The 52,906-nt window shown below is 42.6% G+C and carries 80 protein-coding genes (1 of these 80 cut by a window edge); 65 read left to right on the forward strand and 15 right to left on the reverse strand.

Annotated features, from left to right (window positions below; all coding sequences use genetic code 11):
• The 16 genes from PASHI_RS22125 to repA form a co-directional block, all read left to right on the forward strand.
• The coding region (locus PASHI_RS22125; protein ID WP_208855478.1) for a hypothetical protein at positions 1-350 on the forward strand (350 nt) is incomplete at its 5' end.
• A 77-nt stretch (positions 351-427) separates the two neighbouring features.
• Entirely contained in the window at positions 428-772 is a 345-nt protein-coding gene (locus PASHI_RS03640; RefSeq protein WP_062564616.1) for a head-tail connector protein, read from the forward strand.
• Positions 773-774: 2 nt separating this feature from the next.
• Positions 775-1,098 carry a hypothetical protein gene (locus tag PASHI_RS03645; RefSeq protein ID WP_062564617.1) on the forward strand — a complete coding sequence of 108 codons (324 nt, stop codon included), beginning with the start codon at positions 775-777 and terminating at the stop codon, positions 1,096-1,098.
• A 2-nt stretch (positions 1,099-1,100) separates the two neighbouring features.
• Positions 1,101-1,610 (forward strand): HK97 gp10 family phage protein, encoded by a 510-nt coding sequence (locus PASHI_RS03650; protein WP_062564618.1) that lies wholly within the window; start codon positions 1,101-1,103, stop codon positions 1,608-1,610.
• Entirely contained in the window at positions 1,607-1,975 is a 369-nt protein-coding gene (locus PASHI_RS03655) for a hypothetical protein (RefSeq protein WP_062564619.1), read from the forward strand. The genes PASHI_RS03650 and PASHI_RS03655 overlap by 4 nt, the downstream gene beginning before the upstream one ends.
• Complete coding sequence (locus PASHI_RS03660) at positions 1,972-2,409, forward strand: hypothetical protein (protein ID WP_062564620.1); 438 nt, start codon at positions 1,972-1,974, stop codon at positions 2,407-2,409. The genes PASHI_RS03655 and PASHI_RS03660 overlap by 4 nt, the downstream gene beginning before the upstream one ends.
• Positions 2,393-2,746 carry a hypothetical protein gene (locus PASHI_RS03665; RefSeq protein ID WP_062564621.1) on the forward strand — a complete coding sequence of 118 codons (354 nt, stop codon included), beginning with the start codon at positions 2,393-2,395 and terminating at the stop codon, positions 2,744-2,746. The genes PASHI_RS03660 and PASHI_RS03665 overlap by 17 nt, the downstream gene beginning before the upstream one ends.
• A 208-nt stretch (positions 2,747-2,954) precedes the next feature.
• Positions 2,955-5,210, forward strand: a complete 2,256-nt coding sequence (locus tag PASHI_RS03670) for a hypothetical protein (RefSeq protein WP_062564622.1) — start codon at positions 2,955-2,957, stop codon at positions 5,208-5,210.
• 18 nt (positions 5,211-5,228) lie between these two features.
• Positions 5,229-5,843, forward strand: coding sequence for a hypothetical protein (locus PASHI_RS03675; protein ID WP_062564623.1), 615 nt, complete (start codon positions 5,229-5,231; stop codon positions 5,841-5,843).
• Positions 5,836-6,450 carry a hypothetical protein gene (locus tag PASHI_RS03680; protein WP_058584069.1) on the forward strand — a complete coding sequence of 205 codons (615 nt, stop codon included), beginning with the start codon at positions 5,836-5,838 and terminating at the stop codon, positions 6,448-6,450. Before PASHI_RS03675 ends, PASHI_RS03680 begins: the two co-directional genes overlap by 8 nt.
• The gene (locus tag PASHI_RS03685) at positions 6,447-14,663 is read left to right on the forward strand and encodes a fibronectin type III domain-containing protein (RefSeq protein WP_062564624.1); all 8,217 of its coding nucleotides are present in this window, start codon (positions 6,447-6,449) and stop codon (positions 14,661-14,663) included. The genes PASHI_RS03680 and PASHI_RS03685 overlap by 4 nt, the downstream gene beginning before the upstream one ends.
• 3 nt (positions 14,664-14,666) lie before the next feature.
• On the forward strand, positions 14,667-17,534 hold the full coding sequence (locus tag PASHI_RS03690) for a hypothetical protein (RefSeq protein ID WP_062564625.1): 2,868 nt from the start codon (positions 14,667-14,669) through the stop codon (positions 17,532-17,534).
• Positions 17,527-18,189: a hypothetical protein gene (locus PASHI_RS03695; RefSeq protein WP_062564626.1), complete on the forward strand. Its 663-nt coding sequence runs from the start codon at positions 17,527-17,529 to the stop codon at positions 18,187-18,189. The genes PASHI_RS03690 and PASHI_RS03695 overlap by 8 nt, the downstream gene beginning before the upstream one ends.
• Positions 18,176-18,472: a ubiquitination-like system serine protease family protein gene (locus PASHI_RS03700; RefSeq protein WP_082665552.1), complete on the forward strand. Its 297-nt coding sequence runs from the start codon at positions 18,176-18,178 to the stop codon at positions 18,470-18,472. The genes PASHI_RS03695 and PASHI_RS03700 overlap by 14 nt, the downstream gene beginning before the upstream one ends.
• Before the next feature lie 37 nt (positions 18,473-18,509).
• The gene (locus PASHI_RS03705) at positions 18,510-18,839 is read left to right on the forward strand and encodes a hypothetical protein (RefSeq protein WP_062564627.1); all 330 of its coding nucleotides are present in this window, start codon (positions 18,510-18,512) and stop codon (positions 18,837-18,839) included.
• 222 nt (positions 18,840-19,061) lie between these two features.
• Positions 19,062-19,970, forward strand: a complete 909-nt coding sequence (gene repA / locus PASHI_RS03710; protein WP_058584064.1) for a plasmid replication initiator RepA — start codon at positions 19,062-19,064, stop codon at positions 19,968-19,970.
• 838 nt (positions 19,971-20,808) lie between these two features.
• Here the strand turns inward: repA and PASHI_RS03715 are convergent.
• Positions 20,809-21,528 (reverse strand): RepB family plasmid replication initiator protein, encoded by a 720-nt coding sequence (locus PASHI_RS03715; RefSeq protein WP_058584063.1) that lies wholly within the window; start codon positions 21,526-21,528, stop codon positions 20,809-20,811.
• Positions 21,529-21,816: 288 nt separating this feature from the next.
• On the opposite strand from PASHI_RS03715, the gene PASHI_RS03720 reads away from it, so the two are divergent.
• The 3 genes from PASHI_RS03720 to PASHI_RS03730 all read left to right on the forward strand — a co-directional run bounded on the left by PASHI_RS03720 (position 21,817) and on the right by PASHI_RS03730 (position 23,128).
• Positions 21,817-22,200, forward strand: a complete 384-nt coding sequence (locus PASHI_RS03720) for a LexA family protein (RefSeq protein WP_062564628.1) — start codon at positions 21,817-21,819, stop codon at positions 22,198-22,200.
• Positions 22,201-22,316: 116 nt separating this feature from the next.
• Positions 22,317-22,775: a RadC family protein gene (radC, locus tag PASHI_RS03725; RefSeq protein WP_062564629.1), complete on the forward strand. Its 459-nt coding sequence runs from the start codon at positions 22,317-22,319 to the stop codon at positions 22,773-22,775.
• Between the two features lie 35 nt (positions 22,776-22,810).
• Positions 22,811-23,128 carry a helix-turn-helix domain-containing protein gene (locus PASHI_RS03730; protein ID WP_062564630.1) on the forward strand — a complete coding sequence of 106 codons (318 nt, stop codon included), beginning with the start codon at positions 22,811-22,813 and terminating at the stop codon, positions 23,126-23,128.
• A gap of 62 nt (positions 23,129-23,190) precedes the next feature.
• Here PASHI_RS03730 and PASHI_RS03735 read toward each other — a convergent pair whose 3' ends face one another.
• Positions 23,191-23,604 (reverse strand): hypothetical protein, encoded by a 414-nt coding sequence (locus PASHI_RS03735; protein WP_062564631.1) that lies wholly within the window; start codon positions 23,602-23,604, stop codon positions 23,191-23,193.
• Positions 23,605-23,860: 256 nt separating this feature from the next.
• Here PASHI_RS03735 and PASHI_RS03740 point away from each other — a divergent pair, with 256 nt between their 5' ends.
• Genes PASHI_RS03740 through PASHI_RS03765 form a run of 6 tightly spaced genes read left to right on the forward strand, consistent with a single transcriptional unit; the run spans position 23,861 to position 26,757 of the window.
• Positions 23,861-25,183 carry a DNA cytosine methyltransferase gene (locus tag PASHI_RS03740; RefSeq protein WP_062564632.1) on the forward strand — a complete coding sequence of 441 codons (1,323 nt, stop codon included), beginning with the start codon at positions 23,861-23,863 and terminating at the stop codon, positions 25,181-25,183.
• A complete protein-coding gene (locus PASHI_RS03745; protein ID WP_062564633.1) occupies positions 25,180-25,413 on the forward strand; it encodes a hypothetical protein in 234 nt (77 codons plus the stop codon). Before PASHI_RS03740 ends, PASHI_RS03745 begins: the two co-directional genes overlap by 4 nt.
• A 9-nt stretch (positions 25,414-25,422) precedes the next feature.
• A complete protein-coding gene (locus PASHI_RS03750) occupies positions 25,423-25,683 on the forward strand; it encodes a hypothetical protein (RefSeq protein ID WP_062564634.1) in 261 nt (86 codons plus the stop codon).
• A 45-nt stretch (positions 25,684-25,728) separates the two neighbouring features.
• Entirely contained in the window at positions 25,729-25,980 is a 252-nt protein-coding gene (locus PASHI_RS03755; RefSeq protein ID WP_062564635.1) for a hypothetical protein, read from the forward strand.
• Positions 25,981-26,006: 26 nt separating this feature from the next.
• The gene (locus PASHI_RS03760; RefSeq protein ID WP_062564636.1) at positions 26,007-26,360 is read left to right on the forward strand and encodes a hypothetical protein; all 354 of its coding nucleotides are present in this window, start codon (positions 26,007-26,009) and stop codon (positions 26,358-26,360) included.
• Positions 26,353-26,757: a hypothetical protein gene (locus PASHI_RS03765; RefSeq protein ID WP_062564637.1), complete on the forward strand. Its 405-nt coding sequence runs from the start codon at positions 26,353-26,355 to the stop codon at positions 26,755-26,757. Before PASHI_RS03760 ends, PASHI_RS03765 begins: the two co-directional genes overlap by 8 nt.
• Positions 26,758-26,935: 178 nt before the next feature.
• On the opposite strand, the gene PASHI_RS03770 is transcribed toward PASHI_RS03765, so the two are convergent.
• The 3 genes from PASHI_RS03770 to PASHI_RS03780 form a co-directional block, all read right to left on the reverse strand.
• Positions 26,936-27,277, reverse strand: coding sequence for a type II toxin-antitoxin system RelE/ParE family toxin (locus PASHI_RS03770; RefSeq protein ID WP_062564638.1), 342 nt, complete (start codon positions 27,275-27,277; stop codon positions 26,936-26,938).
• Between the two features lie 12 nt (positions 27,278-27,289).
• Positions 27,290-27,529, reverse strand: a complete 240-nt coding sequence (locus tag PASHI_RS03775; protein WP_082710860.1) for a type II toxin-antitoxin system Phd/YefM family antitoxin — start codon at positions 27,527-27,529, stop codon at positions 27,290-27,292.
• A gap of 105 nt (positions 27,530-27,634) precedes the next feature.
• Complete coding sequence (locus PASHI_RS03780) at positions 27,635-28,348, reverse strand: recombinase family protein (RefSeq protein WP_062564639.1); 714 nt, start codon at positions 28,346-28,348, stop codon at positions 27,635-27,637.
• Between the two features lie 176 nt (positions 28,349-28,524).
• Between PASHI_RS03780 and PASHI_RS21950 the strand changes: the two genes are divergently transcribed.
• The 3 genes from PASHI_RS21950 (at position 28,525) to PASHI_RS03790 (ending at position 29,761) form a co-directional block, all read left to right on the forward strand.
• Positions 28,525-28,701, forward strand: coding sequence for a hypothetical protein (locus PASHI_RS21950; protein WP_156426451.1), 177 nt, complete (start codon positions 28,525-28,527; stop codon positions 28,699-28,701).
• Between the two features lie 86 nt (positions 28,702-28,787).
• Entirely contained in the window at positions 28,788-29,372 is a 585-nt protein-coding gene (locus PASHI_RS03785; protein WP_062564640.1) for a hypothetical protein, read from the forward strand.
• Positions 29,369-29,761, forward strand: a complete 393-nt coding sequence (locus tag PASHI_RS03790; RefSeq protein ID WP_062564641.1) for a hypothetical protein — start codon at positions 29,369-29,371, stop codon at positions 29,759-29,761. Before PASHI_RS03785 ends, PASHI_RS03790 begins: the two co-directional genes overlap by 4 nt.
• Here the strand turns inward: PASHI_RS03790 and PASHI_RS03795 are convergent.
• The 10 genes from PASHI_RS03795 to PASHI_RS03835 form a co-directional block, all read right to left on the reverse strand.
• Positions 29,758-30,192: a helix-turn-helix domain-containing protein gene (locus PASHI_RS03795; RefSeq protein ID WP_058584047.1), complete on the reverse strand. Its 435-nt coding sequence runs from the start codon at positions 30,190-30,192 to the stop codon at positions 29,758-29,760. The two genes, PASHI_RS03790 and PASHI_RS03795, sit on opposite strands and share 4 nt — an antisense overlap.
• A gap of 297 nt (positions 30,193-30,489) precedes the next feature.
• Complete coding sequence (locus PASHI_RS22045) at positions 30,490-30,633, reverse strand: hypothetical protein (RefSeq protein ID WP_167542014.1); 144 nt, start codon at positions 30,631-30,633, stop codon at positions 30,490-30,492.
• A gap of 69 nt (positions 30,634-30,702) precedes the next feature.
• Positions 30,703-30,930, reverse strand: a complete 228-nt coding sequence (locus PASHI_RS03800) for a hypothetical protein (protein WP_062564642.1) — start codon at positions 30,928-30,930, stop codon at positions 30,703-30,705.
• Entirely contained in the window at positions 30,920-31,567 is a 648-nt protein-coding gene (locus tag PASHI_RS03805; protein WP_062564643.1) for a ParA family protein, read from the reverse strand. The genes PASHI_RS03800 and PASHI_RS03805 overlap by 11 nt, the downstream gene beginning before the upstream one ends.
• A gap of 223 nt (positions 31,568-31,790) precedes the next feature.
• A complete protein-coding gene (locus PASHI_RS03810) occupies positions 31,791-31,982 on the reverse strand; it encodes a hypothetical protein (protein WP_062564644.1) in 192 nt (63 codons plus the stop codon).
• A gap of 17 nt (positions 31,983-31,999) precedes the next feature.
• Complete coding sequence (locus tag PASHI_RS03815) at positions 32,000-32,875, reverse strand: hypothetical protein (protein WP_062564645.1); 876 nt, start codon at positions 32,873-32,875, stop codon at positions 32,000-32,002.
• Between the two features lies 1 nt (position 32,876).
• Complete coding sequence (locus PASHI_RS03820) at positions 32,877-33,503, reverse strand: DNA N-6-adenine-methyltransferase (protein WP_062564646.1); 627 nt, start codon at positions 33,501-33,503, stop codon at positions 32,877-32,879.
• Positions 33,503-33,817: a helix-turn-helix domain-containing protein gene (locus tag PASHI_RS03825; RefSeq protein ID WP_062564647.1), complete on the reverse strand. Its 315-nt coding sequence runs from the start codon at positions 33,815-33,817 to the stop codon at positions 33,503-33,505. Before PASHI_RS03825 ends, PASHI_RS03820 begins: the two co-directional genes overlap by 1 nt.
• 5 nt (positions 33,818-33,822) lie before the next feature.
• Positions 33,823-34,080 carry a hypothetical protein gene (locus PASHI_RS03830; protein ID WP_062564648.1) on the reverse strand — a complete coding sequence of 86 codons (258 nt, stop codon included), beginning with the start codon at positions 34,078-34,080 and terminating at the stop codon, positions 33,823-33,825.
• A gap of 73 nt (positions 34,081-34,153) precedes the next feature.
• Positions 34,154-34,780, reverse strand: a complete 627-nt coding sequence (locus PASHI_RS03835; protein ID WP_062564649.1) for an XRE family transcriptional regulator — start codon at positions 34,778-34,780, stop codon at positions 34,154-34,156.
• 147 nt (positions 34,781-34,927) lie between these two features.
• On the opposite strand from PASHI_RS03835, the gene PASHI_RS03840 reads away from it, so the two are divergent.
• The 37 genes from PASHI_RS03840 to PASHI_RS04000 form a co-directional block, all read left to right on the forward strand.
• The gene (locus tag PASHI_RS03840) at positions 34,928-35,152 is read left to right on the forward strand and encodes a hypothetical protein (RefSeq protein WP_062564650.1); all 225 of its coding nucleotides are present in this window, start codon (positions 34,928-34,930) and stop codon (positions 35,150-35,152) included.
• Positions 35,149-35,580, forward strand: a complete 432-nt coding sequence (locus tag PASHI_RS03845) for a hypothetical protein (protein WP_062564651.1) — start codon at positions 35,149-35,151, stop codon at positions 35,578-35,580. The genes PASHI_RS03840 and PASHI_RS03845 overlap by 4 nt, the downstream gene beginning before the upstream one ends.
• Positions 35,581-35,582: 2 nt before the next feature.
• Positions 35,583-35,996 (forward strand): hypothetical protein, encoded by a 414-nt coding sequence (locus PASHI_RS03850; protein ID WP_062564652.1) that lies wholly within the window; start codon positions 35,583-35,585, stop codon positions 35,994-35,996.
• Positions 35,993-36,163 carry a hypothetical protein gene (locus PASHI_RS21955; protein WP_156426452.1) on the forward strand — a complete coding sequence of 57 codons (171 nt, stop codon included), beginning with the start codon at positions 35,993-35,995 and terminating at the stop codon, positions 36,161-36,163. Before PASHI_RS03850 ends, PASHI_RS21955 begins: the two co-directional genes overlap by 4 nt.
• Positions 36,164-36,200: 37 nt before the next feature.
• A complete protein-coding gene (locus PASHI_RS03855) occupies positions 36,201-37,412 on the forward strand; it encodes a tyrosine-type recombinase/integrase (RefSeq protein WP_062564653.1) in 1,212 nt (403 codons plus the stop codon).
• A gap of 58 nt (positions 37,413-37,470) precedes the next feature.
• A complete protein-coding gene (locus PASHI_RS03860; RefSeq protein ID WP_062564654.1) occupies positions 37,471-37,725 on the forward strand; it encodes a hypothetical protein in 255 nt (84 codons plus the stop codon).
• Between the two features lie 2 nt (positions 37,726-37,727).
• Positions 37,728-38,129, forward strand: coding sequence for a hypothetical protein (locus PASHI_RS03865; RefSeq protein ID WP_062564655.1), 402 nt, complete (start codon positions 37,728-37,730; stop codon positions 38,127-38,129).
• A complete protein-coding gene (locus PASHI_RS03870) occupies positions 38,126-38,344 on the forward strand; it encodes a hypothetical protein (protein WP_062564656.1) in 219 nt (72 codons plus the stop codon). The genes PASHI_RS03865 and PASHI_RS03870 overlap by 4 nt, the downstream gene beginning before the upstream one ends.
• 17 nt (positions 38,345-38,361) lie before the next feature.
• Entirely contained in the window at positions 38,362-38,751 is a 390-nt protein-coding gene (locus tag PASHI_RS03875) for a hypothetical protein (protein WP_062564657.1), read from the forward strand.
• Between the two features lie 2 nt (positions 38,752-38,753).
• The gene (locus PASHI_RS03880) at positions 38,754-39,239 is read left to right on the forward strand and encodes a hypothetical protein (protein ID WP_062564658.1); all 486 of its coding nucleotides are present in this window, start codon (positions 38,754-38,756) and stop codon (positions 39,237-39,239) included.
• On the forward strand, positions 39,232-39,372 hold the full coding sequence (locus tag PASHI_RS21960; RefSeq protein ID WP_156426453.1) for a hypothetical protein: 141 nt from the start codon (positions 39,232-39,234) through the stop codon (positions 39,370-39,372). Before PASHI_RS03880 ends, PASHI_RS21960 begins: the two co-directional genes overlap by 8 nt.
• A complete protein-coding gene (locus PASHI_RS03885; protein WP_062564659.1) occupies positions 39,369-39,716 on the forward strand; it encodes a hypothetical protein in 348 nt (115 codons plus the stop codon). Before PASHI_RS21960 ends, PASHI_RS03885 begins: the two co-directional genes overlap by 4 nt.
• 29 nt (positions 39,717-39,745) lie before the next feature.
• The gene (locus PASHI_RS03890; RefSeq protein WP_138599505.1) at positions 39,746-40,003 is read left to right on the forward strand and encodes a hypothetical protein; all 258 of its coding nucleotides are present in this window, start codon (positions 39,746-39,748) and stop codon (positions 40,001-40,003) included.
• Between the two features lie 30 nt (positions 40,004-40,033).
• Positions 40,034-40,303, forward strand: a complete 270-nt coding sequence (locus tag PASHI_RS03895) for a hypothetical protein (RefSeq protein ID WP_062564661.1) — start codon at positions 40,034-40,036, stop codon at positions 40,301-40,303.
• Positions 40,304-40,316: 13 nt separating this feature from the next.
• Positions 40,317-40,487 (forward strand): RNA-binding protein, encoded by a 171-nt coding sequence (locus PASHI_RS21965; protein ID WP_156426454.1) that lies wholly within the window; start codon positions 40,317-40,319, stop codon positions 40,485-40,487.
• Positions 40,488-40,508: 21 nt separating this feature from the next.
• Positions 40,509-40,697 (forward strand): MJ0042-type zinc finger domain-containing protein, encoded by a 189-nt coding sequence (locus PASHI_RS03900; RefSeq protein ID WP_062564662.1) that lies wholly within the window; start codon positions 40,509-40,511, stop codon positions 40,695-40,697.
• Positions 40,698-40,711: 14 nt separating this feature from the next.
• Positions 40,712-40,894: a hypothetical protein gene (locus PASHI_RS03905; RefSeq protein WP_062564663.1), complete on the forward strand. Its 183-nt coding sequence runs from the start codon at positions 40,712-40,714 to the stop codon at positions 40,892-40,894.
• Positions 40,895-41,425: 531 nt separating this feature from the next.
• Positions 41,426-41,857 (forward strand): glycoside hydrolase family protein, encoded by a 432-nt coding sequence (locus PASHI_RS03910; RefSeq protein ID WP_152996465.1) that lies wholly within the window; start codon positions 41,426-41,428, stop codon positions 41,855-41,857.
• On the forward strand, positions 41,857-42,087 hold the full coding sequence (locus tag PASHI_RS21970; RefSeq protein ID WP_058584021.1) for a hypothetical protein: 231 nt from the start codon (positions 41,857-41,859) through the stop codon (positions 42,085-42,087). The genes PASHI_RS03910 and PASHI_RS21970 overlap by 1 nt, the downstream gene beginning before the upstream one ends.
• Positions 42,050-42,583 carry a transglycosylase SLT domain-containing protein gene (locus tag PASHI_RS21770; RefSeq protein WP_201024568.1) on the forward strand — a complete coding sequence of 178 codons (534 nt, stop codon included), beginning with the start codon at positions 42,050-42,052 and terminating at the stop codon, positions 42,581-42,583. Before PASHI_RS21970 ends, PASHI_RS21770 begins: the two co-directional genes overlap by 38 nt.
• Positions 42,574-43,017 (forward strand): hypothetical protein, encoded by a 444-nt coding sequence (locus PASHI_RS03925; protein WP_062564664.1) that lies wholly within the window; start codon positions 42,574-42,576, stop codon positions 43,015-43,017. Before PASHI_RS21770 ends, PASHI_RS03925 begins: the two co-directional genes overlap by 10 nt.
• The gene (gene lysC, locus PASHI_RS22400; protein WP_425272494.1) at positions 42,944-43,168 is read left to right on the forward strand and encodes an Rz1-like lysis system protein LysC; all 225 of its coding nucleotides are present in this window, start codon (positions 42,944-42,946) and stop codon (positions 43,166-43,168) included. Before PASHI_RS03925 ends, lysC begins: the two co-directional genes overlap by 74 nt.
• The gene (locus PASHI_RS03930; protein ID WP_062564665.1) at positions 43,146-43,421 is read left to right on the forward strand and encodes a hypothetical protein; all 276 of its coding nucleotides are present in this window, start codon (positions 43,146-43,148) and stop codon (positions 43,419-43,421) included. The genes lysC and PASHI_RS03930 overlap by 23 nt, the downstream gene beginning before the upstream one ends.
• Before the next feature lie 352 nt (positions 43,422-43,773).
• A complete protein-coding gene (locus tag PASHI_RS03935) occupies positions 43,774-44,193 on the forward strand; it encodes an HNH endonuclease (RefSeq protein WP_062564666.1) in 420 nt (139 codons plus the stop codon).
• A gap of 150 nt (positions 44,194-44,343) precedes the next feature.
• Positions 44,344-44,790, forward strand: coding sequence for a P27 family phage terminase small subunit (locus PASHI_RS03940; RefSeq protein ID WP_062564667.1), 447 nt, complete (start codon positions 44,344-44,346; stop codon positions 44,788-44,790).
• Positions 44,791-44,793: 3 nt separating this feature from the next.
• Complete coding sequence (locus tag PASHI_RS03945; RefSeq protein ID WP_062564668.1) at positions 44,794-46,506, forward strand: terminase large subunit; 1,713 nt, start codon at positions 44,794-44,796, stop codon at positions 46,504-46,506.
• On the forward strand, positions 46,500-46,685 hold the full coding sequence (locus tag PASHI_RS03950) for a hypothetical protein (protein ID WP_062564669.1): 186 nt from the start codon (positions 46,500-46,502) through the stop codon (positions 46,683-46,685). The genes PASHI_RS03945 and PASHI_RS03950 overlap by 7 nt, the downstream gene beginning before the upstream one ends.
• The gene (locus PASHI_RS03955) at positions 46,685-47,947 is read left to right on the forward strand and encodes a phage portal protein (protein WP_082710861.1); all 1,263 of its coding nucleotides are present in this window, start codon (positions 46,685-46,687) and stop codon (positions 47,945-47,947) included. Before PASHI_RS03950 ends, PASHI_RS03955 begins: the two co-directional genes overlap by 1 nt.
• Positions 47,935-48,870 carry a S49 family peptidase gene (locus PASHI_RS03960; RefSeq protein ID WP_062564670.1) on the forward strand — a complete coding sequence of 312 codons (936 nt, stop codon included), beginning with the start codon at positions 47,935-47,937 and terminating at the stop codon, positions 48,868-48,870. Before PASHI_RS03955 ends, PASHI_RS03960 begins: the two co-directional genes overlap by 13 nt.
• 77 nt (positions 48,871-48,947) lie before the next feature.
• Complete coding sequence (locus PASHI_RS03965; protein ID WP_062564671.1) at positions 48,948-50,225, forward strand: phage major capsid protein; 1,278 nt, start codon at positions 48,948-48,950, stop codon at positions 50,223-50,225.
• 52 nt (positions 50,226-50,277) lie between these two features.
• A complete protein-coding gene (locus tag PASHI_RS03970) occupies positions 50,278-50,778 on the forward strand; it encodes a hypothetical protein (RefSeq protein WP_208855479.1) in 501 nt (166 codons plus the stop codon).
• Between the two features lie 77 nt (positions 50,779-50,855).
• Positions 50,856-51,200, forward strand: a complete 345-nt coding sequence (locus tag PASHI_RS03975) for a head-tail connector protein (RefSeq protein WP_062564616.1) — start codon at positions 50,856-50,858, stop codon at positions 51,198-51,200.
• Between the two features lie 2 nt (positions 51,201-51,202).
• Entirely contained in the window at positions 51,203-51,526 is a 324-nt protein-coding gene (locus PASHI_RS03980) for a hypothetical protein (RefSeq protein ID WP_062564617.1), read from the forward strand.
• Between the two features lie 2 nt (positions 51,527-51,528).
• Positions 51,529-52,038, forward strand: a complete 510-nt coding sequence (locus PASHI_RS03985) for an HK97 gp10 family phage protein (RefSeq protein ID WP_062564618.1) — start codon at positions 51,529-51,531, stop codon at positions 52,036-52,038.
• Positions 52,035-52,403, forward strand: coding sequence for a hypothetical protein (locus PASHI_RS03990; RefSeq protein WP_062564619.1), 369 nt, complete (start codon positions 52,035-52,037; stop codon positions 52,401-52,403). Before PASHI_RS03985 ends, PASHI_RS03990 begins: the two co-directional genes overlap by 4 nt.
• Complete coding sequence (locus tag PASHI_RS03995) at positions 52,400-52,837, forward strand: hypothetical protein (protein WP_062564620.1); 438 nt, start codon at positions 52,400-52,402, stop codon at positions 52,835-52,837. Before PASHI_RS03990 ends, PASHI_RS03995 begins: the two co-directional genes overlap by 4 nt.
• Positions 52,821-52,906 carry the start of a hypothetical protein gene (locus PASHI_RS04000; protein WP_062564621.1) on the forward strand. Its footprint extends 268 nt past the window's final position, so 86 of the gene's 354 nt are visible here — the first part of the coding sequence; it begins with the start codon at positions 52,821-52,823; its stop codon lies off the right edge, out of view. The genes PASHI_RS03995 and PASHI_RS04000 overlap by 17 nt, the downstream gene beginning before the upstream one ends.

Raw genomic sequence — 52,906 nt, forward strand, 5'->3', positions numbered from 1 at the left:
CAGCTGCAGAAAAGGCAGCTGAAGAAAAAGCAGCTGCAGAAAAGGCAGCTGAAGAAAAGGCAGCTGAAGAAAAGGCAGCTGAAGAAAAGGCAGCTGCAGAAAAGGCAGCTGAAGAAAAAGCAGCTGAAGAAAAGGCAGATGTAGAAAAAGCAGCCGCAGAACAAACAGCTGAAGGAAAAGCGGCTGAAGAAAAAGCGGCAGCTATTGAAGAAGCCACTAAAAACAAAAAGAAAATTCTAAAATTCCACGCCCCCCATAAGGCATGGGCTAATGGTGACATTGCAGGATTTGACAACGAAAAAGCAGATTCAATCCTTGCATTGAAACCTAGTGTTGCTCGTCTTTGGTAAACGAATAAATCAAAAACCGTGAGAGTCAAAGCCGACTAGCCCTGATCTTCTAGTCGGCTTTTTTATATGAGAATCCTATGTTAATTGACCTTGCCCGCGCTAAAGACCAACTAGGTATCGATCAAGCTGATAATTTTGAAGATACCCGCATAACCCGCCTTATCAACCAAGCAATTGGTTTAGTGTGTAGCGATATTGGTCGATTAATTTATCAAACTGCAGCTGAGGTTCCCGAAGGTACCGAGGCGCCAATCATCCTTGATGAATTGCAAACTTATCAGCTAGCCAACCTAGAAACAGCCTGTTTACTGCAAATCAGCAGCTTAGACAGCAATCGGGAGGTTGAAATTGTCAATAGCATGGCAAAAAACCCCGCTTACACCACGGCAATTAAGCAATTTAAACGTGTATTGATAGGTTAGCCATGAAAAAACGACTTTCATCAAGCGAAAAACGTACTTGGGCAATTCTGTTTTCTACTCAATTAGTTAAAGGCTCACTTGGAAAAGAAGAACAAAAAACAAAAGTTGGTCGTGTAAAAGGCAGTTACAAAAAGCAGCGCGGCGGTATTGTTAACCACCAAACGCAAGAAGTAAGCACAGCGCAAGTCAGTTTTGCTATTGATTATCGGGCCGCGTTCATGAACGTTAACGTTGTCGAGCTAAACGGCCAACAATACGAAGTGAAAGACACGACTAACGTGGGCCTTGAAAACCATACCATTATCTTTGATTTAGAGTTGGTCTAGTCATGGAAATTAGAGGTAATGTGCTTGGCCTAAAAGAGCTTGAAAAAGCACTTAAGAAAGTAGAGGGCCAAACAAAAGGCAAAGTACTTCGCTCTGCATTAAGAAAAGCCGCAAAGCCTGTTCATGAAGATATGACCCGTGATGCCAATACTAAGTTTGGCAAAGAAACAGGCCAAATGGCTGAGTCAACAAAAATTAAAACAGCCATCAATAAAAAGGGTGATCACAGCATATTCGACGCAGCTGCTTATGTCGGGGTTTACCACAACAAAAAAGCTCAAGCGGCGGCTGGCTCGTTAATTCCTTCGCCTATTATCGCCTATTGGTTAGAAACGGGTGTGCAACCGCACATTTTAAACCCAGACGGATTAAATAACTTGATGCACCCGGGCATTGTCGGCGTGCCATTTGTGCGCCCCGCCCTAATTAATAATGAATTTCGCGTTGTTAGCATAGTGAAAGTAGAGCTAGCAAAAGGCATCGAGCGAGCATTAAAAAGGCAATCGACATGATAGAACTGGCCATACCCAGCATTTTAAGCCTTGTTTTAGATAATGTTTATCACATCAAAATATCTGAAATGAACAAAGATGCAGCCTTATGCTGGAAAATTGTAACCGACAAGCGAAACGACGTATTAAGCGGCTATGGCCAGCGCGTTGCTCGCGTGCAAATTAGCTCAGTATCAAGTGACCCATTGCAAGTAAGTTCACTCAGCAAAGAACTTCGCTATTTTTTACGAAATATTCAAGGTTCATTTGATGGCGTAACGATTAATTCAATATCAGAAAAAGAAACCATACCCGATTACAGTGGCGATCCTGATGTTCACCGCAAGATAATCGATTTTAATTTTCACTACGGAGAACAACCATGAACCCGATTTTTCCTGACGGCTCAAAATTAATGATCAAGCCACTTGCTGGTTCTGAATTTGTTGAAGTTATCGGCTTCGACGGTTTAGGTGGCAAGCTAAGTGCCGATGGCACGTTAAAAAATGACACCACTTTATCAGACGCAGGTCAGGTGTATGGCGCAAGCAGTAAAAAAGATGGTGGCGAACGCTCAATCGTATGCCGCCTAGATGCTACCGGCTCTGATCCTGGTCACGCAGAATGTGCTAAAGCGGCTGATGATAATCAAGAGCGCGAGCTACAAGTGAAAATAGGAACATCAGGCAAACACATTCCTTTTACAGCTGTGTTTGCTGACTGGGGCGTTGGTGAGATCGAAGAAGAAAAGAGCCTACGCATGATAGGCAAAATTGGCGTTAACTTTTGGGGGAAATTAACAAATGACGCAGCTGAATAAACAAAACTTCTTTGCAAAACTAGGCATTCTTCACCGTGAAAAAGTGACACTTGCAGGTCTTGGTGATGTGTATGTAAAAGCGTTAACAGTGAAAGAAGGTGAAGAATTTGAGCGCTTAGCTTACAACACTGATGGTCAGTTTAAAGATGACACATCAGCGAAATCGTTAATGGTCATCATGACTGTTGAAGATAAAGGCGGTAACAAGTTATTCAATTTAGATGATCTTGAACAACTAACAAGCATGCCAGCGGCGCCAATCAACAAGCTGTTTTCCGCTGCAATGAAACTAAACAGTATCACCGAAAATGATATTGAAGAACTGAAAAAAAACTAGAGTCTGACGGGTGGCGGTGCTTCTTATTTGCTTACGCTGAAAAAATAAGTCGCACCCCGTTTGAACTTGAACGCCAAATAACCCACAAGCAACTTGCTGAATTGTATGCCTTTGAATTGTTGAGAAACAAAGAAAAACCAAAACGCAAACAACTATCAGAAGATGAAACCCTCGCCTACTTAGCTAATTTCATGGGGCCGCAAAGTCAATGAGTACACTCGCCAGTTTAAACGTCATGATCGGCGGCAACAGTGTTGCCCTACGAAAAGAGCTAACCCGCACTAGTAAACGTCTTCAAGAGTTTTCAAAAAACGCCCGCAACAATATTAATAAATATGGTAAAGCGGGCGTTGTTGCAGGGGGTTTAGTTGTGGGCTCTTTGCTTGCTATCTACAAACAGCAAGCAACTGTGATCGACCAAACAGCAAAATATGCTGACAGTATCGGCATTCAAACTAGCGCATTGACTGAACTAAGGCATGCAGCTGGTTTGTCTGGGGTAAGCGTTAAAGACCTCGATAAAAGTGTAGAAAACCTTACACGGCGCGTAGCAGACGCCGCTTTTAAAGGCACAGGCCCATTAAAAGACACCCTCGACGCGCTAAAAATAGATGTAAATGAGCTAAATAAACTCAAACCTGATCAGCAACTAGGCATTTTAGCCGATGCATTATCAGAGGTATCAAGCCAATCAGAGCGAACACGTATCGCTTACGAGTTATTTGGGCGTTCAGGCATTGGCATGCTTAAGCTGCTTGAAGGTGGCAGCGCAGGGTTAAATGCCATGCGCAATGAGGCCCAACAACTTGGCTTAAGCCTAAACCGTATTGATGCCAATAAAATCGAAATGGCCAATGATAATATTGCCCGCGCTGAGTCTGTCTGGGGCAGCTTTAGCCAACACTTGGCAACAGAAGCCGCGCCCGTTATAGGCTCACTAGCCGAATTATTCCTAGAAAACGCCAAGCAAGTTGGCGGCATGGGCAGTTACGCAGCTGACACCGTTGGTGTATTGGTAAAAGGTGCAGGGTTCGTTGGTAATGCCTGGCGTGGCATACAAGTTATTTGGCAAGGTTTAAAAGTCAGTTTTCAGGGCTTAAAGCTACTTACTATTGAGGGGTTAAACCTCATGAGTAAAGCTTACACGGCGTTTGCCGAAGGAGTGGTAAAAACAGTTATTCTACCGCTACAAAAAGCCCTCGATTTAGCCGGTTACTTAAATGATGATGCGGCAACGCTTGCGGCTGATCTGCGAGAGCTAACCACATTTGAACCTATTACACTGTTTGATGAAGCACAAACAAATCAAGCGTATATTGAAGCCCGCGAAGCAACGGCCAAACTGCATGAGCTAATGCTAGAACCTATCCCAGCGCAAAATATCGATGCATGGTATGCAGAAGTTAAAGCCCGTTTTGATTCACTGGCTCAAACCTATGTTGGCGGCCTTAATTATAACGGTGACAATAAAGGCGGTGGGGATGATACCCCAACCAAAGAGCAAACGAACCCATACGCTGCACAAATTGCTCAAGCACAAGAATATTACGCTGTTCGTCAATTAATGCGCGAAAACGATTGGACAGAAGAAAAAGCCCAACTGCAGGTGCAGTTAAATGAATACGCAGAAGCCAATGCAGCCCGCAAACTAACAGATGATGAATACCGCTTGCTATCAAAGCAAGCAACAGAACTTTATCAGGCTGAGCAGCTAGAACAACACCAAGGGTTTTTAGCACAGCTGCAAGAACAGGTGCAGCTGACCACTGAAAACTTCGATACGATGTGGGGAAATACGTTTGATCGCTTCACGCAAGGTGTTGGTGAGTCAGTTGCCAACGCAGTTATGACACAGCAAAGCTTTGCTGACTCAATGCGCGATGTAATGCGCGGCGTGCTGCGCTCGACTATCGCCGCATTAGCTGAAATGGGTGCAAAGCGTTTAGCACTATGGGCCACCGAAAAGCTATTAAATAAAGCGACTGCGACCAGTGCTGCCACCACAATGACAACCAGCGCACAAGCAATGGCATTAACGGCAGGTCTAAATGCCTTTGCATCAACTGCAGCTATTCCAATTGTGGGCCCAATTTTAGCGCCTGGCGCAATGGCCGCTGCGCTTGCTGTATCACAACCAATGGCCATGGCTGTGGGGGGTATCTCTGCGGGCATGGTTGGTATGGCGCACAGCGGTATTGATGCGGTACCAACCGAGGGTACGTGGTTACTCGACAAGGGCGAACGTGTTTATACAAACGAAAGCGTTGATAAACTCGACAGAATGTACGAAATCATTGCAAACCGAAGTGGCAATGATGATCAGGGCGGTGGTGCCCGCGAGGTGCATATTTCCCCGCAGTTTTTCATTGAAAACAACACTAATGACGCAATGACAGAGTGGTTTGACAACAACATAAATCGCATCGCTCAAAAGCTGCAAGACGTTATCGATATTCCACATTAATAAAAATAAGGCTGTTCAATGGCAACGTTCCCAGAGCAATTTATATTGCCGCAAAAATTGCGTATTCGCAGCTTAGACAGCACTCAGACAGACCCAACGCTGGGCGGTATTAGCAATAAAAACCGTATTGCTTATCGCCATCGATGGGGCTTTGATATGACCACCCCAAAACTTAATTACGAAAGAGCCATGGCGCTTTATGCATTTATTTGCTCGATGGGTGGTCGCTTTGGTGTATGCACAATGAAAAATCCGCTCCCTCAGTTGGGGGCCGGTGCTGAAAATGCGCTCGTTCGTACCAGTGCTGAACAAGGCGATACAACCACCGCGTTATATGCCATGAATAACAACGTGCTTGGTGCATTGAAAGCAGGTGATTACATTCAGTTTGATAACCACACAAAAGCTTACATGGTAACAGCGGTGCTTAACACTAATGGTGTAGGCCAAGGTACGGTGAGTTTTACGCCTAATTTACGTGTTGCTGTGCCAGCGGGTACACCCATGAAATCGGGCGGCAATGTGCATTTTAGTCTTGAACTTAAAAGCGATGATCAAGACATACAGCATCGTGCAGACACCGATCGCGAGGTGGCAATTAAAGTCGAGTTTGAGGAATACATTAATGATTAGTTTAAACCCCGAACTTAAACAATTATTAAAAGGCCCACACACCACAGCTTTGTTACTTACGGTGCATTTTTCCACCCCGTTTAGAGCAACAAACAGCGGTGCCAGCTTAAAACACAACGGTGCCACATTCGTAAAGGGCTATTGGTCTGATGAGGGCATACGAACCGAGCAACAGGGTAGCCCCAAGGTGGGTGAGGTACCCATCACCTTAAAAGCAATTGATAGCGCCATTTCGGCGCTTTTTTTTTCTGAAAATTGGCTAAACACCCCCGTTACAGTCGAAAAAGCATGGCTAAACAGCGATGGCAAAATTGCCTTTACGCAAGTTATTTACAAAGGGCTTATCGCTGAAAAGGGCGGCGAAGAATCAGAAAAAACAGCAAATATCACCCTGAAATCGGCCTCTATCTGGGCTGACTTCGAAGCGGCTAGAGGCCGCAAAGCCACTCATAAATCCCAACAGCTTTTTTACCCAAACGATATGGGTATGGAGTTTTCGGGCAGCGTTATTAGCGATATTCCTTGGGGTCGCGAAGGTAAAAGCCCTGCCATTTCTTCGGCAGGGCGCGGTAATCGTGGTGCGACTGAGCAGCAGGAACAAAAATGAGCTTATTCTCAAAGTTAAGACACTTCACAACTAAACTAATCTTAAACTGGTTAAACCCAGAGCCAGATCGCAGCGGCCAAGGCACAAACGTAACCAAGGCCAGCTCAGAAAATCATATACCTGTTGTATATGGCACGCGTGAAGTTGGCGGCACAATTGTGTTTATGAACACAACGAACCCAGACGATGGCGATGATGTAAAAAACGACTTGTTACACCTTATCGTTGTCTGGTGTGAGGGTGGCATCGATGGCGTCGAAGATCTTTGGCTTAATAAAATCTCTATTAACGACAGCAAATTTGACGCAAAAGACGGTGGTCGCTGGGCTCATGCCGTGCATTTTCCGAATGGCATGGGTAACTATACATACTCATATTTAAAAGAAGCCGGTTGGGATGCTGCAAGTAAAAATCATAAGCTGCAAGGTTTAGCCTGTTCGTATATTCGTCTTGAGTGGAGCATTGCAGACGACGCCCCCTTTACTGGCGTGCCTGATCTTACGGCCATTATTCGTGGTAAAAAAGTAAAAAACCTACACACAGGGGCAGTCGAATACAGCGAAAACCCAGCGTATATTTTGCATGATTACTTAACCGCCAAAATTTACGGTAAAGAATTAGCAGCCAGCGAAATTTACCTGCAGTCGTTTAAAGATGCTGCGACAGTGTGCGACACTTTAGTGCCTCAATATCAAGGTGCTAGCGAAACACAAAAGCTGTTTACTTGTAACCAGGTTATAGACACCGCGCAAAGTATTCTTGATAACGTCGAGCTGCTTGGTAAAAGCATGCGCGGCATTATTCCTATCATCAATGGTCAGCTGCACTTAATCATTGAGCAAGACGAGCCAGTTACACCAGAAGGGCTGAGCGAACGCGATTTTAAATCAAAGATCCAGTACAGCAGCGGTGGCAAAAACAAACGTTATAACCGCGTTATTGTTGAATACATCGATAAAGAAGCGCTTTACTCTGAACAAGATGCTATCTACCCAGAGCCAGACAGCGAACTAGAGCAGCAATGGCTTGCTGCAGATAACGGCGTATTGCTAGAACACCGCTTTAAAGTATCTGGCTGTACTAATTACTACGAAGCCCGCCAAATGGCCCGTGTGATTGCGATGCTTAGCCGCGAATCACTAAACTTTACTGTAACCGCAAGCCCTATTGCATTGCAGTACACCGTGGGTGATATCGTACCGATCACCGTTAAAAAGTTGGGGTGGGATGAAAAGCCATTTCGTTTAATCAAAAGTAACTTGCAAGATAACGGCGATTATAAGCTCACATTTAAAGAGCACCAGCCGTACATTTACAATTGGTTAAGTGGCGTTGTTCGCCCACCAATCCCCGATTCAAACCTACCAAACCCGCGCCAAGTCGCAGCGCCAACAGAGTTAACAGCCACGGCCCTTGATGATGGTCATGTAAAAATTAGTTGGGTGTCTGCTTATACGTACTTTGATGTGCAAATTTACCGTAACAATACGCTTATTAAGCGCACCGTTACGCCACAGCCAGAGTACATCATTACCGACTTAGACGCAGGCAGTTTTGAAATTGATATTCGTGCTCGCTCGAATATGGGGTACCACAGCGAATTTGTCACATTGTCGTTTGATGTGCTCACACCTGGCGAACCTATTGTAAGTATTGACTCTGCAACCTATAACACATTAGTGCTAAGTGCGCGTGTGCTGGGCGCGGGCTTAGGCACAACGTTCGAGTGGCAATTTTTAGGTACCAACGACAACCCACGAACCGAGGTTAACACCCATTCGGGTTATAACTATACGTTTACAGGGCTGCAGCCTGATACCGAATATAACTTTAAAGTACGTACAAAAAACGTGGCAGGTGTGAGCCCTTGGGTTGCTGTGTCTGCATCTACCACTGTGGCTGACTTTGCTGAGTACATTGCAGATCTAGAAATTAGCCAGCTAAGCCAAGAAGCGCAAAACCTGATCAGCGATATTAATCAGCAGGTTGACCGTTTACGCCCAGAAACCGAAAACAACTTACCGTCATTGATTGCAAAGAACATTGATGCGATCACCGGCTTAACAGAAAAAGTCGAAGTACTCGACGCAGAAAACCCAAATAGCATACCGTTTAAGATTGATCAGCTAGTCGATATTGTTGATGTAATTAATGCAGAAAACCCAAATAACTTACAAAGCCAACTAGCGCAATCAACAAGCAAAATTAATGATTTAGAGCGCATTACTCAAGTACTCGATGCCAGCAGTTCGGCAAGCTTGCCAGCGCTTATTAAAATCAATCAAATCGCTATCGAAAAACAGCGATTAGAGCAGCAAAACTTAGGTTTAAGTGTATTAAACGTCACCTCGGCTTATACAAACTGGCGTAACGAATACGAGCGCAGAACGTTAGACAATGAGCGCTTAATTGATGCCGCCGTGTATGTTGATCCTGACACGGGCACAATTGTAAACCGTGCCTATGCATACACAGACGAAAGCTTTAATAGTGCTCAGCTGCTAATCGAGGGCGCAGAAAGCAAAATCACATTAAACGCTAAGCAAATTGCTCAATCGCAAAATCGTATAACGCAAGCAGAAGCAACGTTAAAACTGCAAGCAGGGCAAATCACTCAGCGCGCAACATATGCAGAAGTAGAATCACAAATTGCAGGGTCACTCGCAGCATTACAACCTGCGTATAGCTGGCAATTTAACACAAATGCAGAGGGCTTTACGGGTGTAGATAGCCACAATGCACAAGGTTATATTGTCGCATCAAGCCAAGTGGCCACACCTGCGATCAGCTATGACGCAACTGAAAATCCAATGTTTCGTATTCGTGTGCGTAAACATGTGGGTGCAACCTGGCGCGGTGATATTAAATTTAATGGTGGTACCACCGCTTTACACCTACCAGAACCCGCAAGCGACGAGTGGGAAACGTTAAACATAGATGCAACCGGCACAGCTGGTTACGCAGGTACAATCACAAGCCTTGAGTTTGATTTAGGCTCATGTGACATTGATTTTATCGAAGTGGGCAAACGTGGCGCCAATGATTTAGCCTTAGCTGATATCACAGCCCGTACAACAACCCTTGAAAATGATATCAATGCGCGTACTGGGATCATGGCGCAGTACGCAACAACGGCATGGGTTAATGCGCTTGGTTTTCAAACGCAAAGCAACGTGCAAACGTTAATTGACTCGTTTAATACCCAATACAACATTAGTGCGGTACTGCAAGAGTTTTCAGATAACAACACCATCTTAAAAGCCAATGCTGCGCAAACGTGGATCGACGGCGCTAACGCGACCATACGCGAACAAGTAAATAGTATTTTAAACACTGAAAATGGCGTTAATGATCGCATTGCCACTGCAGAGCGAAGCTTAGACGCAATTAAAGGTGAAATCAGCCAAAGCGTTAGCCAAATAAGCGGCCTTGAGCTCAATGTAAAAGAGCAAGGCTTAGCTGATATTATCCATGCCTATAACCAGCTGCAGCAAGATAACGACTTAGCAGAGCAAGGTTATAGCTTGTCAGTGGCCACAGAAAAGTTAACCGCTGTGACCAATGATGTTGAGTCGCTAGCAACTCAACAATTAGAGTTAGCCGGTGCCTTTGCTCAAAACCAAGCGTATTTAACAAGCCTAAACCAAGCGTTTGCAAATGAGCGTACAGCCCGTAGTAGCTCAGAGCGTGAATTGCGCGCCGAAATCACCCGTGAAGGTCAACGTTCTGTTGCTCAAGCTAACGAGCGATTAGCCGCGACAGTTGGTTATTGTATTGATGCAGACGGCAATCTGGTTGATGAAGCAGATGCAATGGCCTGTATTGCTGCGGGCCATGAATGGATTGATGGCCCATTGGTTGAGCTTATCAATGAATATACCGCAACGTATGTAAACAACCAGGGTTTTCAAACTGCAGCGAATGTAGAGCAGTATATCAACACGTTAAATGCTGAGTACGGCGTAACAGCGACTATTCAGCAAATTAACGATGAAGGTGTGATCACTGCAGCTAAAGAAGCGCAGCAATGGATTAACGCCGCAGACGGCACGATCACCGATCTGATCACGCAGTACGTCAATAAACCCGATGGTATTAATACTAGCATTAGTTTTGCCTATGATCTTATCCAAGCCAATGCCGATGAAATCAGTGCAACAGCGAATGCACAGCAACAGTTAAGTGCCCGCTTTAACCAAGCTGAATCAGATATCAACACATTTAACGAAGCGCTAACCAATGAGCAGCAAGCCCGTGCAACCATGGGTTCGCAGTTACGTGTAGAGTTTCAATCGCAAGATTTGGCAATGCTTGCCACGGCTAACGAGTTTACCCGTGCAGTAACAGGGTATTGCATCGATGCTGAGGGCAATCGTGTTGATGAAGACGATGCCATTGCATGTGAAGCTGCGGGCCATACATGGGTTGACGGCCCAGCCGTGCAACGCGCTGTTGAAATCAGTGCTGCATGGGTCACGCTGCAAGGGTACCAAACGCAAAGCAACGTACAGCAAAGCATTAATTCGTGGGATGCATCGTATGGCGTAACAGCGACCATTCAGCAAATAAACGATGACGATGTTATCACTGCAGCCAAAGAAGCACGTTCGTGGATCAATGCTGCAGAGGGCACCATTGAAGATGTGATCACGCAGTACGTTAATAAGCCCGATGGCATTAATACGAGCTTAAGCTTTGCTTATGATCTTATCCAAGCCAATGCTGACGAACTAAGTGCTGCAGCGACAGCACGCCAACAGTTAAGTACGCGCTTAGAGGGTGCCGAAGCCGACATAATCACCACAAACGAAGCACTAACGACAGAGCAACAAGCCCGTGCAACCATGGGTTCGCAGCTGCGTGTAGAGTTTCAATCGCAAGATTTGGCAATGCTGGCCACGGCTAACGAGTTTACCCGGGCAGTAACAGGGTATTGCATCGATGCTGAGGGCAATCGTGTTGATGAAGACGATGCCATTGCATGTGAAGCAGCGGGCCATGAGTGGATTGATGGCCCAGCCGTGCAACGCGCTGTTGAAATCAGTGCTGCATGGGTCACGCTGCAAGGGTTTCAAACGCAAAGCAATGTGCAACAGCAGCTCGATACATTCAATTCAACGTATCAAGTAAGCGCAACACTTGAGCAATTTGCAGGAAATAACACACTACAAAAAGCCAATAATGCGCAGTTGTTCATCGATGGCGCCGAAGAATATATTGCCCAGCGTATCACTGCATACAATGCCCAAGAAGGGAGCGTAAACGCCAAGTTTAGCGATGTGCAACAGCGACTTGATGCAGCCGAAGGGTCTTTATCAACCAGTATTGTGCAAATTCAAGGGTTAAGCCAAGCGCAGCAAGCAAGTGATTTAAACGCCGTGATTGCAGCATACAATGCACTTATTAGCGAAAATGAATTAGCTGAACTTGATGTTAAAGCCGCACTTGCAAACGAAAAGCTGCAAGCTCAAACAAACGAAGTTGAAAGCCTGGCGCAGCAGCAGCTTGAACTTGCCGCGCTATTTAACGACAGCAAAGCAATTATTACGAGCTTAAACCAAGCTGTATCGAGTCAATACCAATCGAGTGTAATACGTGATCAGCGCTATCAAGCAACGTTTGAAAATGTGAGCGCACGCTTTAGTGATGTAACAACGGCCATTGCGACAATTGACGAAGCGAACACACTTCGCGATCAAGAGTTCGAATCGTTTGTTGCTGACACCATTGCTCAGTTTGATGAAGTAGCCGAAACCTTTGCAAGTCAAGATCAGGCCTTTAGTACACTGCAGCAAACGCTGACAGCAAAAATAAATGAAGACACCGAAGCCGCCAAAAACGAAGCCGTATCAACAGCCCAACAATACACACGTACAGCGGTTGGTTACTGTGTAGATGCCCAAGGGCAAATCACCAGTGAAAGCGATGCGGTGCAATGCGTAACTGACGGTGGAACATGGCTTGCTGGCCCACTTGCTGAGTACATCGAAAACTTACAAATTAGCGATGGTGAAAGCACAGCAAGCATTAAGCAAATACGCCAAGTTTTTACTAAAGAAAATGGCCAATTGGTTGCGCGTGGTGGTTGGACACTCGACAACAACGGGCGCATTGTTTCGATAGCCGGTTATAACGATGGTGAAACAGGCCATATCGATATTGGCGCTGATCTGCTTCGGTTTGGTGTTGTGGTAGATGGTGCGTTCGTGCCAACGTCATACATTGATAATGCCGATCCTGCTAACCCTGTTCAAGTTATCCGTGGTCGCTTAGTGCTTGGTGATGGCCACACTGTAAACAGCCTAGAAGATATCAAGGCACAAGACGGCTTAGGTGCCTTTAACTTAACGTATGATTCGGGAGAGTGGGCGCTAGAAAACGGGCGTATTACTCGTACAAATGCGGGTACAGCTTGGGATAGTGGCTTTAGCACTGTTGAGCAATACACTAACGTTGTAATGTCTGCAAAAGTAGCCTCAAACCAAGTAGTCATGCTTGGTTTAAGTGCTAACGCCAGTGCGGGCGATTACACCAAAATGGACTACGCGTTATATGCATCGAACGGTACGTTACATGCTTATGTAGGCGGCACGAAAGTGGCTAACGCCATTGGTTCGCATGATGGCGGTGCCGTGTTATCAGTAGAGTTATCGAATGGTGTGGTGTCTTTTTTAAAGAACGGCCAAACACTTTTCACTGCTACAGATACCACCAACTTGGCATTGCGTGGCGATGTTGCCATTTATCAACAAAATGGGTATATCGACAACTTTAGCTTTGCCCCAAAAGGCGCAGTTGGCCAAGACGGAAAAACCCCAACAGTTACTCAAAATCCTGATGGGTCTTACACTATTAGCAATGGCACAGACAGCGTTACTATTCGCGATGGTGAAAATGCACCAATCCCAACCGTAACTAATAATGGCAATGGTACCTACACGGTAACAGATGGTAATGGTAACAGCGTTGTTGTTAGTGATGGCAAAGACGGTTACACGCCCGTTAAGGGCACTGATTACTTTGACGGTAATGATGGCAGCTTTGTTAGTTACGTATTTAAAGCGGCCCCATCTAAGCCATCAACACCATCAGGCGGTTCATTTAATGGGACAACCGAAACCTTCCCAAGCGGCTGGAATGACACCCCTGTCTATGTAAACGGCCAGATCACATGGGTATCTAAAACGCGGTATCGCATCGTAAACAATGCGTGGACTAAGACGGGATGGTCTTCACCCGTTGAGTACATCATTCGTGGTGAGAAAGGCGATAAAGGTGACAGCGTAAAAGGTGATGCTGGCGCAAGGGGAGCGGGCCGTTATACCGTTGCCAACTCTAACGGCGTTTGGTACGACAGCACGGCATGGTATGCAGTTCCAAGTGGTGGTCCCGTATTAAATGACATTGTAACGATTTATAAATCCTCAGACCCAGAAGTTCAAACCACAAAGAGATATAACGGTAGTTCGTGGGTAAGCTATACCCTATATGTGCATGGTGATGCTTTCATAAAGGGCACGGCTGATGGAGATATTTTCCGAGCGGGTACCCGTATTGAATCACCCCGTATTGATTTAATTGGTGGTGCGTTCATGAAAATTGAACTAGCCAGCGGCTTTGGCCCAGACAATCTGTGGTACTGGTATGGGCCTAAGATCATGAGCGGCGGTTTACCAAACCTTGATGCGCTAACAAAAGCGAACGGTATCGAATGGAAAGACACAGCCGGTAACGCGTATTTTGGTGGTGCGATCACATCAGGTGTACTCAGCACTGCCCTAACAACGTCTGATTTATCATCTTCTGCAAACGTCACAATTGGCCCGTTCGGTTCAAATGGTGGCGTTATAGACATTGTGTGTTCTCTTATGGCCACTTCGCGTGGTTCAGGCCGCAGCAGTTCGCCTGTTTCAGCACCGTCTGAGCCGTCTTATACGATTGTACTTTATGAGAGCGTATCAGGCAGTTGGGTCACTCGTAAAACGCAAAGTTTTACGGGTGAATCAGGTATTCATAATATTTACGATGGCGAATCGAACATGTATGACTGGATCGGCACCCAAAGCTGTTCTGGCTCGTTTACCTATACCGATAACAAAAAAACCACCACAGACCGAATTTACAAACTTGCTATAACGAGCCGCAACGCGCTTGCGACCAGCGGAAGTTATAAGCCTACCCAAAAATTAACTTTAGTATCTCAAGAGGGCTAAATCATGCCAGCATTTACGGCTTCACAAGCCAGTGTTACAAACAACTCAAAAGTTGTGCAAATCAACAGTGGCGAGAGTATCGCCAATGTAAACAGCGGTGACTTTTTAGTCCTTGCAGGTTTCATTATTGAAATTAACCGCGCGTATGTAGGCGGCGATGGCAAAGGCTATTTTGAGCTAGTTAAAAACTGGCCAAACAGCAACCAAACCAACCAAGAGTGCATCGTTATACCCACAACCGGCGAGTTTAAAAAAGCTGTTGATGCGCTCACAAGCGCTAACGTGTTAGTCAACGATAATTTTAAAGCCATGCAAGATTGGCAAACAAAAACGGGTACCGTTACGTTTAGCAATCAAGACGGCACAACGACAACCGTTAAAACCCTTAAGCAGATTGAAAATGAAGCCCAAGCACAAATGGATGCAACGCACCCTTACCCTTGGGCATTACGAACTAAGGACATTGAAGCGCTACGCAAAGCAAACTTGGCAAGGTATGACAACGGGTTTATTTCTTTGGGCCGAGAAACTCAGGTATCAAATTTAAACCTAGCCCAAGGGTTATGGGTTGCCAACGATTTAAAATCAAATCAACTGTATATGGGTCGAAAAATTGATGATGCCAATACAGGTGGTACAGCTGAAACGGGCGAAGCTATTATTGTAGTAGCGGGGCTTGAATTTAATTTAAAAGATATTGCAACGGATGCCGCCCACCTAGAGGCAACGCTTCATATGCCTGAAGCCGAAGACGGCACACGAACATTTGATACTGCAACGGGTGAAAGTGTAAAACATGCTAGTGCGGCTATTGCTTTTGCTTCAGAAACGGCCACCAATAAGGTCGTTATACGCCGTCAAGACGTACCATTTATTGAAATTTTCAAACGTGAAATAACCGAAGCCGATCCATTTGTTTATGCCTACGGTGCAATTCAAAGTACCGCCTCTAAAATTGAGGGTATCAATACGGTTCAAAATACGACGCGGCCATCAAGTTATTTTGGTTTTTATAAAGGTGATACTCGTGTAGGTAAAGGTATTAATTGGCTCACAGCCACTGATACACAGCGTAAAACAATTGCCGCCAATCTTAAGCATTATATTATGTTTGATGACCGAACAGGTAAATGGTACCAGTACTGCATTAGAGTTCGATTTATTAAAGGTGCTGGTAATGGTGATTGGCTTGCTATTGATGCACGAAAAGCGGTTAAAACGTACTCTGATCCATTTATGTTTTCAGCCGAAGCTTATGTAAAACCGCAAGGTAACTTAGACAGTATTGATTCTGATATTAATACTTTTACGGGTGGTGTTACGGGGTCGTTTTCAAATATCAACAATCGTACATTCCGTGAAAATTACAAAGGCCGAGATCTTAAGGATTTAAAAGGGCTTTATGTTGCAACACAAAGTGGTGCAAGTTTACCGACAAATCTAAACGTTGCTGATGGTGAGTGTTATGCCTTGGTTATTGGTTGCTTTAATCGATTGAACCAAGGTGCAAACAATTTAAGCAACCCGTATGGCGCCGCTTGGATTGCCTCTAACTCTGGTAACTCACTAAAACGTAACTATTGGTCAAGTGATGCGTTAGTAGCCAACACTGTAGCAGATAATTTTATCCTAGCCTCTGACGGTGGTATTAAATCAACGAATGAACAAACGGGTAACATTGGTACAACGGCCAATGGTGAGGGGATTCTTTCACGTTTAGACAACCGTTTTCATGACACTGTTTATAATGGTGGTCAAGGTGGAATTACTAGAGATATGCGTTACTCAGCTAAAGGGATCACAATTACCCAAGCTAAGAAACGTGTAAACGAAATGCAAGGAGATTTGGCACCAGGTCTTGAACGTGAAACTCAAGTAATGATTTATCAAAGTTCAACCAACACAAATAACAATACATATATTGATTTTGATGGTAATGAAACGAGTAACTTTGCTGTTGGTGATGAGATCTACTGTGAAACAGAAGCTGGTACTTATGTTAAGTCCACGGTAACGAGAATTGGTGCCGCATTTCTTCAAACAGAAGGTCAAGACAATGGCTGTAAAGTAAATGGATTAGTAGTCCACCTTAAAAAGACGGATACTTCGCTTAGAGGCAGCATTGAGCGAAACGATGTTGTAATTGACCCTGTTAATTTCTTCAATGAGCCAACACTAGCCCTTGGTTGGGTTGGTGGTTGGCGTCACCCATCCATGGCCCAATCTACGCGGATAGAAGCAACACGCAAGTTGGTTAGCTCTATCTCAGCTAATCGAATTTGGAAAGCAGAACTTGCTGATAATTATGGGAAGTCAACGTCCTCACCTGACACGGTGAAAAATGATATGTTCATTGATCCTAGCCACATTATTTCTATTCTGAATTACCGCTATAAAGCGAAAGTCACAACCGAAAGTGATGTGAAAGGAGCCTTAGAATACTTTGATGTTTTCTATACAGTTCGTGACATTGTGACCTTTGGGTCAACCTTTGCTGAATCATTAATTGGTAAAGTATTAAAAAACACGTATTCAAATAATCACAAAGGTTATGCCCCAACACTTAATTTGAATATTAGCCCACAAACAAACCTGATCGCGGGTGTTACACATGCCCCAATCGATCTAGATAACCGTGAGTCAGGGGCATTAGGTATTAAAGTGCTGTCTTCAGTATTTGAAGAAGACGGTCTGTTATATGCCCAATTTAACTTTATAGAATTAGTGTGCAGCGGAAGTAATTGGGGAGATTCAGACAGCCAAATCCCGATTGTTCCTAACCTTTCCACCACTATTAATGACAATGCAACAAGTGTGATTGTAGGAACTGCAAGAAGCGCTGAGCCATTAGGAGTTTTACGTTATGCATAACAATATACTCGACTTTATTTTATTAGATGAAAATAACGAACCCATCTTAAACGATCTTGGTTTACCAACACTTAAGACAGGGCATGTACCAAAAACAGAAAGTGATTTGTTGCGTGTCATTTCTTTAGGCAAGCCAGTTAATGTAATTAATGCATTTGCTCAAGAGTTTATTGGTAGTGAGCAATGGGAATGGGCCAATAAGTACTACGACTATCTAGTTGAGTTAAACGAAGTCGAAAAGTACAACGCAAACTTACCCGACCCAATTCCAACCGAAGACGGCGCATTGATTGAAGTTGAACCCAAAACGCTACCAACGGAACCAGAGCGCCCTGCCTTAAAAACAGTTGATGAAGTACTCGAACCGTACAAAGTCACCATTTTTAAACTGCAGCGCCAAAGCCAGATTGACAATGCCGTGGTTCAAATCTCAACAGGCAAAACGTTTGACGCTGACGAACAAAGCATTACACGTATGGCCAACGCCCTTATTAAGCACTGGCAGCTTAACGAAGACGACATTATCCCTTGGTCAACAGCTGATGTGGCCACGGGTGTAATGGTTGAGTGCACAAAGGCCGAAATTGTTGAGGCGCACAGCCTTGCAACCGACCACTTTGCTACAACGTGGGGGATAGACAGTGGCACTGATTAACCCTGTGGCCAATCAGCCTGGCGTGTTTTTAATGCAATGCCCGGGCTGTGAAATGTTGCATGCAATTTACACTCAAGATTGCCCCGACCCAAACCAGCCAAAGTGGGCTTTTAACAACGATGTTAAAAGCCCTACTTTCAGCCCATCGTTACTGGTTCAAGGCCACTACAAAGGGCAAGATTTTGTGTGCCATAGCTTTATTCGTAGTGGTCACTGGCAATTTTTAAACGACTGCACTCATGCATTGGCGGGTAAAACGGTGCCCATGCTTGAGGTTGACTAACAAGGGGCTTATAGCCCCTTTTTTATTGGAGAAACCCATGTTTACCATGCTTAAAACGCTAAGAACCTTGGTTTGCTACTTGTTGAGTGGTTTATTATTTATTTTGCCTTTTACTCTGCTTGCCTTATGGGCATTACTTGGCAGTAAATGGGCCTTTAACAGCTTGTATAGTTTAGATGTGCTTATTTGCAGCATTTGCCACGGTACGCACCTTGAGTCTATTTCGGCCCGCAGTTATAGGCTACGAAACGATAAGCGCTATTTATACCAAATGCTTTTTATTGATTTGTTAGCAAAGCCGTTTGATGGGGCCGATCACTGTGAGCGTGCATGGCGGTGGGAAAAGTCAGTAATTAAGCGCCCTTAAACCCGCCTAAAAAATAAGCGTTTGATCCTTTGTTGCGATCTTTACATTGCGCAATACACGTTATGTGTTATATTGATCACATCTCACAAGGTGAGTGTGAATTGGAGAGGTTAAACCTGCGAGTAGCCGCCCGCAGGTTTGTTGCTTACGTACGAGCATGAACGCAAACAAGTGTTTATTGTATGTAGCCCGCCAAAATATAGCAAGTAAACGAGCATATAGATGTCGCAAAACAATAAAAACAACGGGCTTTTGTACTGTAATCGCGTACAAAATCCGAATCCAAATTACGAGGTACCAAAAACGCACACCACACGGTTAGCGTTTATTCGTGATCTGGTTGTTAAGTGCGACCAAGTGAACATCGTTAAAAGCGATGAAGCCGTTTACATGCGTCCAGCCCTTTCACGTAACAAAATATTCTACCCTGACCGCGAAAAAGCCATGCGTGCATTAGCAAAAGCATTTTGCGAGCATGTAAACCTAGTTACCCACCAAGTACAAATCAGCTTAACGAATGCTGCAAATCAGTGTGGCTTAAGTACGATTAGCCAAGCTGAGCAAGAAAAAGCTAAAGCCGACCCCACATACAACCCAAAACCGAGCATTAGCCGCGCAAGCCGTGCGTTTAAAGATATGATCGATCTTGGTTGGATTGTGGCCCGTAAAGATTGGCAAGTGTGGGATAAAGATCAGGGCCAATGGCTCGATAAATATTACGAAGTCACTGAGCTGTTTTTTAAAGCGCTAGGTATAACGCCCGAACGTGTCGAAAAGAACCGCCAGAATCGCTTGGCTTACCATAAGAAGAAAGGCGGCTTGCTAGGTTTAACAGTGTCGCAGCTGGGCAATATGTCGTTAAGCGAGATAAAAACATGGTGTCGCTTGTCACATTACCGCCGTGCCTTTGAGCGCCTAAAAGATAAACGCGAAATCAGCAAGGCTAAGCGCAGAACATTAACTAAAACCCCACAACAGCAACGCGACATAGCGCAGCAAGTCGTTATTAAGCGTTTAGGCCAAGACCTTAACCATACCCCAATCGAAGTATTTAAAGCGCTAGTAAACCAAGAGGTTGCAAAAATGCGCAGCCAAGCGGGCTATTCGCCCCCTGACACCATCGCCAGTTAATTAACCACCACGCACAAGCGTGGCTTTTGTCGTGCTTTATAGGGCATTACAGCGCCGATCTTGGCCATGATCGCCCTACTCTAACCTTTTAGCTCCCGCCCTTTTCTCATTCGCTACCTGTTTTCACTCCACTTTTAGACCTATTTCTTTACTTATACATATAAAGTGCAAGGCTGAATTGGTCTAAAGTGCTATCAGTGTGGTTTAAAGTGCAAAATTATCTTCTAACTAATAAACAGCTATATAACTTATACGCACAGCAAGCTGTGTATAAGGAAATCCGCTTCGATGGGCTATCGCCCATGGCGGTATAATTTAATGAGGTTGCCCCACTTCGCAGCAAAGCTGCGGGGGCTCCCAAGCCCCCATCTGACAGATTAGCGCTTAAGTAAGCACTGAGGGGCGTTAGGCTTAAACAATTATTGGTCTATCAAAGGGGGCATCAAAATCTGTGCCTAGCTTCGCATAGTGCGCCCATTTGCATTTTTAAACAGGTTTAGCTGGTTTGGGCTTATCATGCGCAAGCGCATTGAGTGCTCGCTTATTGCTGCTGTGCTAAATGAGCCGCTGTTGTGTATGTAAGTCCGATATTATTAAAGCGTGACAGGTCACAGTAATTATGGGAATTAGCTTAACTTTAAATAGTGATTTGGTCGTGTTGTGGGAATTAGCTTAACTATTGGTTTAACGCTGCAAATTAAGCACCAGTGGCAGCACTGATTGTGGATATTAGCTTAAGTTAACCTTGCCGCTAGTAAGTACCTGGCATAATAAGGCGCCAATTATGGGAATTAGCTTAACTTTAAATAGGTGATTTAGTCGTGTTGTGGGAATTAGCTTAAGTTTGGGCGCCATCAACAATGGTAAACATGATCTGGTCAACTTTACCGCCCTTTAATTTTGTTGTGTATGCCACGTTTAAGGGGGTTTCTTTATTTATGCGTTTTAACGAGGGTTCTATAAAGCTGCGTTTCATTTCTGCAAAGTTATCACGCTGTGATTCGGGCAGTTGGTAACGATCAGCTATCCATTGCGGGCTACTAATCCACACGCCGCTACTTCTAAACTGGCAAAGGTTTTCGTATAAGCGAATTGTGCGACTGTTTTTGATGGTACCGCACTCATGCAGATAAAACTTTGTGAATTGCTGCGTTAAACCGATGATGTAAGGTACCAAGCGCGGGTTGAAGTCAACGCGGTAAGAACCTCGCCCACGGCGGGCCGCTTTTTCGATTAGCCACGGGTATTCGTGTTCTTCGTATTCCCCATCCTTTGGATAAAACTTAACACTACTTGTGCTTATCTCACTTAAACCCGCCTTAACATCAGCGCTGGCCGTTGGCGTGCTCACGTTAAAGAGTGTTTGGTAATCATTCACGTAAACATTAAACTGACCATCTGTAAATCGAGACTCGATCACATCTTCATTGTTTTTCAACTGGCTAAAGCACATCCACAGCACGCGCTTAGCCTTTAGCGATAGATAATAAGCCGCTTCTGAAATTTCATTTGATTGTGTTATCAGGTTTTGCTTTTTTGTTTTTGTTAGCGCTTGCATTGTGTTGTATGGGTGTTTTATTTTTTTCCCATAGTAGCATAACAACCCTGTTAATAAAGCAATTTAACTTAAGGTGATTCCCATAGTAACTTAAGCTATTTTCCATAATGACTTAAGCCAGTTTCCATACTTACTTAGGCTGTTTTCCATAATGACTTAAGGTGATTCCCATAGTAACTAGTTTTAAAGCCTTTATTTATACAGCTTGCAGCCATGCTAAAAAGGTTTAAAAATACTAAAAATAGTAAAAAGGTTTAAAAATACCTTGTGAATAATGGGCATAACATTATGACAGATAGCAATGCAGCGGTTGGGCCAGCTGTAAAACAGTTAAATAAATCACTAAATGATTTACTACTCGATCCTGTTTCTAGTTTTATGGGGCGTGCTTCTGGTAGAAGCATGGAAGGGGTTGGCATATTTGACGGCGATTTATTACTGATTGACCGCAAAGCAACAGTGAAACATAACGATGTTATTGTGGCCACATACAATGGCCTGTTTGTATGTAAAATTGCAGACATGATCAACAATCAGCTTTGCTCAGCAAATCCACATAACCCACCAATTAAGTTAACTGAGCATGATCAATACTGTGTAGAGGGGGTGGTAACAAGCTCTATTCGCTTATTTAGACAACCCACCGAATTACCACAAATAAATACTTTGTAGATATTTAATAAATATTTATAAAATACTTAAAATAACGCTTTACACCACCCCAAAGGGGCGGTATTATTATCTCGAAGGTCGGGAATGAGTCCATGACCATAATCAGGAGATAATCCATGTTTTACCAACTTTTCAATAAAGAACAGCAAACAGTTATTTTTGAAGCTGCGGCAATCATTGAAGCAAAAGCAAAAACAACTGCAGCTTTAACTGACCCTTTCACAGCAGCTAAGCTATGTGAAACTAAGTTAGTGACATACGCACACGAAGTGTTTGCAGTTGCATTACTTGATTCGCAAAACCGTTTAATTGAATTTGTTGAGTTATTTTCAGGCACAATCAATGCTGCAAGCGTTTACCCACGCGAAGTGGTGAAGCTAGTTTTAGCACACAATGCCGCTGCAGTTATCTTTACACACAACCACCCAAGCGGTATTGCTGAGCCAAGCGAAGCTGACAAACACATTACAACTAAGTTAAGCGCGGCGCTTCGCTTAATTGATGTAAAAGTACTTGATCACATTGTGGTAGGTACCGAGGGTCACACCAGCTTTGCACAGCGTGGTTTAATTTAACAAAAGGAGCGGGGCCAAGTGGCCCCGACTACAATATGAGTGAATTACATAAACCGTATAACGTTAGTTCAGCACCCACAACACTTGAGGGTTTTAAAAACCGAAATTTTGCTAACTCGATGGAATCAGGCGAGTTTGAACAGCCAACCCCTGCAGATATACGCGCTTTGCGTTCTATAATGGGTTGGTCACAAACAGACGTTGCAAAAATAGTCGGTGTGTCGTGGAATCACAAAGGTTCTACCGTTGTTCGTAAGTGGGAAACCGCAACAGACAAACCTGAGCATCGAAAAATAAGTTATAGCGCCTGGCGCGGCTTATTGTGCCGCGCTGGGGTAGTGAGTGAGTTTTAAATACTTGATGAATACTTTTTAAGTATTTTTAAAGTATTTGCTTTAAAAGGTAATATTTTTTACTAATAAGTAAAGTTCATTACTACACATTGCGTTGCATGTGCGCTTGGGTGAGACAGGCCCATAATGTGAGTGTATTCACCAGTGCTGTTTGGTAGTAACGCGCTAGGCTCAGTTTGTACGTAACGGGTAAGTCGTTTGTTAGCGCTATCAAATTCAGTACATCTAAATTCGATGTTAGCGATAGTGTTTGCGCTGTTATTGTTTAGCGTAAATTTAACTTGCAGTTGGCCGTTATCTAACGTGCTTTGATCAAACGTCATGCTTAGCTGTTGCATAATGGTCTGAAATTGACTCACTTTAGCCGGTGCAAGTTGCACCGGTTCTTGCGTTTGTTGCGTACTTAAGTAAACAGCCCCAATAACCCCAGCTAAAACTAAATATGTAAAAAGTGAAGTGCGCTTTTTTTCTGCCATGTGATCCTGTCCTTAAGTTGTGGCTAATCTTTGATGGTAGCCAATCAGCATCACGTATGCATCATCTAAATAATCATAAAGTATTTAATAGATATTTATTAAGTATCTTATAGATATTTAACAAATATTTTTACCTCAAAAAAACAAACCACCACTCACTTAAATTTATTGCTGCAAAGTCACAAAGAGCATGCTATAAATATAACTCGGTAACACGTTTTGTGTTATTTGTTTAATTTACTTCGGGGTGTGTATTGTGATTTTGGATGATGAAATTTCTGTTGATTTCTTTTGTGGTGGCGGTGGCGCAAGTTTGGGCTACGAGTGGGCCACGGGTAAACATATTGACTATGCAATAAATCATGATCCTGCAGCCATTGCTATGCATAAAATGAATCACCCATATACAAAGCATGCGCGCGAATCTGTTTGGAATGTTGATCCTGTGGCGATGTGCGCAGGTAAAAAGATTGGCTTTGCTTGGTTTAGCCCTGATTGCACACATTTTACTATTGCGTCAGGTGGCAAGCCGGTTGAAAAAAATATAAGGGCTTTGGCATGGGTTGTTGTTAAATGTGCTTTGCTCGTACAGGTACGTTCGTTTGGCTTTGAAAACGTCAAAGAATTTAAAACATGGGGCCCGTTAATTACAGACGAACATGGTAACTCATACCCTGATCCAGAAAGAAAAGGCGAAACGTTCAATGGTTTTATTGCTGCGCTTACTACAGGCTTGAAGCCTAATCACCCAGCATGGAAAGAGGCCGTTCAATACGCCGACATACAATACAATATCGCTTTAAAGCTAAAGCTATTTAAAGGGCTTGGCTATGACTTAAAACAAAAAGAAATAACGGCATCAAGTGTCGGTGCTGCTACCACTCGCCCACGGTTTTTTATGTTTGGTCGGTTAGATGGTAAGCCGGTTCGCTTTCCTAAAGAGCTGCCGATTGAAAACCAGAGGCCGATATCTGAATGTATTGATTGGAGCTTAGAGGGAGAAAGTATATTCACTCGTAAGCGCCCATTGGCCCAAAAAACACTAAAGAGAATAGAGATAGGTTTAGATAAATTTGTGTTTAATCATCCCAACCCCTTTATTGCTCCAATTCCATTTACAAAAGCTGATCATAGTAAATTAGCAGCATCATTTGTTCTTAAATTAAGGAATGGCTGCGTTGGCCATACGATGAATGAACCAATGCACACAATAACAAGTGGTGGTAATCATTTTTATGTGGTTAATGCGTTCTTGGTTAAATACTTTGGTACGGCCACCGCACGGCCAGTAACCGAACCCGTTGGTACATTTACAACAAAAGACCGCTATGCATTAGTGACAGTACACAGGCAGCTTTATAAAATTTTTGATATCAAGTTACGGGTTTTTACGCCTAAAGAGCTTTTCTTAGCAATGGGCTTTAACGAGGATTATAAAATATCGCACGATGAAAATGGTAAACCTATCAGTAAATCTGAGCAGGTTAAACGGGTTGGTAATGCAGTAAGCCCATTAGTGGCCAAGGCGCTTATAAAGGCGAATCAAGAGCCTGTTTATATTAATAGCGAAGTAGCATGACCGCGTTAACCAATAGCGGTGACTTTTTAGAGTACCTGGCATGCGTAAGAGAGCGATACCATGTTTTTGCTTTACCATCGATACATCGCGGCGAGTTCGACACAACGTATCAAATATATAAAGAAGGGCAGTGGCATGTGATTGGGCGCCACGATCCACCTAATGAGTATCTTATATTTGATTTACTCGGTGTTTACCAACAAAATGGCAAAACAAACACTACAAAATGACGAAATGTAATGGCAGTTGAATTTAACAGAGTAAAAGAAGGTGAGTTTTTACGCTTACTGAAAACGCGAGCAATCAATAAAGTGATTGCCAATCAAAGCGGCGAACGCAATAAGTTTCATGTTATCGCCATCATTGCTGATACGCAAACAGCGTTTACAGTTCGTCATGGCCGTGTTGACGAACTGCGCACTTGGCGACTTGATCAGCTTGCCGCGCTGTTAAATAAGCATGGCGTAACCAGATTTGATGTTCAAATGAGTGCTGTATAGGCCCTCAAGCGTAACCAATTTAATTAATTATGAAAGGTCATTGATATGAGTGCTGCAAGAGAAATTGCCGCCAAAGCGGTTGATAATGTGGAAGGGCTGTTGAAAGATATGTTTGCTGGTGAGTATGCAAATAATGAGGTTTCATTAGGCGTTTTACTCGATGGAAAAGAAGAAATACAAGTGCAATTAAAAGTAACTCGATCACCTAGTGAATTTATTGAAACTGAATACTGTGATTGGGATGATAGCTTTAAACCAATTGATGATGATTTAAAGTCAGGCAATTCACTTAGTTAATTAAGCTCCCCAAAATAGGATTTGCTATGCCGTTAACAGATGAAATAATTTTAAAAGCCCGAGAAAATGAAAATATTAAAGCTTTTAATGATAGCACCTGCTTTTCTGTTAAACCTAGATGGTCTGTTTATTATGACTCCATACATGTAGAGCTAATTTTTACAGGTGAATCTGCATTTAATGAGCTGATGAATATATTAAATAATAATGATTTTCTGAGAACGGTGACTATTTGGGTTTCAGATGGTAAGAACATTAAAACCACAAAGCACAAAAAAAGGTTGTTTTGGCATGGCAGTGAGCGAATATCAAAACTACGAGCCAAGGAGTTGCTAGAGAAAGCTGCACCAATTACAAATAACGGGAACAAATATGAGTAATAATATAGATGTGAATGATGATGAGTTTGTATCAATGATGAGGCTATGGGTACATAAAAATGCCACCTATCCTTTGGAGCTTATAACTCTTTTATCTGCAGCGAATGGCGAAAAGTTAGTTGCCATCCCTGATTATGCGAACCCAGATAACTTTTTATTTTTGGGTGAAAAATCTTACAAAACCTATCAGTCAGCACTAACAAAGGTTGGTGCGCTTATGGATAAGATGAATTACCCAAAATCACTAAGCATTTACAAGTTGAGTCATCCACTTAGTTGCCCGGCTTTTTGTCGCGGCTATGAAGGTAAAGACGATTTAAACCCATACACTAACGAAAGCGATATAGCAGAATGGAATGCAGGAACTGCTTATCGACTAAGTGAAGCGGAATCGTAATAAATTAAGTGCGGCGCTTAGCTATAGAAACTCAGTAGTACGGCACCGACACAGCTAATAGACATTCGTAGCCCGCTAACTATTAGTGCTCATGGGCGCAACCGCAGAACGCTGAAAGGTTACGCTTTGAGCCGCGCTTAAACCAACAAAAAGGCCAGCTTTATAGCTGGCCTTATCTTTAAAATCGTGTTCGCAATCGATGATCATCGATAACCGTTTTATAGTTCATGCGTACATGACAGAATATTAATAAGTAAATATTGAAAGTATCACCATCACGGCGTATTTCATATATAAAGCGATAATCACCTTTGATCATTTCTCTGAAAATCGGTGAGTCGTAATACTCACATTGTTTGCCTGATTCTGGCAAAACAAGGAGCTGATTTTTCCAATCGCCAATAGTAGCTTTAATGGTGTCTCTTGCCTCGTCTATGCCGTGAGAGCTGGTGCGCCATTCAATAGCGTCTTTAACGAGGTCTTGTGCGTATTCAGTAATTTCAATATTTACATTGTTCATAGTCTGCCTATTTTAAATTGAACTTAAAAAGTCATCGATAGGCGCGGTTTTGCCTTCTTCAATGTCTTTTCGTGAATTAATTAATAGCTCCATAAAGGCTATTTTTTCTTGCTGACGCTCGAATGCTGCGTGTGTTTGTACTACTAACGATTCTTTGCCGTTTTGAGTAACAAACAACGGAGAAAAGCCGAGTTCGTCAGGCAAGCTTGCCGCTTTAGCCTTCATTTCGCTGATTGTCGCGATTTGCATCATAAGTCCTATCTCCAAGTTTTACTCTCCACAAGTCTTAATTTAAGCTTGTAGTCCAAATATAGACCGATATAGATTGAAATGCAAATATTCATTAAATAGGCAGGGTTAGTTGTTGGGGTTTTTACGTTTAAGTCGGGCTTTTATTTCACTAATACTTAATCCATTTTCGTACAGGCCCCGTTCGCGGGCTTGGCATATTAGTTCATCACGGCGATCGAGCCATTTTATTAAGGCGGTGCTGCTTACACCTAAGCGCCGCGCAATTTCACTTTTAAACACATCTTGGCTTAACCAAAAAAGTATTTGGTTTTCGGTTGTATCAAGTTTGCTTTTAATAATCGCACCTTTAGCCCGTCCTGCAGGTAAACCCTGTTCTTGGCGGCGCTTAGCGGCTGCTTTTGCTTTTCGGCTGCGTTGTTTGCTGAAGTCTTGAGCGGCAAAAGCTTGCCCTATTTGTATAAAGAATTGGCCAATGTCGTTTTTATGGCTGGGTGTGAGGGTGTCACCAGTTAAGCAAAAATGCAGCTCTGCCCCGGAATTTATAATCCGGGTTGTCACTTCCATTATATCGCTGATTGAATCTCGGCCTAGTCGTTCAATGTCATTAACTAATACGCGATCACCTGGCGCAAGACGCTCGATTAAATCAACAAGGCCGCGCTGGGCTTTGTCGGTTTGTGAACCGCTCAGTGTGTATTCATACCATTTGTATATAAATAGCCCGTGTTGCTCAGCGTAACGGGTGATTTTATCGCGTTGGCCTTTCGAGTCCTGTTTATGGCCATCGCTAATGCGTATGTATGCGTAATTCTTTGCCAATCCGTGCCTTTCAACTTTAGGGTTGTTTTAGTGTCGCTAGAGTTTACATAGTGGGCTGATATCAAAGCGAATTTAATAAACTCTAGGGTAAACCCTAAAGTGTGTTCAGTGTCAAATTAAAGATGGCAAGTAAATTGCTAAAGAAGGGGGTTAACTACTATTAAGGAAATATATACATGACATTATCAGCACTTTTACTAAGCACTCTTTCAACTGGCGCATTACCAGTGGCAAATATTGATACGCGCAAACTTCAAGGTTCTGGCGGTATCGTGATCATGCCACCTAAAAAAGAAACCTTACAAGGTTCTGGCGGCATTGTGATCATGCCACCCAAGAAAAAAGAAAACTAAAATTGATTCGTCAGTGAAAGCCAGCTTTATAGCTGGTTTTTTTGTGCCCAAAGAGATATTCTAGCCACTCTATCAAAGGAGTGAGCATGTTCGATTACCTCGCTGAATTATATAATGAATTTCTTGTTGTTAGGTCTACACATGAAGTGTTTTCTTGGCAAAGCTTGATCGCCCTGGCGTACTTTATTGCGCTAGTGTCCTCTATATATAGAGCCCACTTCAATAGAGAGCTATTTACTGACTTTTTATCGATAGCGGTGGTGTGTGTAAAGTACTTGCTTACATCGTTATTGATGGAACGTGTATTAGTGTATATTGCCGAGACAGGTAATTGGCATTCGGCGCAAAATGTTTACCTTGCATTATTTGCAGTTAATATACTCAGCATGTATGTCGTTTACTGGTTGCATAAACAGTTAAGTTTTAAGTTTGGCCCGTTGTTTTTTGCTGTCATCAAATTAACGGGATTGGTGGCCACCGCGCATTTTTTACTGTGGTTTAAGGTGGTTGTACTTGATGTGCAAGAAACATATATATTTTTGCATTATATCTATAGTTTCATTGTGTTATGCGCAAGTTCATTGTTGGCAATAGCCATGCTTTTTCCTAATGTTCTTCGTACACGATTCGGGTGTATAATTGGCTTGAGTTTGCCAAGGGGGCGAGAATGACAACAATTTTTATCATTGCTATTGCAGCTGCAGCGTTCCTGCTTATTCTTAGCACGGTTTTTACAATGAAAAACCGTTACTTTGATAAACAAGTACGTAACTTATCTGAGCAGTATGCTCGTTTGTCTATTGATTTCAAAAATGAAACTAACCCAACGCGCGCTTTTGAGTTACATGCCAAAGCTGAAAAAATTAAAACTGATCTTGAATTAATTATTGGCAAAACAACAACGATGCGTCGTTATGATTTTGAGTTAGCAGATATAGATTTAAGCTCAAAAGAGCCTGAACCTGAATTGAGCTTAGGTGAGCTATTGCGGCAATATGAAGAAAAGAATGGTAGCCGCGTTATTTACGCTCAGTTTAACCAAGACAAAAAAGACAGCTAAGCGCTGTCTTTTTTGTTTTTAGTCCAGTGTAAATTTAATTCATGTTCTATGCTGGCCGCTTGAATCTTTGCTAGGTTCTCTATGTCATCAGGTGTGTCGGCTTTATTAATAAAACCGCCACCTTTCAATTCAAGTAAGCTTTTAATTAGGCCGTTTTTAATTACGAGCAGATCGTTTCCGTCTATTTGCTTCACTGGGGTACCATATAAAAGTTGATCAAAGCTTATGCCTGTTTCACGGCATGTTTGGTCAATAACTTCATAAGGTAACGACGCCCGATTTATTCTTGCTGTGCAAAAAGAAGTACTCAAACCTAAGTGCCTCTCTAATTCAGCATTGTTATTTAATTGGTAAGCTAAACAAACACGGCGAAACACGTCTTTAACGTGCTGTTGTTGTGCAGTTAGTTGTTTATCTTGCTTTTTAAACATGCGGGTACCTTGTTATTATTGCCGATATAGTAACCGACTTTTTTTGTAATTTCATTCCCTTAAAATCACAAAACTTACATTTTGTAAGTTTTTATTGCATTCGCTGAAATTTATGGTACTTTTTCAGCGGTGATTAAGTCGTTATTCAGGGATAAGTTATGGACAATTCAAGCGCAAAAACAATCGAAAATATAAATGAAGCGCACTCATTGGCGGTGGTTCTGGCTAGAGCAACAGAGGACGATCCGCATTTGCTTTGTGTGGCCCAGCGGATCGCCATATTGCTAGGCGACAGCGTTACTCAATTAAATAACGGCCAATCGATTCTCGAAACCAAAGCGGCTTAGTTGCAAGCCAATTAGCCAGTAATTCTGGTGACAGTGTATGTAAATCAATTAGACGCATTTTTTCAATTGCTGTATATTGTGTACTATGTGACATTTAAAGTTCCTCTTTGGGTGTTGCGTGTTAAGCCGGTGGGGGTCGAAGTTCACCGGCTTTATCTTGCCTTTATTCTTCTTTCTCTAACTTTTCAGCTATCGAGTCATAAATAAAAGCGCTAAAGTTACCGTGATATTTGCCAGCTTCTTTTAGCTTATTAAAACGTTCTTCTAAGCTTACTGGTAATTTGTTCAATACTTTTGATTTGGTGGCTTTTTCACTAGGCTGTTTGTTCTCACTCAGCGCTGCACCTTTGCCAACGTTTGATTCAGTGATTTTTTTAAATTTATTGGTCATTTTTCTTACTCTCTAATAAAAGCGCTACTTCTTTTGCTAATGCTTTGATATCTCTTGCAGCATCGCTGTATTTGGTTTTTCGGTGTGCGGTTACGCCCACACCTTCAAAGTGGGCGATGTTATGAAATTTGCTTGTTGGTATGCGCGTAGAAAGCATTTTTAAATGAGACATTTCATTCACAAAGCCTTCGAAGTCTTCAAAGTGTTTACGGCTAGGGTGCGTACGCGTTAAGAACACATGGCCAACTTGTTTTTCGCCTAAATCATTACTTATTTCTACGAGCATATCGTTAAAGCGATTTAACCCCTTAACCTCTTTTATGTCGTCGTTGCTTGGTACCAAAACAACATCGGCCAAGGCGATGGCCACGCGGTTTACATCTGAATCGAAGCCGCCGCAGTCAACCACAATCGTTTTACCTTGTTCGCTTTGGCTTAGCGTTTTGATCATGCTTGCTTTATCAAGGCCATGAATAACATTTAGTTTATTACCTGGCTCTCTATATTCATTTAAGAACGAAATACCATCGTGTGCATCTTGGTCAATTATGATGTCCGGTTTCATTATTTCGACTAAATTTAAAGCAGTGGTGGTTTTGCCAACCCCGCCTTTTTGGTGTGCTAGTACTATAATCATGCTCGTTTCCTCTTGTTGGCCTAATTAAAGTAAAACATACTTTTAAAATATGCAAGTAGTATTTAATAAATACTCAATAAATATTTATTAAATATTTTTAAGCAGCGGCTTTAGTTGATATAGGTGTATGGTTATTACTAGTTAATTGGCAAAGTGTGAGGGTGTGCCCGCAGGGCGGGCTAGTATAGTGAGGGGTTAATCTTGATATCTTGTTTTAGTTAGCTCAACCATAACCGGCAAGCCCTTTTCTTAATTCTTCGGCGCACTCAGGAAATGCTTTAATGTTGCGTTTTATGTCTTGTTTGCTCATCCACAACCAATAACTTTCGCCATCGTCATCAATAATGTCGAATCGCGCCGCTTCTTTACCCCGCGCATTACGGATTCTATTAAATTCGATAAATGTAATTTGCATTGATAATTCCCTATGACTTAATGGTTGTGATTAACGGGGATCAAGTCTTTATCGTGTACCACCCCATCTTGCAGTTCGTTAACGGTAAATAACCAATCTTTTGCATATTCTATGGTTTCATCGGCCATTCTTAACCCGCCTTTGGGGGCTGCACAAAGCTGCGGGCCTGTTTCTGGGTCAAAAGTAACTAGGCCACCGCGCCCGCTTTCATGTAGGTATAACAATGATCTGCCTTCAAACATACTGCCGTCTGGTCGTTGAATCTTTGTTTTTTGTGGCCAAAATATTAAGTAATCTTTGCCTTTGTGATAGAGGCCCGCACCTGTGTTTAGTTCAAGTTCTGCTTTTTGCTGACGTATTTTGTTAATGCATTCGTTATAACGCTGCTCATGGTGGGCAATCGTTTTGCGATATTCTTTAGCTTCACGCTCTAATTTTTTATTACGCGCTTGGGCTTTTGTGTTGGCCTCTTTTGTGCGCTTTATTTGTTCTTTTAGCTTTTCTGGGTTGAGTTGCTTTAGTTCTCGAACAGCTTGCTGAGCGGCTTCTAGTTGCTGCTTTAACATTGTTATTTGATTAAGCTGTGCTGTCGTCGTCTTAGCGAGTGTTTGCGCATCTTCAATCGCTTTAGCTGCTCTTTTTAAATCGTCTGTTTGCTGCGCTAGGCTTTCTTGCTGAGAGGCAACAAGGCGCTTTTCTGCTTCAAGTTGAGACTTGAGTATCTGGATTTCATCAGCCGTGTTTTGTTTATAAAGCTCATGGATTGTTTGCTGTTCTTCACTTTCTGCTTGCTCTTGGTTGTAAGCATGGATAAATGAAGTTAATAAATCAGATGAGTGTACTTGAGTTAGTATGTCTGTGATCTGATCGTGACTTGGTTGCTCGTTTGTCATGTTATTTCTCGTTTAATGCGTTGTGGCCCATGGCCATAAGTACGTTTTTTTGAATTGTGGCAAATTGGCAAGGCTGGCCAATTAGGTGTGGGTTAAATTCAATGAGGCACATTGGTTTGTTGAGCTCTGCAGGTTCTTCTTTCCCAGTTCGTGAATTGACAAAGCGAATGCCACCACTGCGCCATTTTAATTTTGGCTCGCCCTTATTAGGCCCGCTTTTATACACGCCCTGTTCTTCGTAGTAGCCAACAATGTCTATGATTTTGCTAGCTCTGTCGTGCGGCCACCATTCGGTACGATTGTCGCGCGGCACGAGTAAGGTGCTTAATACACCTTTATTTTGCTGCTCTACGACTTTATCTATCCATGGCAGAATGTTGCTATAGGGTGGGTTTATCCAAACAGCGGGCGTTTTTTCAAATGGGATAATGTCTGCAGACCAATCTATCTTTAATGCATTGCGCTGCTTTGTGTAAAAGTGATCACATAAAGCCGATTGCTTTGTTGCTGCTGCATCAAGTACATAGTTGTATTGGCTGTTAAATGCAGCAAAGAGCCACAAAGGTGTGCGGGTTGTATCGCGATGCCGTTTGGTGCTTTTGCTAGCATGGTTGTTGATTGACGCCATTATGCTACCTCTACGCGTCGAGCTACACGAACATGAGTACGAACTAAACGAACGGGGCGCATGGCTTTTGTGTCGCTAATGTGGCTTGCACCTAACACAGCTAAACAAAGGCATAATGTGCGAGTGCCCAATAACCCTAACTGCCAAGCACGGTGCATTAAATGAGCAAGGGTTTTAGCCCCAACCTTTGATTGCATGAACCGCAGCTGCACACCTAACTCGGTTTGGTTATAACCAAGGGAACTGCCAATTTCATAATTGGTTTTGCCCTCGGCCAGTTGGTTTAATATCGTTTTTTCATGCTCGTTTAACATGGTGGCTATCCTTGTTGTGTTATTGCTACTACGTTTAAATCACCAATCGCTATGGCGGTGCTTTGTAACGCAAGCTGTGTATCTTCTGCATCGTGCTGTATAGCAAGTGCATGCATAATAATTTGCTCAACGATTTCGGGTGTAACACTCCCCTCACTTAAGCGAATGATCGCCTCTGCGTTGTTTTTCATTGAAAGAAGGCGCCCACCTTCGCGATTAAGTGACTTTAAAGTGTTTCTTTGTGCTTGCGCGAGTGTAGTCATTTGGTAATCCTTCGTTATGTGTATATTTTCTATTTGATCACGTTTCGTGGTTTGTGTTGGCGAAAAAAAGCCATTACAGCTTTTTATCAGCCCATTGCCAGTGACCAATGTACTTCCCGATAATGTCGAGGTTTTGTAATTGGCTTTCTGTCATTGGTTGGTCGCTGTAATCTTTTTTGTTGTGAGTAAATAGGGTGAAACCGCCGCCTATCTCGCCGCGAATACCTCGCAGAACAACCCCTGAATCATCTTGAATCGCATAGATGCCAGGTTGTTTTGATACACGCGTAACACCTGTATCAATGAACACGGTTTCGCCTTTGTTAAATGCATCTGTCATAGCGTCATCTGTCACTGTTACTTCACGCAAGTTATGTTCTGAAATATTAAGAGACTTTAACGTTTTGCGATTAATTGCCACTTCGCTTGTATCACTCACTGCATAGTGAGGCGAACTGCCATCAATGTTTGCGTTCAGGCCAAGCACGTATTCAAGTGATACATCAAACGCTCTGGCAATTTCTTTTAGAAGTTCGCCACTGGGCGTACGTAGTCCCGTTTCATAATTAGACCAAGCAGTCGGGCTTAACCCAACTTTCTTTGCAGCTTCGCGCTGTAACAGTTTTTTGCTGGTTCTCAGCTCTTTAAGTCGCTCAGTAATTGTTGCTGGGCCTTGTTCATTCACTGTAAGAGTCTTCATAGGCTGCTCATGTTAACCGTGTATTTTTAAGATGGTAACACAAAATGTGTTAATTGCTAGCTGCAAACCCACAAAAAACATGCTATAAGTATTTTTAAATACCACGATACGTGTTATTGTCTAATAAAAATCACATAAGGTGTTTTTATGACATTTGCAGAGTGGGTAAATACAACGTTTGACGGTTCATCAAAGGCCGCTGCAGCACATTTAGGGTTGCTGCACCGAACCGTTTATAGCTATTACGCCCTCGAACGATTCCCGCGCCCAACACAGTGCCAAATTATCTTGTTAAAGAGCGAAAACAAGATTGATTTGGAAAAGTGGCAACAGGCGTTTTCGAATAAGAAAAATAAAAAGGTGAACGCATGATTATTGTTCTGTTTGCAGGTACACCAGAAGCGCTAAGAGCTGTATACGGGCATGTAAATGCTCAGCACAAAGGGCTGCTTGATTATGTGAATTTGGGTACAACTGATAGCGAAAAAGTGCGTCTTAATCATGCGGCTAATACAGGCTGCATGTTTACCGAGCACCGCGTAACACTCATTGTAAATCCGCAAAATTCAGAAGAATTAAAGCTGCTTAGAGCACGTAAAGCGATTATTTGTCATCAGTATGGGAGCAATTTATCGCGCCCAATTTATAACGATGTTAGCTGTGCCCGGGGGGATTTTTATTTTACAGATAAGGTCGTTAATAAGTGTTTACCTGGCCACGTTTTAACGCCTGATGAATTACTTAGCGAATGCCGAATAAAACACCGTAATAACCGCGTAAGTGCGAAAAAGAGTAAGTGATTATGGTTGGTTCGGTGCGCAGTAAGACACAAGAACGAGAGCTTGATGCTTATTTAGAGTTGTGGGCCCGTTGGGTGCATTCTGGCGCCGTTCGTCGTAGCACATCAATTATGCAAATTATTATGGAGCAGGGCAGTTTTGCCCGTGGCTGTTCAGGCAGCAGGGCATTAGTGACCGACTGCGTTGAGCTAACAATTGAATCATCGCTTTCGCGGTTAAAAGAAAAAAACATGAACGCAGTGCTTGTGTGTCGCTATGAGTACGGCGCTTTGCTCATAAAGAACTTACCAGTAGATGCGAAACGAGTTGATAGAGCGCTAAGGCTTGGTATGAGTTTAAGAACTTATAACCGTCGTTTAGCTGAGGCTCGTGAGTGGTTAACGGGGTGTTTAATTGCCAGTGGAGATATGAAATGAAAGAACGATTTTTAGAGCCTTTACACAAAAACGATACACAGTATTCAGGTTGGAAACGCCCTTCGAGACAAACCCTAACAAAAGCTGATCCTGCGAAGGTTCGCCGCCGCCGCGTTCATGAAGATATGAAAGCTTTAAAAGAAATCGAACAGCAATACACGTTTTAGTTATCCACAAATTTTCTTAATAAGGTGTGATTAAATAATGAGCCATTACCGCGCTAACCTCACAGACAACCTAATAAAACAGCAAGTTAGCGCTGGGTTTAATCGGTTTCGTGATCCGCGCTATCCACTTGTGCTAAGAATGCATGCATCACGTAAAACAGGCTCATGGTTTTTAGTCGACTTTAAATCTGACAATTGGCATAAAGTTGGCGTATGGCCTTTGTTCAACTGTAAAAAAATGCTTGAGCTAGTGCCAGATTTAATGGCGAAACATCAATTAGATTTACCCGTTATTACCAATCAGTTTGAAACCGTTAGCGAATTATTAGCATGGTTTTCGAGTCGTCAAGAAGCAGATAAAACAATATCTGAAAAGCGCCGCATTAATATAAAGTCGACGATAGAAACCCACTTAATACCAAAGTTAGGTCAGTGTGAATTAGCCACGTTCTCTAATGTTGAATGTGAAAACCACTTGATTTGGCCAATGCAAAATGATGATTATGCATTGAGCTCTATTCGCCATCATTTTCAACTACTAAAACGCGCCTTTGATCAAGCAGAAAAAACCGAGTTAATAGAGCGCAACCCATTAAAAAACACAACGTTTAAATCATTCATTCAAACAGCAATCAAGCCAAAAAAAGCCCGCTTGTCGATTGGTAACGAGCCAGAACTTGCTTTGTCATTATTAAAGCCTAATACCATGGCCGAAATGATGTGCTGGTTTATGTTGTTGCATGGTACCCGCATAGGTGAAACCCGCCAGTTAAAGTGGGAGTTCATAGATACGAACCATAACTTGATCACTTTACCAGAAGAAATAACCAAAACGACTGAGCATGTCATACCGCTTACTGATCATGCGCTTAAAACGTTAATCGATTGGCATAAGAGAAGCCTAAAAACCAACCGCAGTAAATACATTTTTCCAGCCAAAAAGCGCGGGCCAATCTCTGAAAGTGATGCAAGCAAACTAGTAAACCAAGTGAGCAATAAGAAGTGGAGCGCCCACGATTTGAGAAAGTTTTGCCGTGGTCGCTGGTTGATTATTGGTATCGATTCAGTGGTGGCCGAACTGCTATTAAATCACAAATTAACAGACCTGCAGCAAACGTACTTGCAAGAAGACCCAACACCTATAAAAAGAGAAGCTTTGGCGCGCTGGGCTGACCATTTACATGCAGTGAAAACACAATATGAAACCAAGACAGAGGCAAGATCATACGATTTTAACGCGCTTAATTAATCCGTTGTGTGGTGTGGGTTAGGGCGCATTTGGGGCAATTTACAGGAAGGAAGACGTAATGATAGATATTTACACAGATGAAACAGCGACTTTATTACAACCAGGTGAAAAGGTTTTACGTAGTTTTAGGCTGTCAAAAATAAGTTTATTTACAGGTTTTAAAAGGGTGAATTGTTACCAAGGCCCACCACACCACTTCATTGGGGAAAGTCGTCGTTGCTATTCTACGGCTAGTCTTAAAGAAACCCACAAAGCGGTAGTTAATTTTGTTAATCCTACTTATTACTTTCCAAAAGTAGCGGCGGGGGTGTAGCTGTGGCTAATTTATTTAAAAGAGCTTTTAACTTTTTGACGGCATCAAAACCCAATAATGCCGATTTAGCTAAGTGTGTAAATCTTTATGATGGATATAAAATTATTAGAGCAGAGCTTGATTTAGTCAGTTCAATATCATTAATCCAGTACACCAAATTAAAAAAATCAAATTTAATAAAACGCACTCCTCCTTTTTATGTAATGAGCATGGAAAAGTTCCTTTTAGCGGCGATTATTTCGAACCACCCGCTTGGACAAAAAGATGAGCTTTTGGCCTCGCTTAAGCTTTTTGAAATTGCGAACGGATTAATGGAGCTTATTTCAGCTGAGACTCAGTTACCCACTTCACTTGATTACTCAGTTTTAGAGGATGAAATTAAAAAACGGAGAAACGCATCATGATCTCATTTACCCCAATAGAGCTAATGGCCGCGATTGCTGTTTTAGCGCTTATTTGCCTTGCTGCAGTTGTTATCGCGTTCTCACTTGGCCGTGACTCAGTAAACATTGACCTAGAGGTTAAACGCCGCGTTATACAACCAAATTTACCATTTATTGGTTATCAGCCAAGAGTAATAACCCCGCCGCCAATGATGGCCCCACCAAGAAAAGTTTAAGAGAGCAGAGGTATAACATGGCAACAGGATTAGTTTCACCTGGCGATAAGTTCAATAACTGGACTGTGGTTAAACAGGGCGAAAAAGATAAACAAGGCGGTCAGCAATTTCATTGCGAGTGTGTTTGCGGTACCAAACGCTTAGTTCGTAAGTGCAACTTAGGCAATGTAAAAGGTTGTGGGTGTGATCGTAAAGCGTATGTACCGAGTGGCAAGTACGCCAAAAAGCAGGTGCGCAAACCATTATCAATAAAACCAAAAGAGAAACCAGAAAAGTTACCAAAGCCTCAAAAAGAAGTGGTGGCCAAGGCCAAAAACATACAAAGAGATTTAACACTCAGAGAAAAACTTGAGCTCAAGTTAGATGCTCAGAGGTTAAGAAAAGAATTAAGCGATCCTTGGGGTTAGTAATGAGCAGTTCCCCAAAGCGCCGTAAACATAACTGGTTTGCAATGAATAAAAATTCCGAGGTTCCAATGAATACTGATCAAGTTAAGTTACTTAAAACACACATCGTCGTAGAACAGCGCCGAATGCAAAAATGCGGTTCTACAGGTCTTGCCACTCTGTGGGCAAATGCGCTTAAGTATATTGAGCAGCTAGAAATACAGTCTCAACCACGCAATACCCCAATCTTAATGAGCGCGACTAACCCGAACGGTTGGACGTTAGAAGACATTGCACTGCAGTTGGCCAGTGAAATGATAGATAAAGATATGAACATTCAGGGTGATAAACGCCCGCAAGTTATAGAAACAAGCAAACTCAATAAAGAAATAATTGATTTATTGCACGATGTGCGTGTTAAGCAACAGCAGACTAGGGCGTTATTTGCGGAGCTTGGCCCAGACCAAGGGCCAACGGGTAAACCGCGTGCGGGTGCTGGCCATGAATAACGATGACACTATTTTAAAATCGACTGATATTGCATTAGGTCTAGGTTTGTTGGCTCTATGCGCTCTTGTTGTGGTTGGTTCGGCTTATGGGCTTAGTTGGCTTATTGATTTGCTAGAGCTTGAGCGACTATGAGCAGTTCACCAGAAGCTAAGCGAGCAGCTGCGAGAGATAGAAAGCGCAAACAACGTGCTAAGGCTCAGAACTTAGGGGTTAAAGAGGTTTCGGTAAAGCTATCTGAATCGGAGCGTGAAGTACTCGACAACCTTTGCCAGGCACGTGCAGGTAAAGGTAATGATCCTTACACGCGCGATGAATACATTTCGACACTAATACGCCGAGATAACGAGCGCTTAACCGAGCAGTTAAAGCGCCCATGCAATAAATGTAATTTACCACTCACTCAATCATGTGGTGGTGTTTATAAAGGTTCGCCAGATTGCGCAGTATCAATACTAGGCAATCCATTGAAGTTGTGACAAGTCACACCAAGTTAAATGAGGTGGTTATGTGTAGAGCTATTAGGGTACCAAGAAAAGGCGACTTGCTTATTATCCAAACCAAAAAAAGCGGTAAATTAAAAATCGCATGTGAAGTAAAGAGCGTTGTTAATGGTAATGAGGTTGTTTTGCAAAAATCAACAAACAGTTTCTTTAATTGGGATATGTATTTAAATGGCGAAAGCTGGGTTACGAATGTATTAAATATGGGAAAGGTTCAGCTGACAACATCTTTAAACAATAGCAGCCAATTTGCTGAGTATTAATTTTAAATTAGTAATTATCTGAGAATTATTATGACGAGTAACAAAGAGCAAAATGTTAAGTTTGAAATTAAAGATGATCAATTAGTTGTATCAATTGGTATCGAATCATTAAAGCGCTCTATAGAACACGACGCACCAGAAATAATTGTTACTGATAGCGGTCAAGCTGCTGTTGCAATTAAGCGTGTAATTTCTAGTGAAGAACAGGACGGTAGAACACCATTTCATAGCATGATTGCAGAGGCAGCTTATCAAGCTCTTGGTGATGGTGAAGCGGGATTAGATGAAGTCGATTGTTAGGGGGTAGGTGGTTGTGGCGAAAGTTATTTTAGATATTAATTTACCAGAGGGTGTAACTGAACAAGAGTTAGCGCACTTCCTTAACTATAAGCTTTTAGGCCATGGTGGCACTGATGAAGTGCTATCTAAATTCAAGTATGAAGAAATCGACGTTAATTACTTCGATATAGAGATTAACGACTAATCTTAGAATGCAGGTGTTAAAATGTACGTAGATATGACGGGTAACTTGGTAGTGGCTATGCCTGATATTGATGGTAAATGCCCTGAATGTGAAACTTCATTCACTGTCGATGGTGTTGATTTTGAAAAGGTCTTTAATGAGCCTTTAGCTTCGGCAGAAGTAAAATGCGAAAGATGTGGCAATGATTTTTATGTTCATGTAGAAAACTAAATGGAATACAGGCTATGACAGAGCAGTTACCTCGATTTGAACGAATAAGTGACGGTTCAGTGGCGCTTGTTGTTAGTTATCAAGATGAATTTGGGAATGATTGCACCATTAGACATTTTATCTCTGAAAAAACAGCCAACCGCTTACTCAACGAACTGGTTAAGCTTGAACCCACCCGCCAAGTATTAAGCAAGTAACTGTTGGATTAAATTATAATGTCTTGTAACCATCCAAAAACACAAGGTCGTAAGAATCAAAAAGGCTTATGGTGTGTTGACTGCAAAATAAAGATTTATGACGTTGAAAGTAAACCATGCGGTGAATGTCAACACTTTAAGAAAGACTTGGGTAGCAATGTCATTGGTTATTGCCGCCCTAAATTAATGACAGTAACTAGCAGTTTAAATGTCACTTACAGGGTTAGTGACGGAACTTGTTTCTTACAAAAGATAATTTAAAGTCGACTTACTCAATATAGATGTAATCCTTGCGTAAGATAAAAGCCATTTGGTTTGTCAGTAAAAACTCAAAGTGTGTTTTTTTGATTAAAAATCACAAAATGTGGTTTACAGCTTTGGCATAAAAATGTATTGTTCTTGCCAAGGTGGTAAAGCTGTATACAAAGCCTCCTAGATAATAACTGAAAGATACCCGATACTTATGCACGTTACTTGCTAAGCCCAACCCTAACCGGTTGGGCTTTTTTTGTGCCTGAACGTAGGCCCGCCATGATGAATTTAATTGAACAATTAAAACGCCACGCGGGTTTTTATGAGTGCGTGTGGCATTCAAACTCAAAGTGTTTGATTGGTTACGGCCACGACTTAAATGCAGAGCCATTACCTGACTATTTGCACCGCGATTTTGACAATAACCCAATCACCGAAGATGAAGCCGAACAGCTGCTTGCATCAGACTTAATGAATTTACGCGATCTGGTATATCAGTGTTTAGACCTCAATCAATTTAATTATGTGCGCCAGCAAACAATTTTAAGCATTGCTTATTGGCTTACGTTCCCGCGCTTTTGTCGTGAAGAAAACTTAATTACCGCGTTCAAACAAAACAATTTTGAAGCAGCAGCGTCAATTGTTCTGACATTCAAACCTGAATTTAGAGCAGAAGAATTAGCTAAACAAATTTTAACAGGTGAATACTAATGAGTTTTGCAACAACGTTTATAAGCGGCGCAGGTTACAACCTTTTATTAGCTTTAATTGCTTTTGTTTTATTCCATGTTGCAGTTAGGTTTATCAATAACCGCAACGGTTACACGCTTGATAAGTTAATTCAGGATTGCCGCAATGATAAAAACTATATGGCTTTATCTGTGCTGTTTGGTATGTACGCTATTGCCGCTGCACTCTTATTCGGCTCAGTTATCTCTTGATTGTCGATTTGATAAAGAGATAGAAAGCGCTGTTAAACGTTTTAGCCCTGGTCGTGATCCTGACCTTTTAAAAGCCCAGTTGTGGCAAGAATCTCGTTTCCGTGTAGATGCAGTAAGCCCCGTGGGCGCACAGGGAGTGGCCCAATTTATGCCCGCTACTTGGCAAGAGCAAACCGCTAAATTAGGAATAGCCGGTTCGCCGTTTAATGCTGAGTTGTCGATATTAGTTGCAGCACGTTATATGCAGCAACAGTATTCTTTCTGGTCATCCCCAAGGCCAGAATATGACAGAGAAAACCTAGCGCTTTGTAATTATAACGCTGGCGCAGGTAACTGTTTAAAGGCGCAAAAGCTTAGTGGTGGTGAAACTCTTTACCCTCACATCATTCAGTATTTACCACAAGTCACTGGCCATCACTCGCGCGAAACGATTGAGTACGTGCAGCACATAAGACGGTACCAGTTACAAATAAAAGCGAGGTTCGCATGTTTCTAAATAAATCATCACTCATGATTGCAGTAGCGCTGGCCGCAACAGCTGGCGCAGTTGTTATGGTCAACAAGTACGACACTGCAGTTGATACAATCGAAAATCTAACAGGCGCCAACGAACGTTTGCTAAAACAAGTAAGTGCTTATGAGGCTGATCTGTATCAAAGCGAGCAAGATAAACGTGCATTGCGCTCTGATCTTAAGCAGCAAGAACAAATGTTTAATGCTTATCTAGCTGATTTTAGTGATGTGAAAGAACAACAAACCGTTGTGCAAACTAAGCTAAAAGAGGTCTTTATTAATGAGCCAGCTAATCAAGATTGGGGTAACACTAAGTTGCCTCCTAATATTAAGCGCGTGTTCGATGACGCCACCCGAACCACAGGTGATCACGATAACGAAACAAGTTCCGGTGCTGCCCCCGCTGCACCTCCTTAATGACTGCACTGTCAGTCAATCACCAGTTAACACCAACCGCGAACTGCTAACTTTCGCAGTTAAAGCCCACAACACTAACGTGCTTTGTAACCTAGACAAAGCCGCACTAAGACAATGGCGAGCCAAACATGAGCACAGCAAACAACAATGATTCTAAATTTGAAAAGATTGCGCTCTTTGTACTTGGCTCTTTGATTGTTAGCGTTCTTGGTTGGGTTGCTATGACAGTGAACCAAAACCAACTGCAGTACGCTCGTATAGAGGAACGCTTAGCCAATCAGTCAGTGATACTTGAATACCTGCAGAAGAAGTTTAATGACTCTACTGTTTGGCAATCTCGAATGGAAACTGACTTAGCATTAATCAAGCAGCGCCTTAATGCATTGGAGCAAGACAAGAAGTAATTAACACTCCCTTGGTGAACCAACTTAGTAACTTACTGCCCGCCGTCGTGCGTGCGATAGGCTTTAAAGCCACTGACTAATCAAGCACCAAGGGAGTGACCAATTAAATACTTAATGAGTATTTAAAAAGTATTCATTAAATATTTATATTAGCTATATGTGAAGTTTGTAGTGCTTTAGAAATGAAAAAACCGACCTAAGTTAGGTCGGCAGTTTCGCCCAAGCCCAGTGGTCGCAATGCCAAACGTGGGACAAGGGAAAGTCGTGTTCATATTGTAGGCGCGTCTTATGATTATAACAAGGCCGATATGTCACTGGCCTTGTGGAAAGTAAATAACTTTGGGTTGATAAGATGCCAGCAGCTATACCAAAGCGTTGCCGCGAACATGGTTGCGGTAACAAAACAACACTGCGCCACGGTTACTGTGAGGAACATGCACACCTAGCAAGCTGGGGTAAGTATCAGAAGCAGCAGCAGCGCCAAGGCAAGCGTGTATATCAAACAAAGGAATACAAGCACACACGCGAGATAGTTAAAACAAAAGCTAAATGTTTGTGCATTAACTGTCTTACTCAGCCAAAGCCAATTGTTAAATCTGGTTCTGTCTGTGAGCACATTGTACCGGTTGCGAAAGGTGGTACCGAAGCACTATCAAACCTTTCTTGGTTCTGTGAATCGTGTGCAAATTTCAAAACTGGATGGGAAAAGAACAAAACAGTTAAAGCGATACTCGAAAAATACGGGCATACCGCAATAAATCTGAATTCTTAGATGGGTAGGGGGGTCAAAATTGTTCAGCAAACCCCCTATTCTAAGTACCGCCATCCAGTCAAATTTTTATACGCAAATAATAAGAATTGGAATTTGATCAACCTGTGATCATATCTCGATCATTTAATTTACTTTTGTTGCAGGTGAAAAATGGCAGAAAGTAGAGCGCCAGGTGGTGGAAATATTAAAGGCGGTTTGTCTGTTGGTGACACTTCGATTACCCGAAAACCCAACTGCCCTAAAGAACTGCTTTTAGATGATCATGCGATTGACGCCTGGCATTCAAACCTCGGGATTATGTTTGAAAGAAAATCATTTGCTTCAGAGGATATCCCGCATCTAATAAATTACTGCAATGCGATCAGTAAAATTATTAAGCTCGAATCACAGTTCGCAGACTTAAATAACTTAACTGATGTGACGAGTGCGGGAAGCTTAAAACTTCATCCTTACGTAACTGCACATAATATTTTCACTAACCAATCTTTAAAATTGGCCAGCCAATTGGGATTAACACCAATGGCCCGCGCCCGAATGCTGAGCGGTGGCAAAGGCAAAGGCGAAGAAGATGACGAGGATGATTTCAAAGAGTATTAAAATATGGCCACTTTCCCTAACGTTAATGCGGCAAACAAATACGCCCGTGACGTTGTGGCGGGAAAAATACCAAATTGCCGTGAAGTAATACTTGCATGCCAACGTCATCTAGACGAACTCGCAAAAGAAAAAGACCCTAATTTTAAATTTCGGTTTGATAAGGCAAAGGCAGAGCGCGTTTGCTCATTCATTCAGAAAATGCCTCACACCAAAGGTGAATGGGCGCGAAAAAAACTAAAAATATCACTAGAATCGTGGCAGTTGTTTTTCTTTGCTGCCTCATTTGGTTGGGTGGTAAAGAAAACGGGCAAGCGCCGTTTTCGCGAGGTGATGCTTAAGGTGCCTCGTAAAAATGGCAAGTCGATTATTGCCGCAGGTGTCGGTATATATGGTATTTGCGCCGATGAAGAATACGGCAGTGAAGTTTATTGCGGTGCTACAAATGAAAAGCAAGCTTGGGAGGTTTTTAAGCCAGCAAGGCTAATGGCTCTAAAGTTACCGAAACTGCGAAAGCGATTTGGTTTGCAACTTCATGCCAAGAAATTAACCCGCAGTGATGGTTCAGTATTCGAGCCTGTGATCGGTCAACCTGGCGATGGTAGTTCACCGCACATTGCAATCGTGGATGAATACCACGAACAAAACACAAGCGAGCAGTACGATACATTCGATACTGGTATGGGTTCGCGTGAACAGCCAATGACATTGGTTATCACCACAGCCGGTACTAACTTAATGAGTCCGTGTTTCGATTTAGAGTTGCGAGTTAAAGCAATGCTAAACGGTACGCAAGACGATCACTTGTTTGGTTTGCTGTATGGAATCGACGAGGACGACGATTGGACTGATCCAGCAATTTTAAAAAAGGCTAACCCTAATTACGGCATTAGCGTTAAGGCCGATTACTTATTGGCCCAGCAACAAAAAGCAATAAACAGCCCCAACTTTACCAACACCTTTAAAACGAAGCATTTAAACATGTGGGCCAGTGCTAAATCGGCCTATTTCAACATGGAAAAATACAAAGAGTGTGAAGACAAAGATCTTAGTATTGATTTTTTCCGTGGGGTTGATTGTGTTCAAGCGCTCGACTTAGCTCGCAAGCTTGATATGAACTCAAAGGTACGTCTGTTTTGGAAAGAAATAGAAGGTAAAACACACTGGTATTGCGTTGCCCCGCAATTCTGGGTGCCGTATGAGCAGGTTTTTAACAACGAAAACAAACAACTTGAAGAAATATTCCAACGATATTTAACTCAAGGTTATTTGAGCGTAACAGATGGTGCCGAAATAGATTATCGGCAAATTAAAGACGATGTAATTGCAAGCCATTTAGAAACCCCGTGCATATCAGTACCAATTGATCCGCATGGTGCAACCAACTTAAGCCATCATCTTGCCGATGAGGGCTTAGAGGTTGTGACAGTCACACAGAATTTCACAAACCTTTCAGACCCAATGAAAGAACTGGAAGCGGCCATTAACTCAGGTCGCTTTCATCATGACGGCAACCCAATCATGGCTTGGCACATATCAAATGTTATAGGTAAGCATTATCAAGGTAATGATGATGTGGTTAGGCCCGTTAAACAAAAAGCGATTAATAAAATAGATGGCGCGGTGGCGCTCATCATGGCTATTGGTGAGGCTATGCTGAAAATGCGAGAGCCGCCGCCTATAAAATCAATTTATGACTCAGGAGAAGTCGGATGCTAAAAGACATCATAAGCGCCCTAATCGGCTTCATTGGCATAATTCTAACTGCGTATGGCGCATGGTTATTTTTACCTGCACTTGGATTCACAGTGTTTGGGTTATTCCTGATTGCATACTCATTTTTAATGGCACGTGCAACAGCGTTTGAAAAGGCTGCTAACAAAAAAGGCAACTCATAATGTGGTCATCACTATTTACACCAACAAGCACATCAAGCAGCAGTTCAAATTTTACAGGTACTAGTGGTTGGGGGTCTAATAGAGGTTCAAAAGCAGGTGTTGCAATAAATGAAGACACTGCGCTTGCCCAATCTGTTGTTGCTCGCTGTGTCACTTTGCTTGCAAGCGAATTAGGCAAAATGCCTTGTGAAGTTTACAAGCGAAATGGTGACCAGAGAGATAAAGCCCCTGAGCACCCGTTGTATAATTTGTTGAAATATCAACCAAACCAAAAAGATACTGCGTTCGAATACTTTGAGCGGGGACAGGGATTTCTTGGTTTGAACGGTAACCACTTAGCGTTAATTGATCGAAAAAAAAACCACGAAATAAAAGAACTAATCCCGATACATCGAGATAAAGTAATTATTTTAAAAGGCAGTGATGGCCTACCTTATTACAAAATTCCAGAGTGGGATAATCAAGTTTTTACCATGCGTGAGATTCACCATGTTAAAGGTTTTAGTCGTGATGGGTTTCAAGGTGAATCACCGCTACAGACTAGCGCCGATACAATTGGTTTGGCACTCGCTCAAGAAGAATACGCGGCAAAAGCATTTTCTAATGGCCTTGCAATAAGTGGTGTGATTACTAGACCTAAAGAGGCGGGGCAAATAGAGACTCAGGCTGGTATTGATAACTTGGTCAATGGGTTTACCGATCGCCATTCGGGTTTGCGGAATGCGTTTAGCGTGGCTTTATTGCAAGAGGGGATGGATTACAAGCAGCTTGCACAGAACCATCAACAAGCGCAATTAATTGAAGCCAGAAAAGCAAGCATAGCTGATATATGTCGCTTGTATGGCGTGCCTCTTTCCATGGTATTTGAGTCAAGCGGTGAATCATATAAATCGGTTGAGCAGAACACGCTTAATTATCTTATGTTCGCAGTGATGCCATGGCTAAAGCGTTGGGAGCAAGCCATGCATCGTGATTTGCTTAGTCCAAGCGAAAAATCCACGCATCTAATCGAGTTTAATTTTAATAGCTTGATCCGTGGAGATATGGAAACGCGCTTTAAATCGTACGCGCTTGGCCGCCAATGGGGTTGGTTATCAATAAACGATATTCGAAGGATGGAAAACTTACCTCCTGTAGAAGGTGGAGATATATACCTAGCCCCATTGAATATGGTTGACAGCAAAAACATGGACGTCCACCAAAAAATTGAGCAAGCAACAGAAGAACAAATAAAAGAGATTGAATTATTATGCCGCAGATAAACTACACCAATATCGCTGAGATGGCGTTTAATCAACCGTTATTGTTAACGGCAAGCTTGGCGAACACCATTGAAGCTTTTTTAACTCCTCGTGTTCTGGGCCTTAAAGTGGATAAGCACGAAAACCCAGAGAAAATTAGCGCCCAAGAATCTACACCGATACCTTTAGGTGATCCTGAAAAGGGTGATCGAATTGTAGTAGTTCCAGTTCATGGAATCCTAGTGCCGCGACGAGGTTCAATTACAGATACGTGCGAAGAAGTCATGAGTTACGAGTTGCTACGTAGTCAAATTCAAAAAGCTCTAAATGATGAGTCAGTATTAGAGGTTGTCCTTGATATAAACAGCGGGGGTGGTACAGCCCAAGCAGCTTTTGAATGTGCAGAATTCATTTATCAAGCTCGCAGTATTAAACCTATACGAGCAATTATCAACTTCAATGCTTATTCAGGTGCGTATTTGATAGCTTCGGCTTGTACTGAGATTATTATTTCTGAAACCGCAGGTGTTGGTTCAATTGGTGTATATCAGAAACGCTTAGATTTAACTAAGGCATATGAAGAAGCAGGGTATAAAGTCCACACATTCCACAGGGGTGCTACAAAGGTATTTTTTCATCCTGATGTAGAAATGAGCGAAGAAGAAAGAGCCCACACAGAACAGAACATTGAAAACACATATCAGAAGTTTGTTGGTGCAGTTGCAAAGTATCGCGAGCTAAGTTTAAGCGAAGTGCAAGCAACAGAAGCTGATACTTACGAGGGTCAAGCTGCAATAGCCTTAAAGTTGGCGGATCGACTCGCCACACCTCAAGATGCAATTAACCAAATTGCGCTATCCGCTGTTCAGCGTTCAAGCACCCCGACGCTCTCGAAGAAAATATCAGTACAAGCTGCTTCGCTACTGTTAAACACGCCGAAATAAATCCCTGCCTCGCGGCAGATTTAACCAAAAAGGTCGCATTCGCGGCCTTTTTTTATATCAAAAAAGGTAAAAAAACTATGACTATCCAGCAGTTAATTGAGGCGATGAATAACCGCGCTCAACAGGTAAAAGCACTCGCCGCGATTGAGGCGAAAGGTGAAGAACTAACGGAAGAACAGCACCAACAGTTCGTAACACTACAAAAAGAGCACGCAGAGTTAGGGGAGAAGTTAACTCGTGCTCGTGCAGCTGAGCAGATCGCTATTCAAGAAGCTACGCCAATTGCTAACAAATCAGGCCCATCGGTTCATGTAAAAAAAGAAGCTGAGAATTACCCTGGTGCTAAAATTGCTCGCTTTGGTATGGCGATCGCTGCAGGCCGAGGTAATTTACAAGATGCACAGAAATTTGCTGAAACTGAATTAAATGATAAAGATGTGGCGATGGCTGTTTCTACAGCGGCAGGTTCTGGTGGTGCGCTAGTTCCAGAGAATTTAAGCTCAGACTTTATCGAATTATTGCGCCCGCGCAGTATTGTTCGAAAACTTGGCGCCACTGTTATGCCGTTACCTAATGGAAACTTAACAATTCCTCGTCATACAGGTGGCGCAGTATCAGGCTATAAAGCTGAAAATGAGCCTCGTAACGCTGATACTCAAACATTAGATGATGTGAAGTTATCTGCAAAAACTCAGATGACGATCGTACCAATTTCTAATGAGTTAATTGGCAAAGCTGGCCGAAATGTAGAAAGTATCTTTTTAAAAGATATGCTTGCCGCTACAGCAACACGACAAGATAAAGCTTTCCTGCGTGATGATGGTACAAATAACACTCCTACAGGTATGCGTAAAACAGCCCTAGATTCAGGGCGAGTTAAAGCATTTTCAGGTGATAAGACCGATATTTTAATTATCGATCAGTACTTAGATAGCTTGATTCTAACACTAGAAGAAAGCGATTCAGCGATGATTATGCCTGCATGGGGTTTATCACCTCGAACTGCTATTTACTTAGCGGGCTTACGAGATGGTAATGGTAACAAGGTTTACCCAGAAATGGCCCAAGGCGAACTTAAGGGCTATCCATACGCTAAAACGACTAACATCCCTGTTAATTTAGGTACAGGTCTAGCTATGTCTGAAATCTATTTTGCAGATTTTAACGATGTGATTATTGGTGAAGCCGAAGAAATGACCATCGATTTTAGTCGTGAAGCAACATATAACGATGCTTCAGGAAATCTAGTTTCTGCCTATTCTCGAAATCAATCAGTATTACGCCTAGTTACTGGTAATGATATTGGTTTCCGCCATTTAGAAGGTCTTGTGTTAGGAACTGACATTAGTTTCTAAACCATTAAGTTAATTAGCCCTGCAATGCAGGGCTACAAAAAAGGGTTTGATCATGGCTACGCAAACAGCACAGCAAAAAAAAGCAGCTGAACAAAAAGCAGCTGAACAAAAAGCAGCTGAACAAAAAGCAGCTGAAGAAAAGGCAGCTGAAGAAAAGGCAGCTGAAGAAAAAGCAGCTGCAGAAAAGGCAGCTGAAGAAAAAGCAGCTGCAGAAAAGGCAGCTGAAGAAAAAGCAGCTGCAGAAAAGGCAGCTGAAGAAAAGGCAGCTGAAGAAAAGGCAGCTGAAGAAAAGGCAGCTGCAGAAAAGGCAGCTGAAGAAAAAGCAGCTGAAGAAAAGGCAGATGTAGAAAAAGCAGCCGCAGAACAAACAGCTGAAGGAAAAGCGGCTGAAGAAAAAGCGGCAGCTATTGAAGAAGCCACTAAAAACAAAAAGAAAATTCTAAAATTCCACGCCCCCCATAAGGCATGGGCTAATGGTGACATTGCAGGATTTGACAACGAAAAAGCAGATTCAATCCTTGCATTGAAACCTAGTGTTGCTCGTCTTTGGTAAACGAATAAATCAAAAACCGTGAGAGTCAAAGCCGACTAGCCCTGATCTTCTAGTCGGCTTTTTTATATGAGAATCCTATGTTAATTGACCTTGCCCGCGCTAAAGACCAACTAGGTATCGATCAAGCTGATAATTTTGAAGATACCCGCATAACCCGCCTTATCAACCAAGCAATTGGTTTAGTGTGTAGCGATATTGGTCGATTAATTTATCAAACTGCAGCTGAGGTTCCCGAAGGTACCGAGGCGCCAATCATCCTTGATGAATTGCAAACTTATCAGCTAGCCAACCTAGAAACAGCCTGTTTACTGCAAATCAGCAGCTTAGACAGCAATCGGGAGGTTGAAATTGTCAATAGCATGGCAAAAAACCCCGCTTACACCACGGCAATTAAGCAATTTAAACGTGTATTGATAGGTTAGCCATGAAAAAACGACTTTCATCAAGCGAAAAACGTACTTGGGCAATTCTGTTTTCTACTCAATTAGTTAAAGGCTCACTTGGAAAAGAAGAACAAAAAACAAAAGTTGGTCGTGTAAAAGGCAGTTACAAAAAGCAGCGCGGCGGTATTGTTAACCACCAAACGCAAGAAGTAAGCACAGCGCAAGTCAGTTTTGCTATTGATTATCGGGCCGCGTTCATGAACGTTAACGTTGTCGAGCTAAACGGCCAACAATACGAAGTGAAAGACACGACTAACGTGGGCCTTGAAAACCATACCATTATCTTTGATTTAGAGTTGGTCTAGTCATGGAAATTAGAGGTAATGTGCTTGGCCTAAAAGAGCTTGAAAAAGCACTTAAGAAAGTAGAGGGCCAAACAAAAGGCAAAGTACTTCGCTCTGCATTAAGAAAAGCCGCAAAGCCTGTTCATGAAGATATGACCCGTGATGCCAATACTAAGTTTGGCAAAGAAACAGGCCAAATGGCTGAGTCAACAAAAATTAAAACAGCCATCAATAAAAAGGGTGATCACAGCATATTCGACGCAGCTGCTTATGTCGGGGTTTACCACAACAAAAAAGCTCAAGCGGCGGCTGGCTCGTTAATTCCTTCGCCTATTATCGCCTATTGGTTAGAAACGGGTGTGCAACCGCACATTTTAAACCCAGACGGATTAAATAACTTGATGCACCCGGGCATTGTCGGCGTGCCATTTGTGCGCCCCGCCCTAATTAATAATGAATTTCGCGTTGTTAGCATAGTGAAAGTAGAGCTAGCAAAAGGCATCGAGCGAGCATTAAAAAGGCAATCGACATGATAGAACTGGCCATACCCAGCATTTTAAGCCTTGTTTTAGATAATGTTTATCACATCAAAATATCTGAAATGAACAAAGATGCAGCCTTATGCTGGAAAATTGTAACCGACAAGCGAAACGACGTATTAAGCGGCTATGGCCAGCGCGTTGCTCGCGTGCAAATTAGCTCAGTATCAAGTGACCCATTGCAAGTAAGTTCACTCAGCAAAGAACTTCGCTATTTTTTACGAAATATTCAAGGTTCATTTGATGGCGTAACGATTAATTCAATATCAGAAAAAGAAACCATACCCGATTACAGTGGCGATCCTGATGTTCACCGCAAGATAATCGATTTTAATTTTCACTACGGAGAACAACCATGAACCCGATTTTTCCTGACGGCTCAAAATTAATGATCAAGCCACTTGCTGGTTCTGAATTTGTTGAAGTTATCGGCTTCGACGGTTTAGGTGGCAAGCTAAGTGCCGATGGCACGTTAAAAAATGACACCACTTTATCAGACGCAGGTCAGGTGTATGGCGCAAGCAGTAAAAAAGATGGTGGCGAACGCTCAATCGTATGCCGCCTAGATGCTACCGGCTCTGATCCTGGTCACGCAGAATGTGCTAAAGCGGCTGATGATAATCAAGAGCGCGAGCTACAAGTGAAAATAGGAACATCAGGCAAACACATTCCTTTTACAGCTGTGTTTGCTGACTGGGGCGTTGGTGAGATCGAAGAAGAAAAGAGCCTACGCATGATAGGCAAAATTGGCGTTAACTTTTGGGGGAAATTAACAAATGACGCAGCTGAATAAACAAAACTTCTTTGCAAAACTAGGCATTCTTCACCGTGAAAAAGTGACACTTGCAGGTCTTGGTGATGT

It is taken from the genome of Pseudoalteromonas shioyasakiensis (genome assembly GCF_001550135.1).
Taxonomy (GTDB): Bacteria; Pseudomonadota; Gammaproteobacteria; order Enterobacterales; family Alteromonadaceae; genus Pseudoalteromonas; species Pseudoalteromonas shioyasakiensis.

Coding starts and splice junctions, on each gene's coding strand:
- PASHI_RS03640 (WP_062564616.1), top strand. CDS start 428: ATGTTAATTGACCTTGCCCGCGCTAAAGACCAACTAGGTATCGATCAA.
- PASHI_RS03645 (WP_062564617.1), top strand. CDS start 775: ATGAAAAAACGACTTTCATCAAGCGAAAAACGTACTTGGGCAATTCTG.
- PASHI_RS03650 (WP_062564618.1), top strand. CDS start 1,101: ATGGAAATTAGAGGTAATGTGCTTGGCCTAAAAGAGCTTGAAAAAGCA.
- PASHI_RS03655 (WP_062564619.1), top strand. CDS start 1,607: ATGATAGAACTGGCCATACCCAGCATTTTAAGCCTTGTTTTAGATAAT.
- PASHI_RS03660 (WP_062564620.1), top strand. CDS start 1,972: ATGAACCCGATTTTTCCTGACGGCTCAAAATTAATGATCAAGCCACTT.
- PASHI_RS03665 (WP_062564621.1), top strand. CDS start 2,393: ATGACGCAGCTGAATAAACAAAACTTCTTTGCAAAACTAGGCATTCTT.
- PASHI_RS03670 (WP_062564622.1), top strand. CDS start 2,955: ATGAGTACACTCGCCAGTTTAAACGTCATGATCGGCGGCAACAGTGTT.
- PASHI_RS03675 (WP_062564623.1), top strand. CDS start 5,229: ATGGCAACGTTCCCAGAGCAATTTATATTGCCGCAAAAATTGCGTATT.
- PASHI_RS03680 (WP_058584069.1), top strand. CDS start 5,836: ATGATTAGTTTAAACCCCGAACTTAAACAATTATTAAAAGGCCCACAC.
- PASHI_RS03685 (WP_062564624.1), top strand. CDS start 6,447: ATGAGCTTATTCTCAAAGTTAAGACACTTCACAACTAAACTAATCTTA.
- PASHI_RS03690 (WP_062564625.1), top strand. CDS start 14,667: ATGCCAGCATTTACGGCTTCACAAGCCAGTGTTACAAACAACTCAAAA.
- PASHI_RS03695 (WP_062564626.1), top strand. CDS start 17,527: ATGCATAACAATATACTCGACTTTATTTTATTAGATGAAAATAACGAA.
- PASHI_RS03705 (WP_062564627.1), top strand. CDS start 18,510: ATGTTTACCATGCTTAAAACGCTAAGAACCTTGGTTTGCTACTTGTTG.
- repA (WP_058584064.1), top strand. CDS start 19,062: ATGTCGCAAAACAATAAAAACAACGGGCTTTTGTACTGTAATCGCGTA.
- PASHI_RS03715 (WP_058584063.1), bottom strand. CDS start 21,528: ATGCAAGCGCTAACAAAAACAAAAAAGCAAAACCTGATAACACAATCA.
- PASHI_RS03720 (WP_062564628.1), top strand. CDS start 21,817: ATGACAGATAGCAATGCAGCGGTTGGGCCAGCTGTAAAACAGTTAAAT.
- radC (WP_062564629.1), top strand. CDS start 22,317: ATGTTTTACCAACTTTTCAATAAAGAACAGCAAACAGTTATTTTTGAA.
- PASHI_RS03730 (WP_062564630.1), top strand. CDS start 22,811: ATGAGTGAATTACATAAACCGTATAACGTTAGTTCAGCACCCACAACA.
- PASHI_RS03735 (WP_062564631.1), bottom strand. CDS start 23,604: ATGGCAGAAAAAAAGCGCACTTCACTTTTTACATATTTAGTTTTAGCT.
- PASHI_RS03745 (WP_062564633.1), top strand. CDS start 25,180: ATGACCGCGTTAACCAATAGCGGTGACTTTTTAGAGTACCTGGCATGC.
- PASHI_RS03750 (WP_062564634.1), top strand. CDS start 25,423: ATGGCAGTTGAATTTAACAGAGTAAAAGAAGGTGAGTTTTTACGCTTA.
- PASHI_RS03755 (WP_062564635.1), top strand. CDS start 25,729: ATGAGTGCTGCAAGAGAAATTGCCGCCAAAGCGGTTGATAATGTGGAA.
- PASHI_RS03760 (WP_062564636.1), top strand. CDS start 26,007: ATGCCGTTAACAGATGAAATAATTTTAAAAGCCCGAGAAAATGAAAAT.
- PASHI_RS03765 (WP_062564637.1), top strand. CDS start 26,353: ATGAGTAATAATATAGATGTGAATGATGATGAGTTTGTATCAATGATG.
- PASHI_RS03770 (WP_062564638.1), bottom strand. CDS start 27,277: ATGAACAATGTAAATATTGAAATTACTGAATACGCACAAGACCTCGTT.
- PASHI_RS03775 (WP_082710860.1), bottom strand. CDS start 27,529: ATGATGCAAATCGCGACAATCAGCGAAATGAAGGCTAAAGCGGCAAGC.
- PASHI_RS21950 (WP_156426451.1), top strand. CDS start 28,525: ATGACATTATCAGCACTTTTACTAAGCACTCTTTCAACTGGCGCATTA.
- PASHI_RS03785 (WP_062564640.1), top strand. CDS start 28,788: ATGTTCGATTACCTCGCTGAATTATATAATGAATTTCTTGTTGTTAGG.
- PASHI_RS03790 (WP_062564641.1), top strand. CDS start 29,369: ATGACAACAATTTTTATCATTGCTATTGCAGCTGCAGCGTTCCTGCTT.
- PASHI_RS03795 (WP_058584047.1), bottom strand. CDS start 30,192: ATGTTTAAAAAGCAAGATAAACAACTAACTGCACAACAACAGCACGTT.
- PASHI_RS22045 (WP_167542014.1), bottom strand. CDS start 30,633: ATGTCACATAGTACACAATATACAGCAATTGAAAAAATGCGTCTAATT.
- PASHI_RS03800 (WP_062564642.1), bottom strand. CDS start 30,930: ATGACCAATAAATTTAAAAAAATCACTGAATCAAACGTTGGCAAAGGT.
- PASHI_RS03805 (WP_062564643.1), bottom strand. CDS start 31,567: ATGATTATAGTACTAGCACACCAAAAAGGCGGGGTTGGCAAAACCACC.
- PASHI_RS03810 (WP_062564644.1), bottom strand. CDS start 31,982: ATGCAAATTACATTTATCGAATTTAATAGAATCCGTAATGCGCGGGGT.
- PASHI_RS03815 (WP_062564645.1), bottom strand. CDS start 32,875: ATGACAAACGAGCAACCAAGTCACGATCAGATCACAGACATACTAACT.
- PASHI_RS03820 (WP_062564646.1), bottom strand. CDS start 33,503: ATGGCGTCAATCAACAACCATGCTAGCAAAAGCACCAAACGGCATCGC.
- PASHI_RS03825 (WP_062564647.1), bottom strand. CDS start 33,817: ATGTTAAACGAGCATGAAAAAACGATATTAAACCAACTGGCCGAGGGC.
- PASHI_RS03830 (WP_062564648.1), bottom strand. CDS start 34,080: ATGACTACACTCGCGCAAGCACAAAGAAACACTTTAAAGTCACTTAAT.
- PASHI_RS03835 (WP_062564649.1), bottom strand. CDS start 34,780: ATGAAGACTCTTACAGTGAATGAACAAGGCCCAGCAACAATTACTGAG.
- PASHI_RS03840 (WP_062564650.1), top strand. CDS start 34,928: ATGACATTTGCAGAGTGGGTAAATACAACGTTTGACGGTTCATCAAAG.
- PASHI_RS03845 (WP_062564651.1), top strand. CDS start 35,149: ATGATTATTGTTCTGTTTGCAGGTACACCAGAAGCGCTAAGAGCTGTA.
- PASHI_RS03850 (WP_062564652.1), top strand. CDS start 35,583: ATGGTTGGTTCGGTGCGCAGTAAGACACAAGAACGAGAGCTTGATGCT.
- PASHI_RS21955 (WP_156426452.1), top strand. CDS start 35,993: ATGAAAGAACGATTTTTAGAGCCTTTACACAAAAACGATACACAGTAT.
- PASHI_RS03855 (WP_062564653.1), top strand. CDS start 36,201: ATGAGCCATTACCGCGCTAACCTCACAGACAACCTAATAAAACAGCAA.
- PASHI_RS03860 (WP_062564654.1), top strand. CDS start 37,471: ATGATAGATATTTACACAGATGAAACAGCGACTTTATTACAACCAGGT.
- PASHI_RS03870 (WP_062564656.1), top strand. CDS start 38,126: ATGATCTCATTTACCCCAATAGAGCTAATGGCCGCGATTGCTGTTTTA.
- PASHI_RS03875 (WP_062564657.1), top strand. CDS start 38,362: ATGGCAACAGGATTAGTTTCACCTGGCGATAAGTTCAATAACTGGACT.
- PASHI_RS03880 (WP_062564658.1), top strand. CDS start 38,754: ATGAGCAGTTCCCCAAAGCGCCGTAAACATAACTGGTTTGCAATGAAT.
- PASHI_RS21960 (WP_156426453.1), top strand. CDS start 39,232: ATGAATAACGATGACACTATTTTAAAATCGACTGATATTGCATTAGGT.
- PASHI_RS03885 (WP_062564659.1), top strand. CDS start 39,369: ATGAGCAGTTCACCAGAAGCTAAGCGAGCAGCTGCGAGAGATAGAAAG.
- PASHI_RS03890 (WP_138599505.1), top strand. CDS start 39,746: ATGTGTAGAGCTATTAGGGTACCAAGAAAAGGCGACTTGCTTATTATC.
- PASHI_RS03895 (WP_062564661.1), top strand. CDS start 40,034: ATGACGAGTAACAAAGAGCAAAATGTTAAGTTTGAAATTAAAGATGAT.
- PASHI_RS03900 (WP_062564662.1), top strand. CDS start 40,509: ATGTACGTAGATATGACGGGTAACTTGGTAGTGGCTATGCCTGATATT.
- PASHI_RS03905 (WP_062564663.1), top strand. CDS start 40,712: ATGACAGAGCAGTTACCTCGATTTGAACGAATAAGTGACGGTTCAGTG.
- PASHI_RS03910 (WP_152996465.1), top strand. CDS start 41,426: ATGATGAATTTAATTGAACAATTAAAACGCCACGCGGGTTTTTATGAG.
- PASHI_RS21970 (WP_058584021.1), top strand. CDS start 41,857: ATGAGTTTTGCAACAACGTTTATAAGCGGCGCAGGTTACAACCTTTTA.
- PASHI_RS03925 (WP_062564664.1), top strand. CDS start 42,574: ATGTTTCTAAATAAATCATCACTCATGATTGCAGTAGCGCTGGCCGCA.
- lysC (WP_425272494.1), top strand. CDS start 42,944: ATGACGCCACCCGAACCACAGGTGATCACGATAACGAAACAAGTTCCG.
- PASHI_RS03930 (WP_062564665.1), top strand. CDS start 43,146: ATGAGCACAGCAAACAACAATGATTCTAAATTTGAAAAGATTGCGCTC.
- PASHI_RS03935 (WP_062564666.1), top strand. CDS start 43,774: ATGCCAGCAGCTATACCAAAGCGTTGCCGCGAACATGGTTGCGGTAAC.
- PASHI_RS03940 (WP_062564667.1), top strand. CDS start 44,344: ATGGCAGAAAGTAGAGCGCCAGGTGGTGGAAATATTAAAGGCGGTTTG.
- PASHI_RS03945 (WP_062564668.1), top strand. CDS start 44,794: ATGGCCACTTTCCCTAACGTTAATGCGGCAAACAAATACGCCCGTGAC.
- PASHI_RS03950 (WP_062564669.1), top strand. CDS start 46,500: ATGCTAAAAGACATCATAAGCGCCCTAATCGGCTTCATTGGCATAATT.
- PASHI_RS03955 (WP_082710861.1), top strand. CDS start 46,685: ATGTGGTCATCACTATTTACACCAACAAGCACATCAAGCAGCAGTTCA.
- PASHI_RS03960 (WP_062564670.1), top strand. CDS start 47,935: ATGCCGCAGATAAACTACACCAATATCGCTGAGATGGCGTTTAATCAA.
- PASHI_RS03965 (WP_062564671.1), top strand. CDS start 48,948: ATGACTATCCAGCAGTTAATTGAGGCGATGAATAACCGCGCTCAACAG.
- PASHI_RS03970 (WP_208855479.1), top strand. CDS start 50,278: ATGGCTACGCAAACAGCACAGCAAAAAAAAGCAGCTGAACAAAAAGCA.
- PASHI_RS03975 (WP_062564616.1), top strand. CDS start 50,856: ATGTTAATTGACCTTGCCCGCGCTAAAGACCAACTAGGTATCGATCAA.
- PASHI_RS03980 (WP_062564617.1), top strand. CDS start 51,203: ATGAAAAAACGACTTTCATCAAGCGAAAAACGTACTTGGGCAATTCTG.
- PASHI_RS03985 (WP_062564618.1), top strand. CDS start 51,529: ATGGAAATTAGAGGTAATGTGCTTGGCCTAAAAGAGCTTGAAAAAGCA.
- PASHI_RS03990 (WP_062564619.1), top strand. CDS start 52,035: ATGATAGAACTGGCCATACCCAGCATTTTAAGCCTTGTTTTAGATAAT.
- PASHI_RS03995 (WP_062564620.1), top strand. CDS start 52,400: ATGAACCCGATTTTTCCTGACGGCTCAAAATTAATGATCAAGCCACTT.